Origin of the sequence: Streptomyces sp. NPDC046939 (assembly GCF_040644575.1) — a bacterium.
GTDB lineage: Bacteria > Actinomycetota > Actinomycetes > Streptomycetales > Streptomycetaceae > Streptomyces.
The window spans coordinates 57263-114933 of sequence record NZ_JBEYWV010000031.1 but is presented as its reverse complement, the minus strand read 5'-3'; the positions used below and the strand labels follow the sequence as shown (position 1 = coordinate 114933).

Here is a 57671-nt window from a genome sequence, read left to right as displayed (position 1 = left end):
TGGGTGAGCAGGGCGATGAGCCCGGGGCTGCCGGAGGCCTGCGCGAGGGTCTCGTGGAACCAGCCGTCCAGCGAGCGCAAGTCCTCGTCCCGGTTCGCCCTGGAGCGCTCCCGGCCCAGCCTGACCAGGCCGCGCAGGACCTTCAGATGGGCCTCGGAGCGGCGCTGCGCCGCCCGCGCGGCGGCCAGCGGTTCGAGCAGCAGCCGGACCTCCAGGAGGTCGGCGGCCTCCTGCCCGCTGGGCTCGGCCACGCACGCGCCCGCGTGCCTGCGCGTGACGACGAACCCCTCGGCCTCCAGGGTGCGCAGCGCCTCGCGCACCGGCACGCGCGAGACCCCGTAGCGGCGTGCGAGCAGTTCCTCGGTGAGCCTGCTGCCGCGCGGGTGGACGCCCGTGACGATGTCGTCGCGAATCGCGGTGCATACCGAGTGCGCGGGAATCCGCATGATTCGACCTCCGCCTTTGATCCCCGCGCAACGCGGTCGACCAACGCCCTCGCGGGCGCGCTCCGGGCAACTTCTCCCCGACTCTATTCCACGGTTCTGGAATTTCCGACGGCGGACCGGAATTCAGGGATATTTTCTCGCCAGGAAGTCCGTGGGCGAGGCCGGGCGCACAGGGAAAAGCCCCGGCTCACCGAGCCGGGGCTTCCCGAGCGGTGCCGCGCGCGTCAGACGTTGACGCCGTGCGAGCGCAGGTACGCGACCGGGTCCATGTCGGAGCCGTACTCGGGGGTCGTGCGGGCCTCGAAGTGCAGGTGCGCGCCCGTCACGTTGCCGGTGGCGCCGGAGAGGCCTATCTGCTGGCCGGGGACGACCGCCTGGCCGACGGAGACGCCGATCGAGGAGAGATGACCGTACTGGGTGTATGTACCATCGTTCATCTTGATCACGATGTTGTTGCCGTAGGCGCCGCCCCAGCCGGCCTCGACGACGGTGCCCGCGCCGACCGCGTGCACCGGCGTGCCGCTGGCCGCGTGGAAGTCGATGCCGGTGTGGCTGCCGGAGGACCACAGGCCGCTGCTCGCCTGGTAGGCCGTGGAGACGTACGAGCCGGAGATCGGGGCGACGAAGCTGTTGAGGAGGCGCTTGCGCTCGGCCTCGCGGGCGGCGCGCTCCTTGGCCTCGCGCTCCTTGGCGGCCTTCGCCTCGGCCTCGCGCTTGGCCTCCTCCGCCTTCTTCCTCGCCTCGGCCTCGGCCTTCGCCTTGGCGGCGGCCTCGTCGGCGGCCTTCTTCTGCGCCGTCGCCTGCGCGTCGATCTGGGCGGCCATGGAGTCGCCGATGGCGATGGCCTGGGTCAGGCCGTTCTGCTCGGGGGCCGCGCCGTCGACGGCGAGCGCGGGGGCGGCGAGGCCTCCGACGACACCGGTCGTGGTGAGCGCGGCGACACCGGCGACCTGTGCGGTGGTGCGCGAGATACGGCTCGGACGACGGTGCTTCCCGGTGGCACGGGTGAACGCCATGCGGTGGTTGATCCTTTCCTTCCCTCTCGCCTACCGGGTTAGCTGACGGGTTCGGAGCAGGAAGGTCTCCTACGGGCCCTCTCCCCTGCCTCACGGCCGGAAGAGCGCCCGATTCACCCCAGGGACTGCGGTGGGTCCCCGGCTCCCCTGGCTCGCGCCGTGGGGGACTCGGCGATGACTGTCCGGTGTCGCGGGCGCGACGCATGACGGGCGGACAGCCGCACTGACGCTAAGGGGCACCTCTCTTCCGCGACAAACGGATCCCGGCTTTTGTAGCGCACACCACAGGCCAGACAGGCAACCTCCGTATCAATTCGGACATATGCCAGGGGTCATGCCGATCCATGCCGATCCATGTCGCTCATGCGGCTCATGGCCGCTCATGCCGGAGAGCCCCGGCGGCCGTGACGGCTGCCGGGGCTCCCTCGGTCGTACGGGGCGGGGGTCAGCCCGCGACGACGGTCACCTCGCCGATGCCGAGCGCCCTGACGGGCTCGGCGATCTGCGCGGCGTCGCCCACGAGGATCGTCACCAGACGGTCCGCCGGGAAGGCGTTCACGACCGCCGCGGTGGCCTCCACGGTGCCCGTCTCGGCGAGGCGGCGGTACAACTGCGCCTGGAAGTCGTCCGGCAGGTGCTGCTCGACCTGGTCGGCGAGGGTGCTCGCGACGGCCGCGGCCGTCTCGTACTTGAGCGGCGCGACGCCCACCAGGTTCTGCACCGCCGAGTCCCGCTCGGCGTCCGTCAGCCCCTCGGCGGCCAGGGTGCGCAGCACCTTCCACAGGTCGTCGAGGGCCGGACCGGTGTTCGGGGTGTCCACGGAGCCGCTGATGGCGAGCATCGCGGCGCCCGTCCCGTCCGGCGCGGAGAGCAGCACCTGGGAAAAGGCCCGCACACCGTAGGTGTAGCCCTTCTCCTCGCGCAGGACGCGGTCCAGGCGCGAGGTGAGGGTGCCGCCCAGGCAGTACGTGCCGAGGACCTGCGCGGCCCACACGCGGTCGTGCCGGTCGGGTCCGATCCGGCCGATGAGCAGTTGCGTCTGCACCGCGCCCGGACGGTCCACGATGATGACGCGGCCGGTGTCGTCGGCGGTGACCGGCGGGACCGGGCGGGGCTCGGTGGTGTCACCGGTCCAGGCGCCGAGCGTGTCCTCCAGGAGCGCGTCCAGGTCGACGTCGGCCAGGTCGCCCACGACGACCGTGCCGGTGGCCGGACGTACGTGCTTCTCGTAGAAGGCGCGTACGGCGGCCGCGTCGATGGCGGCGACGGTCTCCTCGGTGCCCTGGCGCGGGCGCGACACGCGCGCGTCGGCGGGGAAGAGCTGCTTGGAGAGCTCCTTGGCGGCGCGCCGGGCCGGGTTGGCGCTCTCGTGCGGGATCTCGTCCAGGCGGTTGCGCACCAGGCGCTCGACCTCGCTGTCCGAGAAGGCGGGCGCGCGCAGGGCGTCGGCGAGCAGCGCGAGGCCCCGGGAGAGGCGGGAGACGGGCACTTCGAGGGAGACCCGGACGCCGGGGTGGTCGGCGTGCGCGTCCAAGGTGGCGCCGCACCGCTCCAGTTCGGCCGCGAACTCCTCCGCGGAGTGCTTGTCGGTGCCCTCGGTGAAGGCGCGCGCCATGATCGTGGCGACGCCGTCGAGGCCCGCGGGCTCGGCGTCGAGCGGCGCGTCGAGGTTGATCTCGACGGCGACGAGCTGCTGGCCCGGGCGGTGACAGCGCAGCACGGTCAGGCCGTTGGCCAGCTCGCCGCGCTCGGGGGCCGGGAACGCCCACGGCTTGGCGGGGCCCGCCTTGGGCTGGGGGTGGAAGTCCATGGTCGCGAGCTGCTCGGTCACGCGCCCGCCTCCTCGTCGCTCGGGTCGCTCTCGTCATCAGTGTCCACGGGGGCCGTCGGCTCGTACACGAGGACCGCGCGGTTGTCGGGGCGCAGGCGCGCCTTGGCGACCTCCTGGACCTCCTCGGCCGTCACGGACAGGACGCGGCCGACGGCGGTCAGGGCGAGCTGCGGGTCACCGAAGAGGACGGCGAAGCGGCACAATTCGTCGGCGCGGCCCGCCACGGTGCCGAGCCGGTCCAGCCACTCGCGCTCCAACTGGGCCTGCGCGCGCTCCATCTCCTCCGGCGTGGGGCCCTCCTCGGCGAACCGGGCGAGCTCCTCGTCGACGGCGGCCTCGATGACCGGCACCTCGACGTCCCCGGACGTCTTCACGTCCAGCCAGCCCATGGAGGGCGCCCCGGCCAGGCGCAGAAGACCGAACCCGGCGGCCACGGCGGTGCGGTCGCGGCGCACCAGGCGGTTGAACAGGCGCGAGGACTCGCCGCCGCCGAGGACGGTCAGGGCGAGGTCGGCGGCGTCGCACGCGCGCGTGCCGTCCTCGGGCAGCCGGTAGGCGGCCATGAGGGCGCGCGCCGGGACCTCCTCCTCCACGACCTGGCGGCGCTGCTCACCGAGCACGTCGGGCAGGGAGCCGTCGCGCGGGGCGGGCTTGCCGTCGTGGCTCGCGATCGAGCCGAAGTACTTCTCGACCCAGGCGAGCGTCTGCTCGGGGTCGATGTCGCCGACGATGGAGAGCACGGCGTTGTTGGGCGCGTAGTAGGTGCGGAAGAAGGCCCGCGCGTCCTCCAGGGTGGCCGCGTCCAGGTCGGCCATGGAGCCGATGGGCGTGTGGTGGTACGGGTGACCCTCCGGGTACATGAGAGCCGTCAGCCTCTCGAACGCGGTGCCGTAGGGAACGTTGTCGTAGCGCTGGCGCCGCTCGTTCTTGACGACGTCGCGCTGGTTCTCCATCGACTCCTCGTCGAGGGCCGTCAGGAGCGAGCCCATGCGGTCGGCCTCCAGCCAGAGCGCGAGCTCGAGCTGGTGGGCGGGCATGGTCTCGAAGTAGTTGGTGCGCTCGAAGCTCGTCGTACCGTTGAGCGAGCCGCCCGCACCCTGGACGAGTTCGAAGTGACCGTTGCCGTGCACCTGCTTCGAGCCCTGGAACATCAGGTGCTCAAACAGGTGAGCGAGGCCCGTACGGCCCTTGACCTCGTGGCGCGAGCCGACGTCGTACCAGAGGCAGACCGCCGCGACCGGGGTCAGGTGATCCTCGGAGAGCACGACACGCAGGCCGTTGGCCAGTTGGTGCTCGGTCGCTGTCAGGCCGCCGGAGCCGGCCTCGGCGGTGGCCGTGTGACCCATGGGCATGTACGTCCCTTCGATCGCGGTGCGAACCGTGAACATCGGAAATGCTGAGAGAACTGAGACCGCTGATATCGCTGATACCACTGGTAACGCTGGTGACGCCTGGGAAACACTGTGGACGCGGACCACTGTGTGAAGGCGAAACCGCTGCCAGTCCTGCCACTGTATGCAAGCCTGCGGCCACCTGGCGAAGTTCCCGTCCGGGCTACGCCGTGAGCGAGCGCGGCGGCTCCCGGGAGGACCGCCGTCGGCCCCGTTCGGACGGGTCGCGATCAGCGTTGTCAGTGGGGCGGTCCACAATGGTCCGCGACAGTTCCCTTGGATGTATCCGTAGATGTTGGTGAAGGAGCCGCAGCAGCGATGGCCCGCCGCAGCACGAAGACCCCGCCGCCCGACGATTTCGAGGAGAGGATCCTCGACATCGACGTGGTCGACGAAATGCAGGGCTCCTACCTGGAGTACGCGTACTCGGTCATCTACTCGCGCGCCCTGCCCGACGCCCGCGACGGGATGAAGCCCGTCCACCGTCGGATCGTCTACCAGATGAACGAGATGGGCCTGCGCCCCGACCGCGGCTATGTGAAGTGCGCCCGCGTCGTCGGCGAGGTCATGGGTAAGTTGCACCCCCATGGCGACGCGTCGATCTACGACGCGCTGGTGCGCCTCGCCCAGCCGTTCTCCATGCGCCTCCCCCTGGTCGACGGGCACGGGAACTTCGGTTCGCTCGGCAACGACGACCGCCCGGCCGCCATGCGGTACACCGAGTGCCGCATGGACCCGGCCGCCGGCCTGATGACGGAGTCGATCGAGGAGAACACGGTCGACTTCGCGCCGAACTACGACGGACAGGAGCAGGAGCCCCTGGTCCTCCCGGCGGCGTACCCGAACCTGTTGGTGAACGGCGCGTCGGGCATCGCGGTCGGCATGGCGACCAACATGGCGCCGCACAACCTGGGCGAAGTGATCGCCGCCGCCCGTCACTTGATCAAGCACCCGGGCGCCGACCTCGAGACGCTCATGAAGTACGTGCCGGGCCCCGACCTGCCCACGGGCGGCCGCATCGTCGGCCTGTCCGGCATCAGGGACGCCTACGAGACGGGGCGCGGCACCTTCAAGATCCGGGCCACGGTCGCCGTGGACACCGTGACCGCGCGCCGCAAGGGCCTCGTCGTCACCGAACTGCCCTTCGCGGTGGGTCCCGAGAAGGTCGTCGCGAAGATCAAGGAACTCGTCGGCAACAAGAAGCTCCAGGGCATCGCCGACGTCAAGGACCTCACCGACCGCGAGCACGGCCTGCGCCTGGTCATCGAGATCAAGAACGGCTTCGTCCCGGAGGCCGTCCTGGAGCAGCTCTACAAGCTGACGCCGATGGAGGAGTCCTTCGGCATCAACAATGTGGCCCTGGTCGACGGCCAGCCGCTCACCCTCGGCCTCAAGGAGCTGCTCGAGGTCTACCTGGACCACCGCTTCGACGTGGTGCGCCGCCGCAGCGAGTTCCGCCGCACCAAGAAGCGGGACCGGCTGCACCTGGTCGACGGCCTCCTCGTCGCCCTGCTCGACATCGACGAGGTCATCCGCCTCATCCGCTCCAGCGAGAACAGCGCCCAGGCCAAGGAGCGGCTGATCGGTCGCTTCGGGCTGAGCGAGGTCCAGACGCAGTACATCCTGGACACGCCGCTGCGCCGCCTCACCAAGTTCGACCGCATCGAGCTGGAGTCCGAGCGCGACAAGCTCAACGGCGAGATCGACGAGCTGACCGGCATCCTCGAGTCCGACGCCGAGCTGCGCAAGCTCGTCTCCTCGGAACTGGCGGCCGTCGCCAAGAAGTTCGGCACCGAGCGGCGCACCGTGCTGCTCGAGTCCTCCGGCCCGGCCGTCGCCACCGTGCCGCTCCAGGTGGCCGACGACCCCTGCCGCGTGCTGCTCTCCTCGACCGGCCTGCTCGCCCGTACGGCCAACGGCGAGCCGTTCGCCGCCGACGAGAACGGCAAGCGCACCAAGCACGACGTGATCGTCTCCGCGGTGCCGGCGACGGCGCGCGGCGAGATCGGCGCGGTCACCTCGGCGGGCCGGCTCCTGCGCCTGAACGTCATCGACCTGCCGCAGCTCCCGGACACGGCGACCGCGCCGAACCTCTCCGGCGGCGCCCCGATCTCCGAGTTCCTCTCCACCCTCGGCGCGGACGAGAAGGTCGTCTGCCTGACGACGCTGGACGAGTCCTCGCCCGGCATCGCCCTCGGCACCGAGCAGGGCGTCGTCAAGCGCGTGGCACCCGACTACCCGTCCAACAAGGACGAGTTGGAGGTCATCACCCTCAAGGACGGTGACCGCATCGTGGGCGCGGTGGAGCTGCGGACCGGCGAGGAGGACCTGGTCTTCATCACCGACGACGCGCAACTGCTGCGCTTCCAGGCGTCCATGGTGCGCCCGCAGGGCCGCCCCGCGGGCGGCATGGCCGGCATCAAGCTGGCGACCGGCGCGAAGGTCATCTCCTTCACCGCGGTCGACCCGGCGGCCGACGCCGTCGTCTTCACCGTGGCGGGCTCGCGCGGCACGCTGGACGACTCGGTCCAGACGACCGCCAAGCTGACCCCGTTCGACCAGTACCCGCGCAAGGGACGCGCCACGGGTGGCGTGCGCTGCCAGCGGTTCCTGAAGGGCGAGGACTGCCTGAGCCTCGCCTGGGCCGGTGCGGCGCCCGCGCGCGCGGCGCAGAAGAACGGGATGCCGGCCGAGCTGACCGAGATGGACCCGCGCCGCGACGGGTCCGGGATCTCCCTGCCGAAGACGGTGGCGGCGGTGGCCGGGCCCGTGTAGGCCGTCAGACCCCGGCGGCCTCCGGATCGTCGGGGTCCTCGCCCTTGTCCTGTACGTAGCGGAGAACGCCCCACATGCCGTGCTCGTCGACGGTGTGCGGGGCGTTCTTCGTGCCCTTGGCGCCGTCGAGCCGGGCGCGGAGTGCGTCCGTGTCGATCCCGGCTCCGATGAGGACGAGCTGGGTGAGGTGCGGCTCCCCCTCCGGGTCGGCGCCGACGGGCCAGGGCTCCGGGTAGAACCGCAGGAACCGCCCGACGGCGTGCACGGCGTACCGGTTGTCCGGGTCGGCGGGGCCGAAGTCGACGTAGCCCTTGATGCGGTAGAGCCCCTCGGGGCGCCCGTCGAGGAAGTCCATCAGCCGGCGCGGGTCCATCGGCACGTCGGAGGTGAAGGAGAGGCTGTCGTAGGCGGAGTGGAGGTGCGGGGCGTGCGTCCCGCCGCCGAGGGTCCCGTCTCGCATCTCGTCGTGGGTCGCGTGGTGGCTCTCGTCGTGGGTCTCGTCATGGCTCTCGCCGTGGGTCTCGTCGTGGGTCTCGCCGTGGGTCTCGTCGTGACGGTGCAGGTCGTCGAAGGAGAGCTGGCCGATGCGTTCCGTCGCCGGGCGGCAGTCGAAGAGCAGCTCCGGGTCGACGCGTCCGTACGAGGCGCAGACCACGGCGGCGGGGCCGGCGGCCCCACGCACGGCGGTCAGCACACGCTCCCGCTCCGCGTCCGCGACCCGGTCGGCCTTGTTGACGACGACGAGGTCCGCGATCCCCAGGTGCCGCTCCACCTCGGGATGCCTCTGCCGGGTCGCGTCGAACTCGGCCGCGTCCACGACCTCGATCAACCCGCCGTACACGATGCGCGGATTTTCGCTGGCAAGCACCATGCGCACCAGTTCCTGCGGTTCCGCGATGCCGCTCGCCTCGATGACGATGACGTCCATCTCATGACGGTCATTGACGGGGCGAGTCAACTTGTCCAGATACACATCGAGCTCACTGGCGTCCACGGCGCAGCACAGACACCCGTTGCCGAGCGAGACCGTCGAGTCGCCCAACTGTCCCGCCACGGCCATCGCGTCGATCTCGATCGCCCCGAAGTCATTGACGATCGCCCCGATCCGCGAACCGCCGCTGTGATGCAACAAGTGATTGAGCAGGGTGGTCTTCCCCGATCCGAGGAACCCCGCGAGGACGACGACGGGGATCTGCCGGTTCACCTCGCTCGCATCGCTCACCTGGCTCAACGCGCTCTCTCCACCTTCCGTACGACCATCCGTGCCGCCCCAGCCTAGACAAGCGGCAAGGGGAGAAAGGCCGCGAAGTGAACGATTGTTAGCGCGCGCACTGGGCAGACGTTCGACATGGCGCCGGTTTCCGCGACCCGAGCATGCTTCCGTGCGCCTCCTCTCCGCCTCCCAGCCGATCAGAGCCGCTCGGCACCCTTGGGAGACGGCAAGCGCGCCGCCCATCGCCATGCTCGCCGGTCCGCAAGTCCGTCGACCCGCGTCCGGCGACCGGCGGGCGGTCGCCTGAATCGGGGGTTGACATGACCACACAGAGTTGGAGGGCGTGGCGCCCCGTGGTCGCCGCGATGATCACGGGGGCGCTCGCCGGCACCGCCACGGCGCATTGGTGGCACCAGTACGGCCCCGGGTACGCCGCGAGGGCCGCCGATCGGCGCCGACTGGCCCGCGCCCATCAGCAGCACATGCACTGGGAGCTTCTGAACAAGGCCATCGACGACCCCGAGCTGGCCGTCGTGATCGACAACTACGGCCGGGACCTCTCGCCGGAGCGGCGGCGACAGTACCTCTACGCCAATCTCTGGTACGTCAACGCCTTCCACCTCTACGAGGCGGGCGTCCTGGACCGCCGCCAGCTCCGCGGGCATCTGCGCGAGCTCTTCCAGAGCGCGTACATCAGGGAGTACTGGGAGGCCACCCGCCCCCATCGCGCCTCGCTCGACCCGAACTCCACGGAGGCGGAGGTCGGGGCCATCGCTGAAACGCTCCTTCAGGAGCGGGACGAGTCGGACACCGACGAGTGGTGGGTCGTCGGCGAACCCCCGCCCCTCTGAAGACCCGGCATCACTCGGCAGCAGGTCGGCAGCGACTCGGCATGAACGCGGTATCAACCGCCCCTCGCGCCACTCACCCGTCCAAGTGAACTTTTCAGTCAACTCCCTCTGAACACACGGGGATCGGTACTATCCAGCGTCGCTCGGCCCACTACTGTTGCGCCGTAACGTCGCTCTTCCCAGAAGGACCGGTCCCCTTGAAAATCGTACGTCGCATCGGGGTGCCCCCGAGCGCTCGCGGAAGCGCCTCCGGCGCCACCTGCCCCGATGTCTTCGAACTCAGCGACGGGAACTTCGCCGTGATCGGTACGGAGGCCACCGCCGAGCTCGCGAAGGAGCTTCCGGCGGACGCGGGGGTCGCCGACTACGAGCGCATCGTGATCGTGAACCGGGAGACGCTGCTGCGCGCGAAGAACGACATTCCTGACGTCTGACGTCTGACGCCTTACAGGCCCCGTTCGCCTTCGGCTTTCGTCGGCCTTGTCAGCTTCGCTGGCGTTCGTTGGCCTTCGTCAGCCTTCGTCGGCCTTTCTCTCAGCCCAGACGCGGCACCGCGACCGGCGGCTCCTCCCCCACGTAGCGCGCCGCCGGGCGGATGATCTTCGAGTCCTCGGCCTGCTCCAGGATGTTGGCGCTCCAGCCGACCACGCGCGCCGCGGCGAACGTCGGCGTGAACATCGTGCGCGGCAGCCCGCACAGCTCCATGACCACGCCCGCGTAGAACTCCACGTTCGTGTGCAGCTCACGGCCGGGCTTGAGCTCGGCCAGGATCGCCTCGACCCGGCGCTCCACCTCGACGGCGAACTCCACGAGCGGGCCGCCGAAGTGCTCGGCGATACCGCGCAGCATCCGCGAGCGCGGATCCTCCGTGCGGTAGACGGGGTGCCCGAACCCCATGATCCGTTCACCGGCGAGGACCCGCTCGCGGATCCAGGAATCGATGCGGTCCGGGGTGCCGATCGCGTCCAGGGTGTCGAGCGCGCGGCTGGGCGCCCCACCGTGCAGCGGGCCCGACAGGGCGCCGATGGCGCCGACCAGACAGGCGACGACATCGGCTCCTGTCGACGTGATCACGCGTGCGGTGAAGGTGGACGCGTTGAAGCCATGGTCAATGGTCGAGATGAGGTACTGCTCGACGGCGCGCGCGTGAGCGGGGTCCGGCTCCGTCCCCGTCAACATGTACAGATAGTTCGCCGCGTACGGCAGATCCGCCCGCGGCTCCACCGGATCAAGTCCCTCGCCGAGCCGGTGCAGCGCGGTGAGCATCGTGGGGACGACCGCCGCCGCGGCAAGGGTGTTCGCCCTGCGCCGGTCGGCGTCGATGTCGTACACGGGCCGGAAGCCCTGCGCGGCGCCGAACAGCGAGAGGACTGTCCGCAGCCCGGCCAGTGGACCGGAGACCGCGCCCGCGCGGGCGATGGCGGGCAGCGCGGCCCGCACCTCCTCGGGCAGGACGCGCAGCTCCGCGGTCTCCCGCGCGAAGGCCGCCGACCGTGCGGCGTCCGGCAGTTCGCCGTGGACCATCAGGTGCCAGACGTCCTCGAAGCTGCGGGTCTGCGCGAGTTCGACGGCCGAGTACTGACGGTAGTGGTAGAAGCCTTCCCGTCCCCGGACGTCGCCGAGTGCGGTGTCGGTGACGATGACGCCCGCGAGTCCGCGCGGCAGGTCGACGGCGGGGGTGTCCGTGGTCCCGTTGATCGGCATGATTCCTCCCTGAACTTGATCCGACTGTCCATGATTGACTCATTCGCTGTCAATATTGATTGAATCAATGTATGTGGAGGTGGATACGGTGACGCGCATGAGGGATCAAGAACCCGCACCGGCCCAGCGGGCCGATCGTCGGTTGAGCACCCAGGAGACCGCCGAACTGCTCGGCGTGAAGCCCGAGACGGTGTACGCCTATGTCAGCCGCGGGCTGCTGACCAGCCGACGCGCTCACGGCAGACGCGGCAGCACCTTCGACGCCGCCGAGGTCGAGGCCCTGGCTCGCCGCAACAGGCGGGAGAGCATGGCCGGTTCGAGCCCTGACGAGCTGTCCGTGCGCACCCGGATCACGCTCATCGACGCAGACCGGTACTTCTTCCGGGGGGTCGACGCGGCGGAGCTGGCGGCCCGTCACTCGTACGAGGAAGTCGCGGAGTGGCTGTGGACGGGCGCCCTGCGCCCCGGTGCCCGGTTCGTCGCCCCCAAGGAGGCCCTGGCGGCGGCGCGGCGCGCGGTCAACGGTCTACCGGAGCACAGCAGCCCGGTGGACCGGCTGCGCGTGGCGGCGGTCGCCGCCGCGACATCCGACCCCATGCGCTACGACCTGTCCGCACAGTCCGTCCTCGGGGCCGCGCGCTCCCTGATCCCGACGCTCGCGGCGGCGCAGCCCCTGCAGTCGCCCACGTACGCGGACGGAGAGCCGATCGCGCGGCGCCTGTGGGGCCGGTTGTCCTACCAGGAACCCGACGAGGCGTCGCTGCGCGTCCTGGACATGGCGCTCGCCCTGCTCGTCGACCACGACCTGGCAGCCTCCACGCTGGCGGTGCGCGTCGCCGCGTCGGCCCGGGCGCACCCGTACGCGGCCGTCTCCGCGGGGTTGGGCGTCCTGGAGAGTCCCCTGCACGGTGCGGCCAGCGGCCTGGCGCACCGGATGCTCCTGGAGGTGCTGGACCGCGGCAACGCAGGGCCGGTCGTCGCCGACGAACTGCGCGCGGGACGCCGCGTGCCGGGCCTCGGCCACCGCCTCTACACAAGCGAGGACCCACGCGCGCGGGCACTGTTCGCCGCCCTGGAGGACCTGCCCGCCGCACACCCGGCGCTGGCAGCGGCGCGCGACATCGTGGCGACGACGGCCCGCCACACGGATCTGCACGCCAATGTGGACCTGGCCCTCGCCGCGTTCACCGTCACCTACGGGATGCCGCCCGAGGCAGGCGAGACGATCTTCGCCGTGGCGCGCACGGCGGGCTGGATCGCGCACGCCCTGGAGGAGTACGAGGAGCGCCCGCTGCGGATGCGACCCACCGGGCATTACGTGGGCGCGCGTCCGCCGCAGCCGTTGCCGGAGCCACCTGGGCGGCCCGAGGAGTGAGCCTTTCCGAGGGCGGCGCTTGACTCGGCACGTCCTGAGGCATCACCCCGGGCGCGTGGGCAACCCGAGCGCGGCCGTCGTCGTAGCCCTCGTAGCCGGAGTCCTCGTAGCCGTAGTCCTTTCGCCGTAGCCCTCGTGCCTCGTAGTCGTAGTCGTAGTCGTCGTCGTAGTCGTCCGTCGTACGAGATCCGCGCCACAAGGGCTTCGAACGGAGGCGGAAGGACCCGTACCGTTCGTCACCATGAGCCCGACCTCCCCCGCCCGCCGCCTGCGTCTCGGTCTGCCCAGGCGCGTGTTCGCGCAGGTGCTGCTGATGCAGGTGGCGATCGCCGCCGGGGTGGCGGTGCTGGCGACCGGGTTGTTCCTCGCCCCGTTGAGCGACCAGCTCGACGACCAGGCGATGCGGCGCGCTCTCGCCATCGCCCAGACCACGGCGGCGCAGCCACAGATCGCCGCCGACCTGCGCTCCTCGCGACCGACGGCGGACGGTCCGGTGCAGGCCGAGGCGGAGCGGATCCGGCGGGCCAGCGGCGCGGAGTACGTCGTGATCATGAACAAGGCGGGGGTGCGCTGGTCGCACACCGACCGCGATCAGATCGGCCGGGTCGTCTCGACGGACCCCAGCGACGCTCTAGCGGGCCGCGAGGTGATGGAGATCGACGACGGTACCCTCGGGCGCTCCGCGCGCGGCAAAGTGCCCTTGAGGGGCGCTGACGGGGCCATTGTGGGCGCGGTCTCGGTCGGCATCGAGTACGACAGCGTCCGTGCCCGCCTGATCCACGCGATCCCGGGCCTGTTCGCGTACGCGGGAGGAGCGCTGGCGGTCGGCGCGCTCGCCGCCTACTTGATCTCCCGGCGCGTGCAGCGGCAGACCCGTGACCTGGCGTTCTCCGACATCTCCGCGCTGCTGGCCGAGCGCGAGGCGATGTTGCACGGCATCCGCGAGGGCGTCGTCGCCCTGGACCGCGCCGGACGGATCCGCCTGCTGAACGACGAGGCGCAGCGCCTCCTCGGCCTCGGCACCGAGGCCATCGGACAGCTCCTGGAGGACGCGCTGGGCCCAGGGCGTACGACGGACGTGCTCGCGGGCCACGTCTCCGGCACCGATCTGTTGACCGTACGTGGCCAACGCGTCCTGGTCGCCAACCGCATGCCCACCGACGACGGCGGCGCCGTCGCCACCCTGCGCGACCGCACCGAACTGGAACAGCTCGGCCGCGAACTCGACTCCACGCGCGGGCTCATCGACGCCCTGCGCGCCCAGGACCACGAACACGCCAACCGGATGCACACGCTCCTCGGCCTCCTCGAACTGGAGATGTACGAGGAGGCGGCGGAGTTCGTCGGTGAGGTGGCGGGCGCGCACCGGGTCACCGCGGAGCAGATCACGGAGAAGATCCAGGACCCGTTGCTCGCCGCGTTGCTGGTGGGCAAGGCGACGGTCGCCGCGGAGCGCGGGGTCGCGCTGAGCGTTTCGCGGGACACGGCGCTGCCTGACCGCCTCGTCGATCCGCGCGGCCTCGTCACCATCGTCGGCAACCTGGTCGACAACGCGGTCGACGCGGCAGCCGGTTCGGGGCGGCACGCGCGCGTGGAGGTGATTCTCCGGGCGGAGGGCCCCGCAGCGGTCCTACGGGTGCGCGACACGGGCCCGGGGGTCCCCGCCGATCAACGAGAGGCCGTCTTCACGGAAGGCTGGTCCACGAAGGAGCCACCGGCGTACGGCAAGCGCGGCATCGGCCTGGCCCTCGTACGCCGCCTCGCCGAACGCCAGGGCGGTACGGCGGAGGTGACGACGTCGCCTGCGGGAGGCGCGGAGTTCGTGGTGGTTCTGCCGGAGGCGTTCGCTGAGGTGGGCGGTGAGCCTGATATCGGCGCCGGGGCCGTCGGCGAGCGGGACGGGTACGCCGCCGAGACCGTTGGCGAGGCGGATGCCCGCGCCCGAGGTTTTTGCGGGCGCGACGCCCGTACTGGGGCCGATGCAGGGCCGGATGGCTACGCCGAGCCCGTACGAGAATCGAGCCTCCGCACCCGGGACGCCCGCGCCCGAGACGTCCATACCCCTGCCGCTCGCGCCGGGGCCGCCGACAGGCCCGGCACCCATGTCGAGCCCACCTTCGAACCGGACTCCGGCGCTCAAGAGGCGGATGAACCCGGCGCCCGCGCTGAGGCCACCAGCAAGCCCGTGGCCGACGCCGGGGCCAACACCGGGGCCGGAGCCGGGGCCGACACCGCGGCCGGAGCCGGGGCCGACACCGCGGCCGCAAGCCAACCAGACACCCCCGCCGAAGCCACCGCCGACCCCGCCACCCACGCCCAGCCCACCGACGAGAACGCCCCGACCGCGTCCAAGGAGGTCCGATGATCCAGGTCCTGGTCGTGGACGACGACACCCGCGTCGCCGATGTGAACGCCGCCTACGTGGCCAAGGTGCCGGGCTTCCGCGTGGCCGCCAAAGCGCACAGCGCGGCCGAGGCCCTGGAGCGGATCGAGGACCGCGACGTCGACCTCGTCCTGCTGGATCACTACCTGCCGGACGAGACGGGCCTCGACGTGGCCCGCGCCGTCCGTGAGCGGGGCCACCAGATCGACGTGATCATGGTGACGGCGGCGCGCGACGTGGCGACCGTGCAGGCGGCGATGCGGCACGGGGCGCTGCAGTACCTCGTCAAGCCGTTCTCGTTCGCGGGTCTGCGCGGAAAGTTGGAGGCGTACGCGACGCTGCGCCGCACCCTCGACGGTGGCGGCGAGGCCGAGCAGGCGGAGGTCGACCGATTCTTCGGCGCGCTGTCGGCCACGCCCGCGCCCGAGTTGCCGAAGGGCCACTCCCCCACCACGGCCGAGCTGGTGCGCAAGGCGATGATGAACGCCGAAGGGCCGCTTTCCGCACAGGAGTTGGCCGACCTGACCGGGCTCAGCCGCCAGACCGCCCAGCGCTACCTGAAGCTGCTGGAACGCACGGGCCGGGTGCGGCTGAGCCTGAAGTACGGCGACACGGGCCGACCCGAACACCGTTACGAGTGGGCCGCGGCCGGCTGACCCGGCCGCCCGCGAGCCGGCCCAGGTCAGACAGCTCCCGCGCCGGTCAGCGACCGCACCTCGGTCTCGGCGTGCTTGGCCTCGTCCGGCGGCTCGGCGGAGGTCATGGTGCCCAGCCAGCCGGCGAGGAAGCCGAGCGGGATGGAGACGAGCCCCGGGTTCTCCAACGGGAAGAACTGGAAGTCGACCCCCGGGAACAGGGACGTCGGGCTGCCCGAGACCACCGGTGACAGCACGACGAGGACGAGCGCCGGGACGAGCCCGCCGTACACCGACCACACCGCCCCGCGCGTGGTGAAGCCGCGCCAGAACAGCGAGTACAGCAGCACGGGCAGGTTGGCGGACGCGGCGACGGCGAAGGCCAGACCCACGAGGAACGCCACGTTCAGATCGCGCGCGAGCAGCCCGAGCGCGATCGCGACGACGCCGATCCCGGCCGCCGCCACCCGCGCCACCGCGACCTCGCTGCGCTGCTTCCCGCCGCGCTTGCGTCGCAGCGAGGCATACAGGTCGTGCGCCACGGACGCCGAGGAGGCGAGCGTGATCCCGGCGACGACGGCGAGGATGGTGGCGAAGGCGACCGCCGCGACGACCGCGAACAGCACCGTGCCTCCCGTCGAGTCCGCGCCGCCGCCCAGGTCGAGGGCGAGCAGCGGAACCGCCGTGTTCCCCGCCGCGTTCGAGTCCCGTACGGCGGCGGAGCCGACGAGGGCGGCCGCGCCGAACCCGAGCACGATCGTCATCAGGTAGAAGCTGCCGATGAGCCCGATCGACCAGACGACCGAGCGACGGGCGGCCCGCGCGGTCGGCACGGTGTAGAAGCGCGACAGGATGTGCGGAAGGCCTGCCGTGCCGAGGACGAGCGCGAGGCCCAGGCTGATGAAGTCGAGGCGGGCGGTCCAGCTCCCGCCGTACTTCAGCCCGGGCACGAGGAAGTCGGCCCCGTGTCCGCTGCGTGCCGCCGCCGAGCGCAGCAGATGGTCGACGTCACCGTGGAAACGCGCCAGGACGAGCACCGTCAGGGTGATCGTCCCGCCCATGAGCAGAACGGCCTTCACGATCTGGATCCACGTGGTGGCCCGCATCCCTCCCAACGACACATAGATCACCATGAGCGCGCCCACGCCGACGACGGTCCATGCCTGCGCCGCACCGCTCTCCCCACCGAGCAGCAGCGCGACCAGGCTGCCCGCACCCACCATCTGCGCCACCAGATAGAGAACGGACACGGTGACCGAGGAAGTTCCCGCCGCGATGCGTACGGGACGCTCCCGCATCCGCGCCGCCACGACGTCGGCCATCGTGAACCGCCCGCAGTTGCGCACCAGTTCGGCGACGAGGAAGAGCACGACCAGCCAGGCGACGAGGAAGCCCACGGAGTAGAGCAGCCCGTCGTAGCCGTAGAGCGCGATGAGGCCGGAGATGCCGAGGAAGGACGCGGCCGACATGTAGTCCCCGGCGATGGCGAATCCGTTCTCCATCGGTGAGAAGAGACGGCCGCCCGCGTAGAACTCCTCGGCCGAGCCGTGCCGTCGGCGCCCCGCCCAGGTCGTGATCGCGAGCGTGACCGCCACGAACGCGCTGAACAGGATCAGGGCCAGAGTCTGATGCGTCCCCGTCACCGTCGTCCGCCCTCGCTCCGCAGGGAAGCGTCCGTGCCCGGGGAACCGTTTATGCGCGGGAAGCCGCCCCTACGGTCCCCCTCACCGGCAACCCCTCGCGCCAACTCCTGTGTGTCCCAGCGCAGTTCGAGCGCAAGCCGGTCCCGCCGCAGCCGGGCATGGCGCGCGTACAGCCACGTCAGCAGGAACGTACTGGCGAACTGGCCGAGCCCCGCCACCATCGCCACGTTCACCGCCCCCGCGACCGGCCGGGCCATCAGCGCGGGCGCGCTCGTGGCGGCCACGACGTACGCGAGGTACCAGGCGAAGAAGATCACTGTCGCGGGGAGGACGAACCTCCGGTAGCGCCCGCGCACCTCCTGGAACGCGGCGCTGCGCTGCACCTCCAGATAGACCCCTGCCGCGCTCCGCTCCCGGTGCGCGGCCTGGCGGGGCACGGAGGACGCCGGTGCGCCTGTGCCGTCCCGGTCGCCCCACCCCGCGGCGGGCGCGTCGTTCCAGGGATCGCCCGTGCCGCCGCGATCACCGGTCCGGGGCCGCGCCGTCCCGCGCCCGTCGTGCTTCTCCACCGAACTCTCCTTGTCCGCGACCCGACTACGGCCGCGTGGCCAAGGATGGACAGACCGGGAAGATCTCGGACTCTCCTCTCAAGTCCTTCACCCCATTAGGTGATGGACGCCTCCGGTGGCTTCGCGAGTCCGTTCCTGTACGCGTAACGCACCGCCTGCGCGCGGTCCTTCAGCCCCGTCTTCGCGAACAGGTTGTTGATGTGCGTCTTCACCGTCGCCGTCGAGACCTGCAGCGCTCGGGCGATCTCCTGGTTGCTGAGGCCGTCGGCGATGAGCACCAGCACCTCCGCCTCCCGCGCGGTCAGCCCGTCCGGCGGCTCCTTGGCCACGGGCGTGGCGGGCTCGGGCTGCGACAGTCTCTCCAGGAGCCGCCGCTGGATCTGCGGCGAGAGCCCCGCGGCACCGCCGAGCACGTCCCACACGGCCCGCACGATCTCCTCACCGCCCGCGTCCTTGGTCAGATAACCGCGCGCTCCCGCTCTGAGCGCAGGGAAGAGCGAGTCGTCGTCGGCGTACGTGGTCAGGATGACGACCTGGGTGCCAGGATGCTCCGCGCGGATGCGGCGCGTCGCCTCCACGCCGTCACAGCGCGGCATGCGCAGGTCCATCAGCACCACGTCCGGAGCCAGCTCGGCCACCAGCGCGAGCGCCTCCTCACCGTCCCCACCCGCGCCCACCACCTCGATTCCGGGCAGCAGCCCGAGCAGCATCACGATGCCTTCGCGCACCACCGTCTGGTCGTCGACCACCACGACACGGGCCAGTGGCCTGCCCGCCGCGCTCTCCGCATCGGCCCCGCTCACAGGGGCACCCTCAACGTGACCACAAACCCCTCCTCGTCCGGGCCCGCGTCCAGCGAACCGCCCAGCAGCTCGGCGCGCTCCCTCATCCCCAGCAGACCGTAGCCGGAACCGCCTGCGGCGAGTTCCGCCTGTGGACAAGTCCCGCCCGAGTCCCGTATCTCCAAGGTCACCTCGCCGGGGTCGTACTCGAGGCGCATGGCTGCCTTCGCGCCCGGCGCGTGCTTGCGTACGTTCGTCAGTGCCTCCTGCGCCACTCTGCGCACCGCCTGCGAGGCCTCGGCGGACAGGGGCGTGCGCTCGCCCTCGACGGCGAGGGAGGCGCCGTCGCAGGATGCGACGAGTTCTCGTAGGAAGTCCTCGAGCGGTGTCATCTCGCCGCGCAGCGCGGACAGCGCCTGCCGGGTCTCGGTGAGCCCGTCGCGGGCCATCCCCCGGGCAGCGACGACCCGCTCCAAAATCTGGTTCCGGTCGGCTCCGCGCTCGATGAGCAGCCGGGCCGCCTCCAGGTGCACGAGCTGGGCGGAGAGGCTGTGGGCGAGGACGTCGTGGATCTCCCGGGCGATCCGGGACCGCTCGGCGAGCGCCGCCGACTCGGCTTCGGCGGCCCGTGCCGCCCGCTCCTGGACCAGCAACCTCTGTGCGGTGCCTCTGGCCTCGGCGTCCAGGCGCAGCACGTACCCGGAGAGGCAGAGCCCGACCGCGATGACGCCGGTGGTCAGCCAGGCGTCGTCGTTGACCAGAGCGAAGCCGGTGAGCGAGACCGCCGTGGCGGGCGCACCGGCGGCGAGCGGCATGCGTTCGAGGGCGGAGACGGCGCAGCCGCACCAGAGCACGATGGCGGGGCCCATGAACCCGACCTGTTGTGCGCCGAGGGCGATCAGCAGCAGGAGGGCGAGCAGCCCGAGGGAGGGCCACAGCCGGTGGTCGAGTGTGGTGCGGAAGAAGGCCCAGGCGGCGGCCGCGCAGACGAGGAGCGCCACGGGTGCGGCGACGACGGCCCAGTCCTCGACGCCGCGCTGCGTGACGGCGGTCCACAGCATGACCGCGATCACCGTCGCGCGAACCGACCTCGCCAGCAGCCGCCGGGCCCGTGTCACCCCCACGCGAGAGAGCGCCTCCCGCGAGGGCCATGCCGTCCAGTGGTCCCGGCTCACCTGTGATCCTCCACGGCCAACGGCGCGAGAGGACCAACGTACGCCGTCCGCAGGAGTCCGGCCCGCCACATCAGGACACCGGAGCGGACCAGGAGCGAGAGGGCGAAGCCCAGCATGATCACGGAGCTGCCGAGATGGATGCCGAGGGCCAGGCCGATGCCGAGGACGGCCGCCCGCGCCGCCAGGCCGCCGACCCAGGTGCCGGCCGTCGCCACGGTGCCCTTGGTCCACACGTCGCCCCGCTCGTCGGACCAGACGCGTGTCGTGAACGCCCATCCGACGCCTATGCCGAGGCTCACCAAGAGCTCGACGACGAGCAGGACGACCGATCCCGTGGGGTGGTGCGCGTCCATGAGGGAGCCGTTGTGCAGCGCGGAGAATCCGAGGAGCGCGGGGAGCAGCCACCACTTGCGGTCGGCGGCCAGGCGCACGGTCCTGAACTGGCGCACGAGGACGAGCGTGGCGATGGCGGCGATCGCCAGGGCTTCGGGGATCCCGGACATGACGGCCTCCGTGAGCGGTCGGGAGCGATGTGGTGCAACGCCTTCGACGCTACGGAGAACGGCAGGTCAGCGGATCGGAGCCAGGGTGGATCCGGGGTGGATCGTGCGGCTCCACCCAGGGGTGGAGCCGCACAGGGGAGCGGGGTCGGTCACGCGTCGATGCGGGAGCGGTCGAGCGTCGCGGCGGAGCTGCTGATGAACTCCTTGCGCGGCGCCACGTCGTTGCCCATCAGCAGATCGAAGACCTGCTCGGCGGCGTCCAGCTCGCCGATGTTGATCCGGCGCAGCGTGCGGTGGCGCGGGTCCATCGTGGTCTCGGCCAACTGGTCGGCGTCCATCTCGCCCAGGCCCTTGTAGCGCTGGATCGAGTCCTTGTAGCGCACGCCCTTGCGCTGGAACTCGAGCAGCGTCTCCCGCAGCTCGCGGTCCGAGTACGTGTAGACGTACTTGTCCTGGCCCTTCTTCGGCTGGACCAGCTCGATGCGGTGCAGCGGCGGCACGGCGGCGAAGACGCGGCCGGCCTCGACCATGGGCCGCATGTAGCGCTGGAACAGCGTGAGCAGCAGGCAGCGGATGTGGGCGCCGTCGACATCGGCGTCGACGAGCAGGATGATCTTCCCGTACCGCGCCGCGTCGAGGTCGAAGGTGCGGCCGGAACCAGCCCCTATGACCTGGATGATCGCACCGCACTCGGCGTTCTTGAGCATGTCCGAGACGGACGACTTCTGCACGTTGAGGATCTTGCCGCGGATCGGCAGGAGTGCCTGGAACTCGGAGTTCCGCGCGAGCTTGGCGGTGCCGAGCGCGGAGTCGCCCTCGACGATGAACAGCTCGCTGCGCTCCACGTCGTCGCTGCGGCAGTCCGCGAGCTTCGCGGGCAAGGACGACGACTCCAGGGCCGTCTTGCGACGCTGCGCCTCCTTGTGCTGCCGGGCCGCGATGCGCGTGCGGGCCGCGGCGACGGCCTTCTCCATGACGGCACGGGCCTGCGCCTTGGCGTCGCGCTTGGTGGAGGTCAGAAACGCTTTGAGCTCCTTGGCGACGACATTGGCGACGATCCGGTTGGCCGCGGAGGTGCCGAGGACCTCCTTGGTCTGGCCCTCGAACTGCGGCTCGGCCAGGCGGACCGTGACGACGGCCGTCAGGCCCTCCAGGGCGTCGTCCTTGGTGATGTCGTCCTCGGCGACCCTGAGCAGCTTCTGGGTGCGCAGCACCTCGTTCATCGTCCTGGTGAGCGAGCGCTCGAAGCCGCTCACGTGGGTGCCGCCCTTGGGCGTCGCGATGATGTTCACGAACGACCTGATGGTCGTGTCGTAGCCGGTGCCCCAGCGCAGCGCGACGTCGACACCCAGCTCCCGGGTGACCTCGGTCGGTGACATCTGGCCGTGCTCGTCGAGCACGGGGACGGTCTCCTTGAAGGTGCCCTGGCCGGTGAAGCGCAGGACGTCGCAGACGGCCTTGTCCTGTGCCAGGTACTCGCAGAACTCGCTGATGCCGCCGTCGAAGCGGAAGCTCTCCTCGCCCTTGCTGCCGCCTTCGCCGAGGCCGTACTCGTCGCGGACGACGATGGTCAGGCCCGGCACGAGGAAGGCGGTCTGGCGGGCGCGCTGGTGCAGGTTCTCCAGCGAGAGCTTCGCGTCCTTGAGGAAGATCTGCCGGTCCGCCCAGTAGCGGATGCGCGTGCCGTGGCGGCTCTTCGGGATCTTCTTGACCTTGCTCAGCCGCGCGGAGGGGTCGAACGGCGCGTCGGGGCCGGACTTCGCGAAGGCGCCGGGCACACCGCGCCGGAAGCTGATGGCGTGCGTGTGCCCGCCGAGGTCCACCTCCACGTCGAGGCGGGCCGACAGCGCGTTCACCACGGAGGCGCCCACGCCGTGCAGGCCGCCGGAGGCCGCGTACGCGCCGCCGCCGAACTTGCCGCCCGCGTGGAGCTTGGTCATGACGACCTCGACGCCGGAGAGGCCGGTCTTGGGCTCCTTGTCCACGGGGATGCCGCGGCCGTTGTCCCGCACCTCCACGGAGGCGTCGTCGTGCAGGATGACTTCGATGTGGTCGCAGAAGCCACCGAGAGCCTCGTCGACGGAGTTGTCGATGATCTCCCAGAGGCAGTGCATCAGACCGCGGCTGTCGGTCGAGCCGATGTACATGCCCGGACGCTTGCGTACGGCTTCGAGCCCCTCGAGGACGAGAAGGTGCCGCGCGGTGTAGTTGGATCCGTCCCGGTCTGCTCCGGTCAGCAACGCTGTGGACGGCACGGACGTGTCGGCGGTCACGCGGTTCGCTCCTCGCTGAATTTCAGATGGGGCCCTGGTGGGTAACGGGCCGGCGCTGGTCGCCCGTCAGAGGGTACCGATGCCTGGTAGAGCCGTTGTAACGCCACCCTCACCTCCGCCCAGACTAATCCAACCTCGCATACTTGTTCGATCCCTCGATGGAGTGACGCACACATCACGTTCCATTCCAGGCATGAACCATTTAGGCTCCGGGCACGTCCTCTTGAACAACCGGCAAGCCAGCCGGGGAGGACCGACCTGACAGAACGTGCGAACCCGTACGGCACGTAAGAGACGCAATACGGCACATTCGCCGCCACCCGGCAACACACAGCCGGTCTCGAAGAAAATTTTCGAGGAAAAGCCGCGAGCGGGAACGTTTTCGGCCTGGTTGGATGTTGACCCTGGTACGACAGCTCGTCGAGCTAGAGAAGAGGCGACGTGACTACTGTTCTGACCCCCGCGAGCCCGCTGACGGCCGCTGACCGCTGTGACCGTTGCGGCGCCCAGGCATATCTGCGCGTCGTCCTGTCCAGCGGTGGTGAACTGCTCTTCTGCGCCCACCACGGTCGCAAGTTCGAGCCGGAACTCAAGAAGATCGCCGCTGAGATACAGGACGAGACGGAGCGGCTCACCGCCGTTCCGGCAAGCGCCGAGACCGAGGAACGCTGACGCCTCGCACCCACGACGAGCCAGCTCCGGCATCAGGCCGGTGATCGGGCGGCCTCCCCCACCCGGGGAGGCCGCCCGTCCTCGTATCCGTATCAGCCGTGCTGCTGCATCACCTTCACCACGTCCGAGACGCGCGTGTAGACGCCAGGGCTGTTGGGGCGCCCGCAGCCGCTCCCCCAGGAGACCAGGCCGACGAGCTTGCCCTTGGCGACCAGCGGGCCGCCACTGTCGCCCTGACAGGCGTCCTTGCCGCCTTGCGGCTCCCCCGCGCACAGCATCGTCTTCGGCACGTACTTCCCGTCCGAGCCGCCGGGGTACGCCTTGGCGCAGGCGTCATCGCTCAGCACCTTGAGCTGGGCGGCACGCAGCGTGTCCGAGTAGGCGCCCGCGCCGGTCGTGTCGCCCCACCCGTAGACACTCGCGTCCGTCCCCGCCGTGTAGGCCGGGTCGCCCTCCGCCGCCATCGGGAGCACGTCCCCCGCGGGCAGCGCCTTGGACAGGGTGAGCACCGCCACATCGCCGGAGTTGGTACGGGAGTCGTACGCCGGATTGACGTACTCGCTGCTCAGCGGAATCTCGGTCCCTTCCGACGTACGCAGGTCGGTCCGGCCCGCGATCACCTTGAGGTCGCTGACCCTGGCGCGCGGCACTCCGAGCACTTCCTCGCTCAGGCAGTGTGCCGCGGTGACGACGGTGGAGCGGCCGACGACCACGCCTCCGCAGAACTGGCCCGAGCGCGCTCCGCCGAACCGGTCACGACTGGAGAGTGCGACCACCCACGGGTAGTCGGACGTCTTGACGGGACTACCGCCGATGATCACTTCGTCGGCGACCGCGGAGGCCGACGACGCCAGGGGCAGCACGGCCGCCGCGACCAGCACGGTCAGCGGCACGGTCAGCGCTCTGGTGAATGGACGACGCATACAATCTCCTCACTCTAGGTTGTTATGAAACACCTAGAGTGATCGACGCGTGCGCACGCCGCACCGCGAGGATCCATCCTGAGGCGCGTACGCGAGAGGCCCGGCACATCCCACGAGCGGGGGTGTGCCGGGCCTCTCAGCAGCCGTACAGCGGCGTCGACTAGTCCAGGTAGTCGCGCAGGACCTGCGAGCGCGACGGGTGGCGCAGCTTCGACATCGTCTTGGACTCGATCTGGCGGATGCGCTCACGCGTGACGCCGTAGACCTTGCCGATCTCGTCGAGGGTCTTCGGCTGGCCGTCGGTGAGACCGAAGCGCATGGAGACGACGCCCGCCTCACGCTCGGAGAGCGTGTCGAGCACGGAGTGGAGCTGCTCCTGGAGGAGCGTGAAGCTGACGGCGTCGGCCGGGACCACGGCCTCGGAGTCCTCGATGAGGTCACCGAACTCGCTGTCGCCGTCCTCGCCCAGCGGGGTGTGCAGGGAGATGGGCTCGCGGCCGTACTTCTGGACCTCGATGACCTTCTCGGGGGTCATGTCGAGCTCCTTGGCCAGCTCCTCCGGGGTGGGCTCGCGGCCCAGGTCCTGGAGCATCTGGCGCTGCACGCGCGCGAGCTTGTTGATGACCTCGACCATGTGCACCGGGATGCGGATGGTGCGGGCCTGGTCGGCCATCGCGCGCGTGATCGCCTGGCGGATCCACCACGTGGCGTACGTGGAGAACTTGTAGCCCTTGGTGTAGTCGAACTTCTCGACCGCGCGGATCAGACCGAGGTTGCCCTCCTGGATGAGGTCCAGGAAGAGCATGCCGCGGCCGGTGTAGCGCTTGGCCAGGGAGACCACCAGGCGGAGGTTGGCCTCCAGGAGGTGGTTCTTGGCGCGGCGGCCGTCCTCGGCGATGATCTCCAGCTCGCGCTTGAGCTTGGGGGCGAGCTTGTCGGCGTTGGCCAGCTTGTCCTCGGCGAACAGACCGGCCTCGATGCGCTTGGCGAGCTCGACCTCCTGCTCGGCGTTGAGCAGCGGGACCTTGCCGATCTGCTTGAGGTAGTCCTTGACCGGGTCGGCGGTGGCACCGGCGGCCGCGACCTGCTGGGCGGGCGCGTCGTCCTCGTCGTCGTCGGACAGGACGAAGCCCTGGCCCTCCTCGGCGGGCTCGCCCTCGCCGGCCTTGGCCGTGCCCGCGGTCTCCTCGGCGGCCTCGTCCTCGAGGAGCTCGTCGTCCTTCTTGGCGGCCGTCTTCTTGGCGGTGGCCTTCTTGGCGACGGCCTTCTTCGCGGTGGCCTTCTTGGCGACCGTCTTCTTGGCGGCCGTCTTCTTGACCGTCTCGGCTTCCTCGGCGCCGGCCTCGGGGGCCGTCGGCTCGGGAGCGGTCGTGGCGGCGACCTTCTTCGGGGTGACCGTCTTGGCCGCGACGGTCTTGGTGGCGGTGCGCTTGACCGGACTCTTGGCTGCGACGCTCTTTCGGGGACGCTTGGGCTCAGCGGCACTGACCATCAGCGTCACACCCTCTTCCTCGAGGATCTGGTTGAGGCTGCGCAGAACGTTCTTCCACTGAGTGGCCGGAATCTGGTCGGCTTCGAACGCACGGCGCACGTCATCGCCTGCGATCTGGCCATCAGCCTTTCCCCGCTCAATGAGCGCCATGACAGAGACGGACTCGGCGATCTCCGGCGGGAGCGTACGGGATGTGCTGGCCGACACGAACAACCTCTCGGAACGTTGGAAAACGGCTTCCGGCCCCGTCCTGTGTGGACCGGAGCCGACGACCGACGACTTGGGGATGGGCCGACGGCGCGGGCGGGCGCCGGGGAGATGGACAGCGCCTCGCACGGCTGCTGTATTCCCTCCTCGGCTGTCACCTCTTAGGTCATCGCGTTGCTCCGTGGAGCGTTACGCCCAATCTGCGTGGCCCGAGTCACATCCCGGAAACGGTCAAAAACCTACGGATTTGGACAGATCAGGTCAGGCTATGCGTGACGCACCCACACGGCCGATCCGCCGGACGGCGCCCTCCACGCGCGCGTGGCGCACAGCGGGCGCCGTCCGGCGACACCAGGTTCGTACTCCTCGCTCCGCTACGGGGGCCGGGCCGGTCAGTGCTCACGCGGCGCGGGCACGACGCGCTCGACGTCGGGGTGGACCATCAGGAGCTGCCGCATGGCCGCCTCGGCGCCGGACCCGTCGCCCGTGGCGAGCGCGTCGGCGATCCGCGCATGGTGCGTGACGGCCGCCTCGTTCGGGCGGTCACAGCCGGTGACGGGCCCGCCGGAGACCTGGAGAGCGGCGGAGACGATGCCGGCGAGGTGCTCCAGCATGCGGTTGCCGGCGAGCTGGATCAGCAGGGAGTGGAACTCCGCGTCGGCGCGGGAGAACGTGATCGAATCCCCCTGGCCGAGCGCGTGCCCCATGATCTCGACCATGTCGCCGAGACGCGCCTGCACGTCCTCACGGCCGTGCCCGGCGGCGAGGCGCGCGGCGAGCGGCTCGATCGTCCAGCGCATCTCGCTCAGCTCGCGGCGCTGGTCGTCGCGCTGCGGCCCGAAGGCACGCCACTCGATGATGTCGGGGTCGAGGAGGTTCCAGTCGCTGACGGGGCGCACGCGCGTGCCGACGTTCGGCCGGGCGCTGACCAGGCCCTTGGCCTCCAGGACGCGCAGGGACTCGCGGACGACGGTGCGGGACACCTCGAAGCGCTGGCCGATCTCCTCCGGCACGAGCGGCCGGTCCGCTCCGAGGTCGCCGGAGACGATCATCTGCCCCAACTGCTGGACGAGTTGGCCATGCAGGCCGCGGCCCCGACTGCCCGCGGCGCGTCGGCCCACGCGGCCGAGATCCTGGTCCGGGCCGTCCCAGACGGGGGCGCCGACGCGGTCGGTGCTCGATCCCGTGTAGGGGTAGCGGTCGAGTTCACCCGGTCCGACGAGGCCTGAGTCGGCGGAGCGGGCGGCGGTCATCATGGTGTGCGCAAGGGTACTCACGGAATGAGTTGTCGGCTCTGGCCCCAACTCCCTTGAGGTCTTTGGTGAAAAGCACACGAAAGGGTGATCTCCCCCCTCGCTGCAATTGACGCCTTATCGGAAAGAAGTGGGCGAAACAGGGGGAGTTGTGTGCAGCGGAGGGATCGAAGGCGTCCAGCTGGGTCACAGCCACGTGAGCGGACAGGCAGCGAGCGACAACGTCCTTGCGCTGCCGCCGGGTTGAGTGCCCAGCGGCACAGCCGCGGCGACGTCTTGCCCCTTGTCGCCCAGTGGCCGTTCGCACAGAGGGACCTTCTCAGGCTTCCTGTACGAGTGGCACGACGAGCCCGCCCCAACTCGCGTGCGACCAACAGAAAGTTCTTGCGGGTCGAGGGAGTCCGTAGCGCTTCGGTCAGACTTCCGGGCGCAGCATCGGTGGGTTGAGCAGCGTGGCGCCGCCCGCGCGGAAGAGCTGAGCGGGCCTGCCGCCCTGGCGCGTGGTGGTGCCCCCGGTCGGCACGAGGAACCCGGGGGTCCCCGTCACCTTGCGGTGAAAGTTGCGCGGGTCCAGGGCGACGCCCCAGACCGCCTCGTAGACGCGGCGCAGCTCTCCGACCGTGAACTCCGGCGGGCAGAACGCCGTGGCGAGCGAGGAGTACTCGATCTTCGATCGGGCCCGTTCGACGCCGTCCGACAGGATCTGCGTGTGGTCGAAAGCGAGGGGTGCGGCCAGCTCACTGTCCCGGGCGTCGCGCTCGTACCCGTCCTGGTCGAGCAGCGCCTCCACCGGGGCCCAACGGGCGCTGTGCGCGTCGCCGCCCGCACGCGGCGCGGGCAGGTCGGGCGCAAGGGCGAGGTGGGCGACGCTCACGACACGCATCCGGGGGTCGCGCTTCGGGTCGCCGTAGGTCCCTAGTTGTTCCAGGTGCGCCCCGTTGTCCTGGGCGGGCGCGGTCGCGTCATGAGCGCACAGTCCCGTCTCCTCGGCCAGCTCGCGCGCGGCCGCCTCGGTCAGGTCCTCGTCGTCCCGTACGAACCCTCCGGGCAGTGCCCATCGGCCCTGAAACGGTGGCTCCCCGCGGCGCACCACCAGCGCGCACAGCGCATGTCGGCGCACCGTGAGCACGACCAGGTCGACGGTGACAGCGAAGGGCGGAAAGGCCGACGGGTCGTAGGGCGACATGCGACGATCATAGTCGTCTGCCTGACGATAAACACTCCCTTCACTCCCTGCTTTCGCGCTTCACGACCGCGCAATGGCCGGGTCAGGTCAGCCCTCCTCACGGCGTGGGCGCGCCCGCTCGTACGCCCAACTGCAGAACGTCCGCCGCCTCCTCGACCATCGCGAGGCCGAGCCGACTGACCCGTACGGAAAAGGCGTGGCCGGCCACGCGGAGCCCCGTCAGGTCGATCTCGCCGAGCGGCGCGTTGCTCATCGGGACCAGCGTCACCGTCCCGGCGGGCGCGTCCGGGCGGACACCCGCGAGCGTGGCCAGAAGGTGTACCCCGGCCGCCGCGGCGACAGCGGCGGGTCTGCAGGCGGCCGGGTGCGGCAGTGGGGCGCCGCCTTCCGTCCGCTGCTCCCCCGCGTACATGTCCGGCAGCCGGTACCCGAGCGTCTCGGCGGCGGCCAGGACCCCGACGAGCAGGGAGGACGCCTTCTTCTCGTACCCGGCGGCGGCCAGACCCGCCGCCGCGATCGCGGTCTCCTGCAACCGCACGGCTCCCGCTCGATGACCGAATGGGTTGTACGTGTCCTCCTTCGCGCCGAGCGTGCGCAGCCCCCAGCCCGAGTCCAGGTCGGGGCCGCCGAGTAGGCGCGCGAGCTGCTCCGTCTGCACCTTGTCGAGCAGACCCGGGGCGTAGGCGCCCGCTCCGAGCAACCCGGTGTCCAGGAGAGAAGCGGAACCGCTGCCCAGGTGAGTGATCGGACGGCCGTCCGCCATGCGCGCGGCCGCGGGTCTGCCGCCGGTTCGGTCGTCGACCCAGAAGTCCTGTCGGAACCGGAGCCGCAGTTCGCTCGACCATTGCCGCAGCTCCGCGCCTCCCGGTCTGCCGTACGCCTCGAGCAGCTCGGCGCCGAGGACGGCGGCGCGGTGGGCGTGGGCCTGCGTCTCGCAGCGCAGGGGCGCCCCCGGCGCGGGATCGGGCAGGTACGTGCCCTCATCGGTCGCGCGCCGCAGCCAGCGCAGGCACCGCTCCGCCGCCGGGAGCAGCCTGGTCACTTCCTGCTCGGGAAGACCCCAGCGGCGTGCCTCCGCGAGCAGCACCGGAAAGTGGAGAGTGGCCTCGATGCCGGTGCAGCTCGGAGGCAGGCCCGCGCCCATGTGCCGCAGCGGCCCTGGGATGTGCCCGAACTCCCGCCCCTGTCGGTTCAGTTGCGTCCGGGCGACCGCACGCAGGGTGCTGCCCGCGAGACGCGTGCCGAGCGGCAGCACCATCCTGGCGGCGGCCAGCGCCTCGGCCGGTGCCATGCCACAACGCCAGGGCGCGCCCGCGGCCAGGTACACGTCCGACGGCTGCGCGGGGTCTCGCACCAGAAGTGACTGCAAGTCGTCGATGCAGGTGCGCAGCAGCGGTCCCACGCGCGAGTCGTCCCCATGCGCCTTGGCCACGGCGAAGGGGCGCACTGTGTTGCGTCCCGGGCTCTTGCTCGCTTCCTTGCTGTCCGCGCGCACGTGCAGCTCGACCGTCTGCGAACCACCCGGGGGAAGTTCGAGCTCCCAGCGCAGCAACCCCGCCGAGGCCAACGCGTCCATGGGCGGCGGTTGGGCCCCGACCACCACGGTGTGGCCTGCGGGGCCGGACCATCGCATCCCCGCATCGTGGACCGTGGCGGGGACCTCACGGCCTGGGTTCCCGGCGGCCACCGCGCCCAGGTCGGCCAGGTCCGTACCGAGCGCCACCTCCAGGGGGAGCCGCAGGGGCCTCGGGGCCGAACTGCGCAGCGTAATGCGTTCTGTGCCGTCGGCATGCCGGATCCGTTCCACTACCACGTCCGGGTCGGGCCCCGCGTCCGGCGCCGCACGCACGGCCCCGACGAAGCGGGCGCGGTCGGCCGTGACCATGCGGGCCTGCACGTCGATCGGTTCCCGGCCCGCCACCCGCACCCGGCACCGTGACAACAGTCGCCGCCCATTTCGGTAGAAGCCCTCAAGCCCTCGGCCGGTGAGTTGCCCGGACTCGCCGGAGATCACCATCGCCGGCAAGGCCACGCAGATCAGTGCCTGGTGGGCAGGAGGAAGGTCGGAGGCGAACCTCGGGGTCACGGCTGGTCTCGGCGTGGCCTGTGCCGCCCGGGGCGGCTCCGCCGTCGGCTGCCGGGAGATGTCCGCCGTCATGCCGACCGCCCGCCTGACGGGAAGGCGGTGTGTGCGTTTCGCGTGGCCGGACTCCGCCTCTCCCCCTGCGGGGACGAGTGTCGGAGGACTGGGCTGTGGGCTTCGTCGCCGCGGGATGCGATCCGTCCTGCCTGTACGGCCCGTCCCGCACCGGCTCGCCTCGTCACTCGTCGGCGCTCGCAGGCCACCGGGAACAAATGCGCCGGGGCGTCCGACCCACCCCGTCGACAAGGATCCGCTCTGCCCACGACCGGTCTCCGATGCAACTCCCTCATGGGTCGCCTCCCTCGTCGCGCGGCCGTCGGCGGCGCCGGCGTCCTGTCGGAAAGCTGGAGGCACCGACGGGGCCTGGCCATCGTTACCGACATCCGGATGAACGGGCCCGCGCCGTCGCAAGTAACGCCGCAGCCGGGCGAACCACCCGCCTTCGGGACCACGGACCAGCGCTGTGGCGCTGCTCATCCGTCGTCCCGGGTGCGCGGCCTGTTGACGCGGCGGTTGCCGGACGGCCGGCGCGGTGCCCGGGCCCCGGGCCATGCGGAGCGGCTTCCCGCGCGTGGGCGGCGTTCACCGCGTCGCCGTAGAGCGGCTTCCAGACCACGGGCCGCCCGCGACATTCCCGGCTCCACGGCCGCCCCTGGGAGCGCCGCCGCCGCGTCCTTGTCGATGTCGTCCTCACCTGCCGCGGGCTGCGGGTCCTGCGCGTCCAGGGCAGGGTCGACGCTCTGCTCCCGGTTCACCCTCTGCCCGCGCAGCGACCGCCGTACGGGTTCCGGGTCGATGCCGTCGGCCATCGCCGCGTTGAGCAGCCGGGCGAAGATGTAGCGCGGGTCCACGGTAAGGGCCATCTCCAACGCCTGGTCCGCCTCCACGGTGTCGCCGAGGGACCAGGCGATCCAGCCCGCGAGGGACAGGGGCGCGGCGGCGTGCTCTCCGTAGGGGCCGACGCAGCGGCGCGCCAGGGCCCTCCACAGCCGGAGCGCGGAGTGTGCTTCCGCGCCTTCCATCCATTCGGCCGCGCGGTCCCTGGTCTCCCGGTCCTGGAGTCCGAGGATCAAGGTGGCGGCCTCGTCGTGGGCCAGCAGTTCGTCGTCCCTGAGATCGGCCTCCAGGTCCGCCTCCTCAGGAGGCGCCTCCGAGAGGCGGCGCATGACGCGGCGGGCGAGGTCGAGGGTCTCCGTCTCCACCTCCTCGCGGGAGACACCGGCGAAGATCCTCGGCACGAGCTCCATCGCGGCGGCGTCCAGCGCCTGTGTCTGTTCGGCGACGAGCGCTGTCCGGAGCGGGGCGAGGCGTGCCCGCACTTCCTCCACCGATCCACGTACGTGGATGCCGGCGTACGCCGCCGTCGCCGCCATCACGGACGTGCCGCCCGTGTTGATCGGGGTGCCCTCGGGCGGGCAGCACCCGGGGCGTGGGCAGCAGTAGGACCAGTACCGGCCGTTCGCGAGGCACAGCGCTTCCGTGACGGGCACGTCCAAGCCGCCGCACGCGGTGCGCAGGAGCTGGGCGAAGGGGCGCAGCCGCTCCATGACGCCCTGTGCGGTGTCCGTCCCCGTGGCCGCCGCGTCCTGGCAGAGGAAGGCGACGACGCTGTCCGGCCTGCCGTCCCGGCGCTCGCACTCGCCGATCAGGCAGTGCGCCATCTGTTCGGCGACCGATGGCCAGTCCTCGGGGCGCTCGGGGATTCCGAGGCGCACCCGGCCGCCGAACCGTCCCTTGTGGAGGGCGACGAGGACGACGCTGTCGTCGGGGCGGAACCCGAGCAAGTACGGGAGCGCCTCGGCCAGTTCGCCGGCCGTGCGCAGGATGACCCTCGCTCCGCCGGTCACACCGGCGGCCTGTTGGTGATTCGTCATGGGACGACCATGCCGCGGATCGCTCCGACGCGTTCTGAGCTGTGGATAACCTCGATCAGGGACACGACAGGAGTTGTCCACAGGCCGACGCCGTCATTCGCGCGATGTCAGTCCCATCGGGTTGCATGGGGGCATGAGCAACGAAGATCTGCGGACGGCGGCCGATGCCGTACTCGCGCGCCTGGTCTCCGACCCGAGTGGGACGGCCCGCCTGCGCGAGGACCAGTGGCGTGCGATCGAGGCCCTGGTCGCGGAGCACAGACGCGCCCTCGTCGTGCAGCGCACCGGCTGGGGCAAGTCCGCGGTGTACTTCGTCGCGACGGCGCTGCTGCGCGAGCGCGGCAGTGGTCCGACCGTGATCGTCTCCCCGCTGCTCGCGCTGATGCGCAACCAGGTGGAGGCGGCGGCGCGGGCGGGCATCCGCGCCCGCACGATCAACTCGTCGAACGTGGAGGAGTGGGACGCCGTGCGGGCCGAGGTCGCGGCCGGCGATGTCGATGTGCTGCTGGTCAGTCCCGAGCGGTTGAACAACCCGGACTTCCGGGACAATGTGCTGCCGCAGCTCGCGGCGGCCACGGGCCTTCTGGTCGTGGACGAGGCGCACTGCATCTCGGACTGGGGGCACGACTTCCGGCCCGACTACCGGCGCCTGCGCACCATGCTGGCCGAGCTGCCCGAGGGCGTCCCGGTCCTGGCCACGACGGCGACGGCCAACGCGCGCGTGACGGCGGACGTGGCCGACCAGCTCGGCACCGGTGGCGGTTCGGACGCTCTCGTGCTGCGCGGTCCGCTCGACCGCGAGAGCCTGAGCCTGGGGGTGCTGCGGTTGCCGGACGCCGCGCACCGGCTGGCCTGGCTAGCCGGGCACCTCGACGAACTGCCGGGCTCGGGGATCATCTACACGCTCACGGTCGCCGCCGCCGAGGAGGTCACCTCGTACCTGCGTCAGTGCGGGCACACCGTGGCCTCGTACACGGGCAAGACGGAGAACGCGGAGAGGCAGCAGGCCGAGGAGGACCTCCTGGCCAACCGCGTGAAGGCGCTGGTCGCCACCTCCGCGCTCGGCATGGGCTTCGACAAGCCGGACCTCGGGTTCGTCGTGCACCTCGGCTCCCCCTCCTCCCCGATCGCCTACTACCAGCAGGTGGGACGTGCGGGGCGCGGTGTCGAGCACGCGGAAGTGCTGTTGCTGCCGGGCAAGGAGGACGAGGCGATCTGGCGCTACTTCGCTTCGCTCGCGTTCCCGCCGGAGGAGCAGGTGCGGCGCACTTTGGATGTGCTCGCGCAGTCCGACAGGCCGCTCTCGCTCCCGGCCCTCGAACCGCTGGTGGAGCTGCGGCGCTCCCGTCTGGAGATCATGCTCAAGGTCCTGGACGTGGACGGCGCTGTGCACCGCGTGAAGGGCGGCTGGATCGCCACCGGCGAACCGTGGACCTACGACACCGAGCGCTATGCCTGGGTCGCGAAGCAGCGGGAGGCCGAGCAGCAGGCCATGCGCGACTACGTCACGACGACGGACTGTCGTATGGAGTTCTTGCGGCGCCAGTTGGACGACGAGGCGGCGGCGCCCTGTGGGCGCTGTGACAACTGCGCGGGTGCCCGCTTCGATCCCTCCGTCTCGCCGGACGCGCTGGACGCGGCCCGGGGGGAGCTCGGACGTCCGGGCGTCGAGGTGGAGCCCCGCAAGATGTGGCCCACCGGGCTCGCGGCCGTCGGCATCGATCTCAAGGGGCGCATTCCGGCGGGCGAGCAGGCGAGCGCGGGGCGGGCGCTCGGCCGTCTCTCGGACATCGGCTGGGGCAACAGGCTGCGCCCGCTGCTCGCTCCCCAGTCCCCCGACGGGCCGGTGCCCGACGATGTCGCGCGGGCCGTCGTGGAGGTCCTTGCTGACTGGGCGAAGGGGCCGGGCGGATGGGCGAGCGCGGACGCGGACGCGCAGCCGCGCCCCGTGGGCGTGGTCACTGTGGCGTCCCATACGCGGCCTCGGCTCATCGAGTCACTGGGAGCGGGCATCGCGCAGGTGGGCCGCATGCCGGTCCTGGGGCGCATCGAGTACGCCCCGGGCAGCGACACCGGCCCCATCCCGCGCAGCAACAGCGCGCAGCGTCTCCGTGCCCTGGACGGCACCCTGACGGTGCCTCCCGAGCTGGCCGAGGCGGTCACGCGCGCGGGTGGCCCGGTGCTCCTCGTCGACGACTACACCGAGACGGGCTGGACGCTGGCGATGGCCGCCCGGCTGCTCCGACGGGCCGGCGCCACGGGGGTGTTGCCGCTGGTCCTCGCGGTGCAGGGCTGACCCATGCGTCGGAGCCCCTGGCGATGGGAAAGAACATTGAAGACGCATCGTCAGATACCGGCACCGGGCCGCAATTGCTCGTTGCCGTGCGCCTGCGCGACGGGAAGAATTGGCAGTGCTCCCCGCGTGGCCCCCGTGGCCCGGCAGGGCTGTGCCGCGGTGCGCTCCCCCAGTCCGACCTTGCCCGTCTGCGGGCGTGTAGCCGAAGGGAGAACCGTGACCTTCGGATTCGCTCCGTCCTCGGGCGCATCGATGTCCGCGTCCTTGATGCGCGCCGCTGCCGCCGACCGCCCCACCAGGCTGCTCGAACCCGCGGAGTGGGCGGCCGCGGGGATTCCGCTGCTGCGCAACCCGCGTGATGTCGTCAGCGGCCTGCACGCGCGGCATCGGCCGATGCCCCGGACCGCCGTGGTGGCCGTTCTCGATCCGGAGGAGCGGCTGAGCGCCAGCGCCTCGTTCGCCCGCCGTGAGAGCGCGACGGACGGCTGGGCGTTCCGCAACGCCCTGCTCGCCCAGTTGCGCCGGATCATCCCGCACGACCTGCGCCGTCGCACCCCGGTGCGTACGGCGGTCCTGTTGTACTGCCGTGACGGCGACACCCGGTGGACGCAGGAGGACGGCGCCTGGATGTGGGGGCTGCGGGACGCCTGCACCCTGCACGGTCTGCGCTGTGGCGCGTACATCACGATGACGCGCGACGGCTGGCAGGTGCTCGGCGAGGGCCGTGGCGGCCGTCGCCCGAGCGTGGGCTCCATGACGGACCTGCTCGGCGGCGACGGGGAGCCGGCGCCGCGGACCGGTGGTGCCGCGACGGAGACGCTCCGCCGCGCGGCGGCTCGCTGATGCCCGCCCGCGCGGACACGCGCCGGCCTGCCGGACTCCCCGGACACCGCCGGGCGGTACGGGCAGTCGGCAAGCGGCGCGTCAGACCCCGGCGCCCAGCAGCGTATTGACGCGCTGCGGGTCGCCACACACGATCAGCAGGGCGCCGGCCTTGCCGAGGGCGAGCGGCAGCGCCTTGGTGGTCGCTTCGTCGGTGCCGCCGTTGACGGCGACGACGACCACCGGGCGCGAAGCGGCACGGCCGAGGGCGGAGGCATCGGCGTAGAAGACGTCGTCACGCGCGTCGTGCTGCGCCCAGTAGGCGTCCTCGCCGAACGACAGCTCGTGCGCGGCCCACGGGTGCGGGTCGCCGGTGGTGATCACCAGCACGTCGCCGGGCGCGCGGCCCGTGTCGAGCAGGAGGTCGACGGCTTCCTCCGCGGCGTCCAGCGCACCGTCGGCCGAGGCCGGGATGAGCTGGATCTGCGGCTGGGCGGCCGAGGTCGACGGGGTGGCGGGGGCCTTCGGCCCCGGCTTCACGGCGGACGCCGATTCGCGCGCGGTGCGCTGCACGGGCGGCGTGGGCCTTGCGGGACCCGGGCGGCCGGGTCGCGGCGGCGCCGCGGGACGCGGGCCGGGTACAGGGCGAGGGGTCGGCGCGGTGCGGGGACCCTGGGCACTCTCGTGAATCTGAGGCTCCTCGGGAATGAGAGGCATGAGCTGATATCTATCAAACGCGGGTGCGGTTCGCGCCAGCGGGTGGCACATCGGTGCGAAAGGAATGGTCAGAAGTCGAAGCCGAGCTGGCCCTCGATTTCCGGAACGCTTTCCTCCGCCCAACTGCGGGCTTTCTTGAGGTGCCGCCACTGAGGCAGCGCATCAAGATACGCCCACGTGAGCCGGTGGTGCGGGGTGGGCCCCCACTCCTCCAACGCGGCACGGTGCACCGGCGACGGGTAACCGGCGTTGGCCGCAAACCCGAAGTGTGCATGGTCGGTGCCCAGTTCGGCCATCATTTTGTCGCGGCGGACCTTGGCGATCACCGAAGCCGCGGCGACGGCGATGCAGGAACGGTCGCCCTTGATCACCGTACGGACCTGCCAGGGCGCACCGAGGTAGTCGTGCTTCCCGTCGAGTATCACCGCTTCCGGTCGCACCGGCAGCGCCTCCAGGGCGCGGGTGGCGGCGAGACGCAGAGCCGCGGTCATGCCCATGGCGTCGATCTCCTCGTGCGAGGCGTGACCGAGGGCGTGCGCGGTGACCCAGCTCTCCAGCACCTCCGCGAGTTCCTCGCGGCGCTTGGGACTGATCAGCTTGGAGTCGGTGAGCCCCTCCGGTGGCCGCCGCAGTCCCGTGATCGCGGCGCAGACCGTGACCGGGCCCGCCCAGGCGCCACGGCCGACCTCGTCGACACCGGCGACAATCTTGGCTCCGGTGCGGGCGCGCAGCGAGCGCTCGACGGTGTGGGTGGGTGGTTCGTACGGCATGGCGGCATACAGCGTACGCCGCCCGTGTCACGTCACGACACCCCGGTCGGCCTCAGTCCCCGTGGCGCCGGAGCAGGGGGACCATGACCTGGTCGATCATCTCGACCAGATCACCCTCTTCCCATTCGCTGCCGCACACCTTGGAGCGGTACATCATCAGCGCCGGGATGACATCGCACACCGCGTCGCTCACGGCGTCGGGGCGCACCTCACCTCGCTCGATCCCGCGGTTCAGCACTTCTTTGATCAGTTGGACGCTCGGCTCTACGACGCCCTCGACGATCACGCCATGGAACCGTTCGGCGGTAAGAGCGTCACATTCGTGAAGCACCGAGCGAAGCGCGAAACCCGGGCGCGAGTACATGGCCGCCCGCATCTGGCGGCACAGCTCCAGCAGGTCCTCGCGCACGCTCCCGCGATCCGGGGCGTCGTCCATCGTGGGCAGCCCCGACTGCAGGGCGTCCACGACGAGGTCCGTCTTGGAGGGCCAGCGCCGGTACACCGCCGCCTTGCCCGTCTGCGCGCCCGCGGCCACGCCCTCCATGGTGAGGCCGTTCCAGCCGACCGTACTGAGCTGATCGAGCGCGGCGTCCAGGATGGCCCGTTCGAGCACGGGTCCACGCCTGCGCATGGAGGCGGCCGTCTGAGCGGAATCGGCCGTCCAGCGCGAAGTAACCATCGTCATCTCTCCGTTGAGCAGGGCGAGCGGCACGAGACGCACGGCAGCAATTTCAGTGAACGGTTGCGTTCACTGTAGGGGAGTCACTACCGTTGACGCGACAGTGAACGGGCTCGTTCACTAAATCGCTCGTGGGGGATCCATAGTGTCAACCTCTCAGTTAACGCACGATCAGAAGCCGGGAGGGGCCCGCCGGGAGGGGCACCCCGGCATCGCGCTCGCCGTCATCGCCGCCTGCCAACTCATGGTGGTCCTCGACGCAACGATTGTGAACATCGCGCTCCCGCACATCCAGAACGCCCTCAGCTTTTCTACGACCGACCTCACCTGGGTCGTCAGCGCCTACACGCTGACCTTCGGCGGCATGCTGCTCCTCGGTGGCCGCGCCGGTGACATCCTCGGCCGCCGCCGGGTCTTCATGGCCGGCATCCTGCTGTTCACCTTCGCCTCCCTCCTGGGCGGGCTCGCGCAGGAGCCGTGGCAGTTGCTGGCGGCGCGCGCCCTCCAGGGTGTCGGTGGCGCGATCGCGTCACCCACGTCACTGGCCCTCATCACGACCACGTTCCCCGAGGGCCCCGAGCGGAACCGCGCCTTCGGGGTCTTCGCGGCGGTCTCGGCGGGCGGCGGCGCCGTCGGCCTGCTGGCCGGCGGCATGCTCACGGAGTGGCTGGACTGGCGCTGGGTGCTGTTCGTGAACGTGCCCATCGGCATCCTGATCGCGGTCCTCACACCCAGGTTCATCAGTGAGTCCGAGCGCCACCCAGGGCGCTTCGACATAGCCGGCGCCCTCACCTCCACGCTCGGCATGGCCTCCCTCGTGTACGGGTTCATACGCGCCGCCGAGGAAGGCTGGCGGGACAACCTGACGCTCGCGTCGTTCGGCGCCTCGGTGGTGCTGCTGCTGTCGTTCGTGGCCATCGAGAGCCGGGCGAAGGAGCCGATCACACCCCTCAAGATGTTCGCCGACCGCAACCGGTCGGGGACGTACGTGATCATGCTGAGCCTCGCCGCGGCCATGTTCGGCATGTTCTTCTTCATCGTCCTGTTCGTGCAGAACGTACTGGGCTACTCACCGATCAAGGCCGGTCTCGCCTTCCTGCCGGTCACGGCGGCGATCGCCGTCGGCGCGGGTCTGTCGCAGCGGTTCCTGCCGGTACTCGGGCCGAAGCCGTTCCTAGCAGGCGGATCGGCGCTCGTGGTGGTCGGGCTCGTCTGGCAGACGTTCATCAGCCCGGACAGTTCCTATGTGAACGGGGTCCTCGGGCCGATGCTGATCTTCGGCTTCGGCATGGGCCTGAACTTCGTCACGGTGACGCTCACCGCGGTCTCCGGGGTCGCACCGCACGAGGCGGGGGCCGCCTCCGGCCTGCTCAACACGACGCAGCAGGTGGGTGGCTCGCTGGGTCTCTCCATCCTGACCACCGTCTTCGGTACGGCCAGCCGTGACGAGGCGAAGGACCAGGTGGCCGATTTCATGGCCCACGCCTCGCCGGAGCAGAAGGCCGAGTTCGCCAAGACGCACGAGCTGCCCGCGCCCTGGAGCCACGAGGTCCTCGCGCACGGCATCTCGACGGCCTTCATACCGGCAGCGGCCATGGCCGTCCTCGCCCTGGTCGTCGCCTTGCTGGTGATCAGGGTCCGCAAGAGCGACCTGGCGGCGCTCTCCGGCACCGCGAACGCGGCGGGGCCCGCCGCGGGCTGAGGCCCGTACGGAGTGGTGGGTGCCGACCGGACCGTGAGGCCCGGCCGGCACCCACGACGCCTCCGTCCGCGTCGGGGTCAGAGCGTGGCGGCCGGGGCCCAGTCCGGCAGCGCCTCGGTCCGCTCCAGCCACTCGGCGGGCGGCTGGACACCCCGGCCGGACGCGACGATGCCGCCCACGATCGCGCACGTGGTGTCCATGTCGCCGCCCACCTGGGCGGTGCTCCAGAATGCCTGCTCGAAGTCCTGGAGTCCGCGCGCGGCCGACCACAGGGCGAACGGCACCGTGTCGTGCGCCGTGGTACGCCGACCGCATCCGAGCACCGCGGCCACGGTCGCCGGGTCGTCGTAGTCGAGCATGCCCTTGGCGCGGCGCAGGCCCGCCTCGACCGCGCTGCGCGGCACGAGCGCGAGCACGCCGTCGAGCAGCGCCTGCGGGCTCGGCGGTCCGGCCGGGTCGGCCACGAGCGCCGCGGCGGCGGCCACCGCCATCGCGCCGACGACGGCCTCCCGGTGCTGGTGCGTGGGGTAGGCCGAGATCTCGGCCTGGTGCGTGGCCTGCTCCGGGTCGTCGGCGTAGTAGGCGCCGAGCGGGGCGATCCGCATCGCCGCCCCGTTGCCCCACGACCCCTGGCCGTTGAAGAGCGCGGAGGCCAGCGTCCGCCAGTCGGCGCCCTCCCTGACCTGCCGCAGCAGCCTGTTCACCGCGGGGCCGTACCCGCGGTCGAAGTCGTGGTGCTCGGCGAACGACCGGGCCAGGGCGTCCTGGTCGATCCGCCCGTGCGCGGCCAGGACAGCCACCACGGAGCACGCCATCTCGGTGTCGTCGGTCCACTGCCAGCGCCCGTCCGGCACCGCCCGGCGCTTGAGCAGCGGATAGTTCACCGGCCCGAAGAACTGCGATCCCAGCGCGTCGCCCACGGACAGCCCGCGCAGACTGGACAGGGCGCGGTCCAAGCGCCCGTCGGGAGAGGAGTCAATGGTCATCGGCGCGCCACCCTATCCCGTGGCCCCGTAGGACTGGGGGTCGCACCACTGATCGAAGGGCCGGTTCATCGCGTACTTTCCGTTCTCCCCGAGAACGAGCATCCGCATCTCCGCGTTCCCAGGATTCGACAGCGACTCGAATTCCGCGACCGTCCAGTGGAACCAGCGCATGCAGAACAGCCGCATCGTCAGGCCGTGCGTCACGAGCAGCACGTTCGGCGGGTGGTCCGGGTGCTCGAAGCTGCGGTACAGGCTCTCCAAGAACGCCCCCACGCGGTCGTACACGTCCGCCCCGGACTCGCCCTGGGCGAAGCGGTAGAAGAAGTGCCCGTACGCGTCGCGGTACGCCTTCTGGAGCCGTACGTCGTCACGGTCCTGCCAGTTGCCCCAGTCCTGCTCCCTGAGGCGGGGCTCCTCGCGCACCCGGACGAGGTCGGGGTCGAGCCGGAACGCCTGGAACGTCTCGTGGGTGCGCCGGTACGGCGAGACGTACACGCTCACCCGCTCGCGTCCGAACAGCTCCCGCAGCTCCTTACCGGTCTCCTCTGCCTGCTGCCAGCCGGCCTCGGTGAGCGCCAGGGCATGGTCGGGCTCACGCTCGTACACGGTGTCGTCGGCATTGCCTTCGGATTCGCCGTGTCGGACAAGAACGATGCGCCGCGGTCGTGCCATGCCCAAACACTAGATCGGCTCGGCCGATTTCGAGCACTCGTACGGGCTCCATCCGGCGGATGTGACGCGTCTCTAAGTGCGTCTCCTCCGAGCGGCACGCGCGCGTGGTCGCGTCTTCACACCGTCCAGGTCGGTTCGAGCCGCACGATGTCGCCGTCGACGGCCTCGATGTCCAGCTCCGTCTCGGCGCGCACGGCCAATCGCTCCACCCGCTGGACCTGGTACTTCCCGTGCTCGGCCGCCGACAGCCACATGGACAGGACCAGATACTCGTCGCCTGGTGCCTTGCCGAAGAGACCACGGACCATACCCGGCGAGCCGGCCATCGCCGGGTTCCAGATCCTCTGCTGCATCAGCGTGAAGTGCTCGGCCCGCTCGGCGCGCACCTTGCAATGCGCGACACGGACGACATCGGAGTCCGTGAAGCGCGGTTCGAAGCCCGTCTTCACGTCGAAGAGGTGGTCGAACAGCTTCGCCTGCATGTCACGGTAGGTGCCCGTCTGGCTCGCGGCGAGCCGGTCATGGGCGCGGGCCATGAAGGAGTCGTAGAAGGCACGGCTCTCCCAGAAACCGAAGACATGCGCCACATCGGGCTCTCTCCGGCTCCAGCCACCGCCCTGTCCCCGGAACCCCGGCTCCCCGAGGAGCCCCGCCCATTTCCGCTGCCCCCGCTCGAACCCCCGACGGTCCACCACAGCGCAGCGAATCCACTTGACCAGCACCGCGCCATCGTACGGCGCGGTGCGTGACGCGGGGTCACTCTCCGGTGTAGTGCGTGCGCACCAATGCGGCGAGGTCGTCATCGCCCAGTTCGACGCCGAACTCCTGGTCGAGCACCGTACGCAACTCTGTTGCCGTCACGGCCCGTTCGACGCGTCGGCCGTCCGCGTAGGCGATGACGAACTCCTCGCCCGCCAGCATGCGGCGGGCGTCCGCGGTGCCGTACTGCACCACGGGGCGTCTGACGAAGGTGGACCGCGGATGGCTGGACGTGTAGTGGTTCAGCACCATGTAGTCGACAGGGTGACGCTCCTCCAGGGTGAAGGCGTACACGTCGTGCCAGTCATCGGGCCGCCTGCCGCGCAGCACCCAGATGTCCTCGCTCTCCCGGACGATGCCGAACTCCCAGGGACCTTGCGTCACTTGCACGCCGTCACGGAGAGGTATGGGCTCCCGCAGCCCTGCCGCACCGAACCCGACGTCGCAGAGCCATGCGTCCTCGTCGACCTGCACGCGCGTGAGCATGTGGGTCACCGGGCGCAGGGACGTGGTGTTCAGGCGGACGCGGGCGCCAAGGCCGCGGACGGAGAAGCCGATGTGCTCCAGGACAGCGGCGAACAGCAGGTTGTGTTCATAGCAGTAGCCGCCGCGCCGCCTGTGCACCAGCTTGTCCTGCACCGCGGACAGGTCGAGCGGCACCGGCCTGCCCAGCATCAGTTCCAGGTTCTCGAACGGGATCGCCGCCACGTGGGCACGGTGCAGGGCCCGCAGCGTCTCCACGTCCTGCTTCAGATCCCCGTCGAAGCCGATCCGCGCCACGTATGCGTCGATGTCGAGTTCTTCCGCGTTCCAGGTCATGCCTCAATGATCGGTGCGACAGCCCCTCGTACCGACCCGATTTACCCCTCACCGGCCACGCTCTGTCAGTGGGAGGACGTAGCGTGTTCGTAGCAAGCAACATCGCGTCACAGAGGGGGAGTTCGTGAGCAGTCTCCGCAAGGGGATCGAGCGGGTCGAGGTCGGCCTGAAGTGGGACCCCAGCCCGTTGGGCTCGCCCCCGCACGACCTGGACCTCGTCGCCGGGACGTACACGAGGGAGGATCCGCACGGCAGCCCCGCCTACCTCGTCCACTTCGACAGCCGCTCCCCCGACGGGACCATCCACCTCGACCGGGACAGCAGGACGGGTCAGGGCTTCGGTTTCGACGAGATCATGATGCTGGAGCTGGAGCGGCTCTCGCCCGCTTACACGCGCGTGCTGGTGGGCGTCGTCCTCCAGCAGAACGAGCAGTCAGAGCGGCACCTGGTCTTCGCTGACGTGGCCAACACCGGCGTGCGCGTCCGCGAGGGCCACACCGACCTGTCGCAGCACGACCTCTCGGCGGTGGCCGACAGCTCGGCGGCCACGCTCGGCGAGTTCACACGGGGCGCTGACGGCGAGTGGTCGTTCCGCGAGGCGATACGCGGCTTCGACGGTGACCTCACCACGTTCGCCGCCGCGATGGGCGCCCTGGAGCTGTAGCGCATACGCCGGAGGGGCGGCGGGACCGCGATGGTCCCGCCGCCCCTCCGGGTCAGGCACTCAGCTGCAGCCGCTGGTGGAGCCGCAGCCCTCGCAGATGTAGCAGGAGCCGGCCCGCTGCATCTTCGTACCGCAGGAGAAGCAGAGCGGGGCGTCCGCCTGGATGCCGAGCTGCATCTCGACGAGCTCGGCGCTGGTGTGCGCCTGCTGCGGGACAGGCTGCACGGCGGCGGCCTCGGCCTTCGGCGTCTCGACGGCCTTCAGGGACTCGGTCTGCGCCGTCTGGACGGGCGCCGACTGCGCGAGGCCCTCGACGTCGACCTCGTCCTCGGACGGCTCGTAGGAGCCGGTCTCCAGGTGACGCTGGCGCTCCTCGGCGGAGTGGATGCCGAGCGCGGAGCGGGTCTCGAAGGGCAGGAAGTCGAGCGCCAGGCGGCGGAAGATGTAGTCGACGATCGACTGCGCCATCCGCACGTCCGGGTCGTCCGTCATGCCGGCCGGCTCGAAGCGCATGTTCGTGAACTTCGAGACGTACGTCTCCAGCGGCACGCCGTACTGCAGACCCACCGAGACGGCGATGGAGAAGGCGTCCATCATGCCCGCGAGGGTCGAGCCCTGCTTGGACATCTTCAGGAAGACCTCACCGAGACCGTCGTCCGGGTAGGAATTGGCGGTCATGTAGCCCTCGGCGCCGCCGACCGTGAAGGAGGTGGTGATGCCGGGACGGCCCTTGGGGAGGCGCTTGCGGACCGGACGGTACTCGACGACCTTCTCGACCGCCTTGCGGATCTCCGCCTCGGTCTTCTCCGTGACCTCGGCCTTCTCCTTCTCCTTGGTCTTCGCGGAGAGCGGCTGGCCGACCTTGCAGTTGTCGCGGTAGATGGCGAGCGCCTTGACGCCCATCTTCCAGGCCTCGAAGTAGACCTCCTCGACGTCCTCGACCGTCGCCGACTCCGGCAGGTTGACGGTCTTGGAGAGGGCGCCGGAGATCCACGGCTGAATCGCGGCCATCATGCGGACGTGGCCCATCGCGGAGATGGAGCGCTCGCCCATGGCGCAGTCGAAGACCTCGTAGTGCGCGGTCTTCAGACCCGGGGCGTCGATCACATTGCCGTGCTCGGCGATGTGGGCGACGATCGCCTCGATCTGCTCCTCCTGGTAGCCCAGGCGGCGCAGGGCCTGCGGGACGGTGCCGTTGACGATCTGCATCGAGCCGCCGCCGACCAGCTTCTTGAACTTGACCAGGGCGAGGTCGGGCTCGAGACCGGTGGTGTCGCAGGACATCGCGAGACCGATGGTGCCGGTCGGGGCGATGACGGACGCCTGCGAGTTACGGAAACCGTTCTTCTCGCCGAGGCGGATCACGTCCTGCCAGGCCTCCGTGGCGGCGGCCCAGATCGGGGTGTCCAGGTCGTCCATGCGGACGGCCGCGGTGTTGGCGTCGGCGTGCTGCTTCATGACGCGCTGGTGCGGCGTGGCGTTCTTGGCGTAGCCGTCGTACGGGCCGACGACCGCGGCGAGCTCGGCCGAGCGCTTGTACGACGTACCCGTCATCAGCGAGGTGATCGCGCCGGCGAGGGCACGGCCACCGTCGGAGTCGTAGGCGTGGCCGGTCGCCATGAGCAGGGCGCCCAGGTTCGCGTAGCCGATGCCGAGCTGGCGGAAGGCGCGGGTGTTCTCGCCGATCTTCTGCGTCGGGAAGTCCGCGAAGCAGATCGAGATGTCCATCGCGGTGATGACCAGCTCGACGACCTTGGAGAAGCGCTCGACGTCGAAGGACTGGTTGCCCAGGCCGTCGTCCTTGAGGAACTTCATCAGGTTCAGCGAGGCGAGGTTGCAGGACGTGTTGTCCAGGTGCATGTACTCGCTGCACGGGTTCGAGCCGTTGATGCGGCCGGACTCCGGGCACGTGTGCCACTGGTTGATGGTGTCGTCGTACTGGATGCCGGGGTCGGCGCAGGCCCAGGCGGCCTCGGCCATCTTGCGGAAGAGCGACTTGGCGTCGACCTCCTCGATGACCTCACCGGTCATGCGGGACGTCAGGCCGAACTTGCCGCCCTGCTCGACCGCCTTCATGAAGGCGTCGTTCACGCGGACCGAATTGTTGGCGTTCTGGTACTGGACGGACGTGATGTCGTCGCCGCCCAGGTCCATGTCGAAGCCCGCGTCGCGCAGGGCGCGGATCTTCTCCTCTTCCTTCACCTTGGTCTCGATGAAGTCCTCGATGTCGGGGTGGTCGACGTCGAGGATGACCATCTTGGCCGCGCGGCGCGTGGCGCCACCCGACTTGATCGTTCCCGCGGAGGCATCGGCACCGCGCATGAAGGAGACAGGGCCCGAGGCGTTGCCGCCGGAGGAGAGCAGCTCCTTGGAGGAGCGGATGCGGGAGAGGTTCAGGCCGGCACCGGAGCCGCCCTTGAAGATCATGCCCTCTTCCTTGTACCAGTCGAGGATCGACTCCATGGAGTCGTCGACGGACAGGATGAAGCAGGCGGAGACCTGCTGGGGCTGCGGCGTGCCCACGTTGAACCACACCGGCGAGTTGAAGCTGAAGATCTGGTGCAGGAGGGCGTACGCCAGCTCGTGCTCGAAGATCTCGGCGTCGGCGGGGGAAGAGAAGTACTTGTAGTCCTCGCCGGCCTTCCGATACGTCTTCACGATGCGGTCGATGAGCTGCTTGAGGCTCACCTCGCGCTGCGGGGTGCCGACGGCGCCCCGGAAGTACTTGCTGGTGACGATGTTGACCGCGTTCACCGACCAGAACTCGGGGAACTCGACGCCACGCTGCTCGAAGTTGATCGAGCCGTCGCGCCAATTGGTCATGACGACGTCTCGGCTGGCCCATTCCACCTCGTCGTACGGGTGCACGCCGGGGGTGGTGTGGATGCGCTCGATACGCAGACCCTTGCTCGCCTTGGCACCCTTCGTACGGGAACCTCGTGCCGGGCCGCTCGCCGTCTCTGTCATGCCGCCTCCCATATACCGGGCTAAAACGCCCTGAAGTGCCGCGAAATTTCCGTGGCACGGTGTGTGTCTTGTATCGCGAACGCCGCTCATGCCGCCCGCGACAGGTCTGTGGATGCCGCCGCTGACCCGGAACCGGTCAGTCGGCGGCTTGGGCGGGCACGGGGACCTCAAGGGCCCCTCCGCTCCCGCCGTCACTCTCCGCGCGCTCTCCGCCCGCGCGGCCCGACGCCGCCGCGTCGAGCACCTGTTCCCTCAGTTCCGCGATCGCGGACTCGAAGTCCTCCAGCGAATCGAACGCCCGGTAGACGGACGCGAAGCGCAGGTAAGCGACGAGATCAAGCTCTTGGAGTGGACCCAGTATGGCCAGGCCCACGTCGTGGGTCGTCAGCTCGGCGCTCCCGGTGGCCCGTACCGCTTCCTCGACCCGCTGGCCGAGCAGAGCCAGCGCGTCCTCGGTCACCGGACGGCCCTGGCACGCCTTGCGCACACCGTTGATGACCTTGGTGCGGCTGAAGGGTTCGGTGACCCCGCTCCGCTTGACGACCATCAGCGAACACGTCTCCACCGTCGTGAAACGACGGGAGCAGTCCGGGCACTGACGGCGACGGCGGATCGAGGTGCCGTCATCGGTGGTGCGGCTGTCGACGACACGACTGTCGGGATGCCTGCAGAAGGGACAGTGCATGTACTCCCAACCCTCCTTCATGGCACGCCTCAATAGCCCCAAGAGGCTTTTCCCGCCCCTCGAAGCAGCCCCAAGCATAGGTGATGACCTGGTCAGCGAAACCACCGGGACCACAACCCCTGGGCTGCTGATGCCATCCAACCACTAGATGTGGTGTTCGGCTGCCTTTGGGGCACTAGAGCGTGTCGCGGAAAACGGAGTCGCACGCACACTCCCCGGAAACACCACAGGCCACGGGCCCCATCGCACCGCTGCCGACTCCGAAACGGACCCGAAACCACGCGACGCACGCGAGGAGGGGGCGGTGCCCGGACGGCGAGGCGGTCAATGGCAGACTGAGGCAGCCCTCGGAGCGGGTCTCGGCCACGGCGGTGAAGCGTACCGGATTGAACCGAAATGCCGTGCTCCCGGCCGACGGTCATACACCCAGGCACATGATCACGACAAGCAAACTACGGTTTTTCACTCGAACGTGTGTTTGGCGCAACCTTTCGAAAGGAACTACCGTTGGCTAGCTAGGGAGACATTCTCGAGAGGGGCCGACCGACGTGACCACCACCGCAGACAGTGCCATGATCACCGCCCAGGGCCGCGCCCAGGGACGACTCGAGCCGGTGCATGCAGTGAATGACGCAGCCATGACCCAGGAGGGGGCCAAGCCCGGCCGCTCCTTGCCCGGCCGACCTCCAGGCATCCGCGCCGACAGCTCGGGGCTGACCGACCGCCAGCGTCGCGTGATCGAGGTCATCCGGGACTCGGTGCAGCGTCGCGGGTACCCGCCGTCGATGCGGGAGATCGGCCAGGCCGTCGGCCTGTCCAGCACGTCGTCGGTGGCCCACCAGCTCATGGCTCTCGAACGCAAGGGCTTCCTGCGCCGCGACCCGCACCGCCCGCGCGCCTACGAGGTGCGGGGCTCGGACCAGCCGAGCGCGCAGCCCACGGACACGACGGGCAAGCCGGCGGCCTCGTACGTGCCGCTCGTCGGCCGGATCGCCGCGGGTGGCCCGATCCTCGCCGAGGAGTCGGTCGAGGATGTCTTCCCCCTCCCCCGGCAGCTCGTCGGCGACGGTGAGTTGTTCGTGCTCAAGGTCGTCGGCGACTCGATGATCGAGGCCGCGATCTGCGACGGCGACTGGGTCACGGTCCGCCGCCAGCCCGTCGCGGAGAACGGCGACATCGTGGCGGCCATGCTCGACGGCGAGGCCACCGTCAAGCGCTTCAAGCGCGAGGACGGCCATGTGTGGCTCCTCCCTCACAACGCGGCGTACCAGCCGATCCCCGGCGACGAGGCGACCATCCTCGGCAAGGTGGTGGCGGTCCTCCGCCGCGTGTGACTCTCCCTGACCGGGCCCCGGAACCAACTGCGCCGGTTCCGGGGCCCAGGGCTGGGCGCTGCGCTGCGCTGGCTGTGCCCGGGGTGTTCTGGGCGGGGTTTTGTTGAGCGCCGGGGTTTGTTGGGGCTGGATTCTGCTGGGGCGGGTTGTGCTGCCGGGCCGGGTTGCTGAGGGCAGCTGCGCTGGAGGCTGTGCTGATCGCCGGGGCCTGCGCAGAGGGGGCCTGGGTACGTCGATCGCCCCTTCGATGCGCGGAGGTTTTACGTCCAAGGGGGCTTCATCAGCGGACCCCGTTCAGGGCCAAGCCCCGAATCACCCGTCGGCGCGCTACCGACTGGCCCGGCTGCTGTGCCGCCACCCCAGCCCTGCTTGCTCGCCGAGCTCCCCGTGCGAAGGCGCGACTCTGCGCTACTTCCCCTCCGCCTTCGCCGCCGCGTCGATCGCCGCAAGCGAGCGCCGCGCCTGGTTGCGGTCCGTCGTGTACCAGAAGTTCGGCATAGACGCCCGCAGATAGCTGCCGTAGCGGGCCGTCGCCAGGCGCGGGTCGAGCACGGCGACGACGCCACGGTCCCCCGTCGCACGCACGAGACGGCCCGCTCCCTGCGCCATCAGCAGCGCGGCATGTGTCGCCGCCACCGCCATGAAGCCGTTGCCGCCCGCCTCCTCGACCGCCTTCTGGCGGGCACTCATCAGCGGATCGTCGGGCCGGGGGAACGGGATCTTGTCCATGACGACCAACTGGCAACCCGTCCCCGGTACGTCCACGCCCTGCCAGAGCGACAAGGTGCCGAACAGACAGGTCTTCGGATCCGCCGCGAAGTTCTTGATCAGCTCGCCGAGGGTGTCCTCGCCCTGGAGCAGGATCGGATACTCGGGCACGCGCGTCCGCAGCTCCTCGGCCGCCGCCTGGGCCGCGCGCATGGAGGAGAAGAGCCCGAGCGTCCTTCCGCCGGCTGCCTGGAGCAGTTCCGTCAGCTCGTCCATCATGTCGGTCCGCGTGCCCTCGCGCGCGGGGCGGGCCAGGTGCTTGGCGACGTAAAGGATGCCCTGCTTCGGGTAGTCGAACGGTGAGCCCACATCGACGCCCTGCCATACCGGCATGTCGTCTCCCTGGGTGCCTTCGGGCGCCAGGCCGAGCGAGGCCCCTACGCCGTTGAAGTCACCGCCGAGCTTCAGCGTCGCCGACGTCAGGGTCACCGAGCGGTCGGTGAAGAGCTTCTCGCGCAGCAGACCCGATACGGACATGGGTGCCACGCGCAGGGACGCGCCGCTTTGACGGAAGGAGGAGCCCGCGCGGGGCTCGTTCCGCTCGTACCAGACGACGTCCCACTCCGACTGGTTCGTGATCCGCTCCGCGACATCGTGGATCGACTCCACGGAGGCGAGCGCCTGCTTGCGCACGGCGTCCTCGTCCTGGACGGACTTGTCCCGTGTGGCGCCGATGGCGGTGATGACCGTACGCGCGGCGTCACGCAGCGCCATCAAGGCATAGCCGAGATCCTCGGGGATCTCCTCCAGGCGGCCCGGCAGGGCGAGCTCCATGAGCCGTTCGAAGCCCTCGGCGGCGGTCTGGAGCTGGTCGGCGGCCTTCTCGTTCACCAGCTTCGCCGCCCGGCGCACGGCGCGGTTGACCTGGCCGGGCGTGAGCTCGCCGGTCGCCACGCCCGTCACCCGGGACACCAGCTCGTGGGCCTCGTCGACGATCAGGACCTCGTGCTCCGGCAGGACCGGGGCGCCCTCGATGGCGTCGATCGCGAGCAGCGCGTGGTTGGTGACGATGACGTCGGAGAGCTTGGCGCGCTCGCGGGACATCTCCGCGAAGCATTCCTGCCCGTATGCGCATTTCGAGGCGCCCAGACACTCCCGGGACGACACGGAGACCTGGGACCAGGCCCGGTCCGAGACGCCTGGCGTGAGATCGTCCCGGTCACCGGTCTCGGTCTCGTCCGCCCAGTCCCGCATGCGCAGCAGGTCCTGCCCGAGCTTGCTGGTCGGCGCGGCCGCCTCGAACTGGTCGAAGAGCCCTTCTTCCTCGTCCTGCGGCATGCCCTCGTGGAGGCGGTGCAGGCACAAATAGTTCGACCGGCCCTTGAGCATGGCGAAGGTGGGTCGGCGACGCAGCAGCGGATGCAGCGCCTCCACCGTGCGCGGCAGGTCCCGCTCTACGAGCTGGCGCTGGAGGGCCAGCGTGGCCGTGGCGACCACGACGCGCTCTCCATGGGCCAGCGCCGGCACCAGGTAGCCGAGGGACTTACCGGTGCCGGTGCCCGCCTGGACCAGCAGATGGGAACCGTCGTCGATCGCCTTGGCGACCGTCTCGGCCATGGTCACCTGGCCAGGGCGCTCCGTGCCGCCGACGGCGGCGACGGCGGCGTGCAGGAGCTCGGGGAGTGAGGGCTTCGTCATAGCTCGACCACCCTAAACGGCCCCACTGACAATCCGGCGATCACGGTTGGTGGAGGGGGTTGGCGACGGTGCCGTGGACGGCGGCGTGGGGGCGGTGGGCCCGGTCGCGGTAACCGTCGAGGTGCAGACGGTTGCGGTTGAGGCACAGCCGCTCGATACGGGGCGTGAGCAGGTCGAACATCTCGTACCGCTCCTTGAGCTCCGGAAAGCGGGCGTGGTGGCGCAGGATCTCGGCGCGCACGAGGGACCAGAATTCCGCTTCCGACACGTCGAGTTGTTCCTCGCACAGGGGCGCCAGGTAGCGGAAGACTCCGACGAACAGCCCGGAATGGATGAACTGCGTCAGGAAGGCGGGACTCTCCGTGAGCAGGACGGCCCGGACGTCGTCCGGCATGGAGTCGTGTTCCGGGAGCGGGTGCGCGCTGACGTTGACGTCGTCCACGAAGTCCTTGACCGCCAGACGGACCGGTACGTCGTGCTCGTCGAAGACGATGATGGCGTTCTCCCCGTGCGGTGAGAACACGGTGCCGTAGCGGTACAGGAATCGCAGCAGGGGTGGGAGGACGGCGGCGAAGAGGTGGCGCAGCCAGGTCCTCGCGTCGAGTCCGGAGCGCGCAATAAGTTCTGTCGTGAACGCGCGCCCGTGGGGGTCGACAAGTAACAAGGAAGCCAATGTGCGGGCCCGCTCACCGGGCGCGAGGTAGCGGGTCACCGGCTCGCGCCAGATGGCGCCGAGCAGTTCCTTGTACTGGTAAGGGACTTCGTCGAGCCCTCCATACAGGGGGTGCTGCACCGCGACGGACGCCACCTCACCCAGCAGGATGACTCCGCACTCGTCCCTGAGAAAGGGATCGGCGTCGCGCAGCGCGTGCATCCAAGTGGTGACGGCGGGGGCGGCGACGGTGCGCTCTGTGGGCAACCCGCGCCACACAAGGGTGTTGAGAACGGAGAGCGGCAATTTGACCGTGTGCCGGTCAGGGCGGCTGATATTGAGGAACGTACGGATCGATTGCTGAGGCAGTCGGACGTCGCCGTCCGTAGGGAGCGGCACGATCAAGCCCGCGGCGATGGAGGAGGCGAACAGCGGAAGCACGGTGTCGTCCCACTGCCAGGGATGGACCGGCAAATAGAGGTACGTATCCGGGTCCAGGCCCCGTGCGCGCAATTCGTCCGCGAACAACTCACGCGTGGCCTGACCGAGTTCGCGGGAGTAGAGACGGTCAGCGGACTCCAGCCCGGCGGCGCCACGGTACGTGGCGAGGCTGGTGTGGACGGCGATCCAGGGGAGGCTCGTGGGGCGCCGTGCTTCTGGGGCCCAGCGAGAGATGTCGGTTGCCGAGAATCCGAGACGGCCCTTGTTGAGAACGATCCAGGGGTGACCGGTCTGATGCCCCTCCAGCTCGGCGTAGCCCAGGTCCGCGAGGTGAGGCGCGGTTGCGGCGGTGTGGTCGAGACGGGCGTCGGCGGCGAGGGTGATGGACAGCTCGCGGATGAGGTGGCCGAGGGTGGTGCCGTCGAGACCGATGAGGCTGCTGATGCGAAGGAGGAAGACAAGCGGGTCTGTGAACCGTTCGGGAGGGGTCGGTGTGACCGGCGCGGTCTCCGCTGCCGAGGGGGTCGATGGGGCTGATGGGCCTGCTGGGACTGCTGGGGTCGACGAGACCGATGGGGCAGAAGTGACTGGTGCGGCCGTCGCTACCGGTGCGGCCGGGGTTGTCAGTCGGGTTGAAGTGACCGGTGCAGCCAGCGCGGCGCCCGCGGCGATCGGTCCGTCGGCCACCCACTCGATGCTCTCGGGGTCCACCTGCCAACTGCCGTACGCACCCCGTCGGGCCCGGAACCGGACCGTGCCCCCGTCGGCTTCTCCGGTCGCCTCGGGCCCGCCGTGACCGTTCCACTCCGTCTCCTTCTCCTGTCCGTCACGGGCGGGAACGGTCAGCGTGTACGGGTGGTAGGGGGACGTCGCGGCCGTGTCATGGCCGACGGGCAGGGGCCGGAGGATCTCTTCGTACGCGAATTCGCCGATCAGCTTGGCCAGCAGACGTGCTCCCGCCCGTTCCCAGTTCTCCCGCGTGAGCTCGGGCGGGTCGTACAGCACGGGTGGCTCTGCCGGGTTCGGGACGACGGGCGAATTCGGCACGGGAACTCCTCGCGAGGGAACCGGATCGGGTCGAGCGGTGTACTAGGAGTGACCAGGTCAGAGGATGGTGCGCAGGGCCCGGTCACGGACCATGAGCGCGGCTCGTTTGTCGGGGAGGTCCACCTCGGCGGAGAAGCGGAAGCCGGCGCTCATGAATGCGGAGACGGAAGGGGTGTTGCGAAGGTCTGGTTCTGCGATGACGCGCCCGCAGGGCGGGCGATGGTCGAGTACGAGGTCGGCCACAGCTTTGAGCAGTGTGGTTCCGAGGCCCCGACCGCGATTGGCGACACCACCGATGAGGAGGTGGATTCCGGTGTCGTGCGGACGGGCGGGGTAATGACGGGCGAGCGGGTCGAGGTCGGCGCGGTAAATCTCCCAGTAACTCATGGGCGTGCCGTCGAGGACACCGAGACAGGGCACGCTGCGACCGTCGCCGTCGAGTTGCGGGCGCAGATGGTCCGCGGTGACGGTCTCGGAGCCGGCGAGTTCCCAGAAGGCGGCGACGGCGGGGTCGTTCATCCAGCGGCTGATGAGCTTGAGGTCACGCTCGATGCGGACCGGGACGAGCTGGAAGACACCTGAGGGAGTGGTGACCGGTCCCCACTCCCCCACGCGGTCGAGCAGATCGTGCTGGGTCGAACCGGAGAAGACGGGGATGCTCCAACGCCCGCTCACGGCGCTGTCTTGGCCTAGCCGACCATGCCACTCTTCCTGTTCGCCCGGTCCGCCCTGAGCGTCTGCACTGTGGAGTTCGTTCCGTCCGTCCCGTCTGCCCTGTGCGCCATGCCCGCTGTCCCCTGTGTGTCCGTCATGGCTGCCTTGGCTGTCCTGGGCGTCCTGCTCTGCGATGAGTGCCAGTACGTCGTCGGAGAGGCGCAGGTCCAGGGTGTCCTGACAGTCCGGGTCCGTCGACGGGTCGGTGGACTCGCCGAGCGGGGCGCTGGGCCGGGCGCCGGGCGCGGGAGCGATGTCTGCGTCGGCCCTGATGTTGGCCTCGGCATCAGCATCGGTGCTCGCATCGGCAGGGGGCACGGCAACGCTCCTCTCAGGGAGTGGTGCGGAGTACGGGACGAAGTGCGGGACAGGGTCTTCCGGCCGGGTTCTGGACCAGGACGTCAGACATGGAGGGGGTTGGTGAGGGTGATGTAGACGGATTGGGTGTCGACAGGGCCGACGAGTTCGTCGAGGCCATGCAACCGGGTCAGGAGGTTCGCTTTGCAGCGCAGCTTCGGTGAGTCCAGCAGTCGGCTCGGCAGTGGGCTGCGCAGTCGGTTGGCGCCGGTGGCCGCCTCGACGAGGAAGCGACGGAATGCGGCGAGCAGCAGGCGTTCGTCGGCGAGCCGTTGGGAGCCGAAGGCGCCGATGAGGCCGAAGACGTTGTTGATGGCCAGGTAGTAGGCGAATCGCTCGTCGGTGACGTCGTCTGAGACGAAAGTGTCGCTGAGCGTGCCGATGCCGGGGAGCCGCTGGTCGAGTTCGGTTCTGCGGGACTCGCGGAAGTAGTAGCCCTGGTTGTCGCGGTAGCGGCCGCCGACGGGCCATCCGTCGGCGTCGAGCAGGAGGAGGGTGTTCTGCTGGTGCGCTTCGAGGGCGACACCGGCTTCGCTGTCGAGCCAGAGCACGGGGCGCACCACGTGCTCCAGGTAGCGCAGGAACCACTCGGTCGCGACGGCGGTACGCGATCGTCCCGTCCGAGTTGTGAGGCGGGTGATGGTGTCGGCGAGCCGGGAGGTCATCGGGGTGCGGTCCGAGGAGCCCGCCGGGTCGTACGGGGGCCGGGGTGAGACGAAGCCCGCGATGCAGGAGACGTCGTCGCCGGGGCGGAAGGGGTTGTTGCGGATCATGACATCGATCCCGGGGACGGGGTCACCGTTCGGGTCGTCGACGGCGAGCCAGGCCGGGTCGCGGACGATGTCGAAGCCCGGGTGGGCGGCGTGCCACTGCTCGGCGAGGCCGTTGCGGAGCAGCCGGTGGACCTCGACACCCCGGTGCAGTTCCTTGCGAAGGTTCTCGCGGCGGGAGTTGGTGATCCGCAGGCTGAGGGAGAGCTTCAGCATCGCTTGGGTGCCGGGGCGGTACAGGGTGCGGACGGAAGAGGTGGGGAACCAGGGTTCGCCGTGCGGACCGAGTTCACGCAGGAGGCCGGCGTCGAGAAGGGCGGCGGTGGTCGGACGGTGCCGCAGTTCGCGGAGCTGCCAGGGGTGCAGGGGAAGGGCGGCGAAGCCGTCCGGCAACGGGAGGCCGGGTCCGGCGAGTTGGGAGGTGAGGCGGGGAGCGGGGACGGGGCGGCCGCGTTCGGTCCAGGCCGAGTCGTGGGCGAGGACATCGGGCGCGACGGCGATCCATTGAAGGGGGAAGGAGCCGCGCAACTCCGGTGAGTAGAGGCGCGCTTCGGCCTCGGACAGGCCCTCACGGCTCTTGGGCGTGGGGTGCAGCGGGTGGCCGAGGAGCAGGGCCTGTTCCCCGGCGAGGAAGCGGTCGGGGTTGTCCTCGCGACGTTGACGGCGGTCGGCGATGAACACGGCCGTGCGGCTTACGGAGTCGGCGACGCGAGCCACCAGGTCACCGCCTTCGCCCGAGGGGGCGGTGGGGAGGTCAACCGTGCTGGCGTCGGTGCCGGGTGCAGCGTCGGCCTCGGCATCGGGCGCGGTATCGGCCTCCTTGTGGGCCTCGGTGCCGTCCCTTGTCGCGATCGGCCCGCCCTCGGCCCTCTCCGTGGAACCGGATTCGCGGCTCAGGAGGGCGGCGAGTGTCACGGCGTCGACGCAGGGGGCGCCCTGGGGGCCGTCCTCCAGGTAGGGGAGGCCGAAGCGGTGCCAGCCGGTGAGTGACCAGTAAAGGATCGGAACGAGGAGAGCGGTGCCGCTCGCGGGCAGGGCGATGCGGAGGGCGCCGACGGGAGGAGGAGAGATGTTGTTCTCGCGTACCCAGCAACGGAGCAGGTTCTCCACGGCCGCGAGCTGGGCGGCGGTGGTGGGGTCGGGGTGTTCGAGCAGATCGATGGCACCGGCCCCGACGACCGCGCCAATCGCGCCGGTTGCCCCTGCCGCATCCACGGCATCTGCCGCGGGGATCGCACCAACTGCATCAGCGGCACCAGCCGCACCCATCACACCAGCCGCATCAGGCGCATCCACCACACCAGCGACGTCGCGGACCGTGACGGCATCGGCAACGTTCACGGCGTCGACGACATGCACGGTGTCGGTGAAGTGGGCGGTTGAGGTGTGCGGACGTTCGGCCTCTTGGACGCCGCTCTTCTTCCGGAGGACCGCTTCGTGTTCCGGGTCGCTCAAGGTCTGCGGGTCGCAGGTTCCTGCGGTGAAGGGGCGGGGGCGGCCGTCGGATGCGGGGGTGGCGTTCAAGAGTGTTTCCTTGCGTGGGGTGGGAGGCTCCGTGGGGCGGTGGTCCGGTCGTTCCGGTTACCGCGGCTTTCGCTGGGGCAGGGCGTGCCGCCGTCTGCTGGTGTGGCTAGGTGTTGTTCGGGCCACGGCGGCCAGGGCGTCCGCGAGCCTGTCGACGATCGCCGCCGCCTGTTCGTCGGTGATGGTGAGGGGTGGCAGGAGGCGTACGACGCTGGAGTGGCGGCCGCCGAGTTCGACGATCAGGCCGCGGTCCAGGCAGGCGTCGCGGACGGCCGCGGCGAGGGCCGGGGCGGCGGGGAGGGGTGCGGTCGCCGGTTCGCCGAGGAGGGGGTCTGCGGAGAAGTCGTCGGTGTGCGGTGCGCCGGTGAGGTGGGTGGGTTCCGTGACGTCAGGGGCGGGGAACGGGCCGGGGACCTCTGCGACCTCGTCGCCGGGGTGGGGTACGACGGCGTCCGGCGCCGTATGGGCGGGGCCCGCGGTGCCCCCCGGGTCGACGAGTTCCATACCGATCATCAGGCCGCGGCCCCGGACGTCGCCGATGCAGGGGTGCTGCCGGGCCAGGGCGCGGAGTTGGGTCATCATGCGGGTGCCGAGTGTGGCGGCGCGTTCGGCGAGGCCGTTCTCGCGTACGTAGGCGAGGGTCGCAGTTCCGGCGGCCATGGCGAGTTGGTTGCCGCGGAAGGTGCCGGCGTGTGCGCCGGGGCCCCAGACGTCGAGGTCGTCGCGGTAGACGATGACGGCGAGCGGGAGGCTGCCGCCGATCGCCTTGGACAGGACCATCACGTCCGGCACGACGCCGCTGTGGTCCACGGCCCAGAAGGCGCCGGTCCTGCCGACGCCGGTCTGCACCTCGTCGGCGATCAGCGGGATTCCTCGGGACTCGGTGACGGCCCGCATGCGGCGCAGCCAGGTGTCGGGGGCGGGGATGACGCCGCCCTCCCCCTGCACCGGTTCGAGGATCATGCCGGCCGGCATGGGCACACCCGACTTGGTGTCGTCGAGCAGCGTCTCGGTCCAGCGGGCGGCGAGTTCGGCGCCACGCGGGCCGCCGATGCCGAAGGGGCAGCGGTAGTCCTGCGGATAGGGCAGGCGTGCGACCCGGACGTCCTGGGCGCCGCCCGATGCTTCGAGGGCCCCGGCGGTCATGCCGTGATAGGCACCGGTGAAAGCGAGGAGGCCGGGGCGGCCGGTGGCGGCGCGTACCAGTTTCAGGGCGGCTTCGACGGCGTCCGTCCCGGCCGGGCCGCAGAACTGGATGCGGGCCCGGTCGGCGAGGGCGGGCGGCAAGGTCCGGAACAGCTCGGTGGTGAAGGCGTCCTTGACGGGGGTGGCGAGGTCGAGGATGTGCAGCGGCGCTCCGGAGTCGAGCACCTTGCGAATGGCTTCGAGGACCACCGGGTGGTTGTGGCCGAGGGCGAGGGTGCCCGCGCCGGAGAGGCAGTCCAGGTACCGGCGGCCGTCGGCTCCCTCGATGGTGAGGCCCCGGGCCCGTACCGGCACGATCGGCAGGGCACGCGCGTACGTGCGCGCGGCCGATTCGCGCGCGGACTGGCGGCGCAGGATGGAGTCGTGC

Annotated in this window: 44 protein-coding genes, 1 pseudogene and 1 riboswitch (2 of these 46 running past the window's edge); of the genes and pseudogenes, 13 read left to right on the top strand and 32 right to left on the bottom strand. The window is 70.4% G+C overall.

The genetic code is table 11. From position 1 onward, the window contains the following. The 4 genes from ABZ877_RS29775 to ABZ877_RS29760 form a co-directional block, all read right to left on the bottom strand. Nucleotides 1-446 carry the 5' portion of a GntR family transcriptional regulator gene (locus tag ABZ877_RS29775; protein WP_361077150.1) on the bottom strand. Its footprint begins 241 nt before the window's first position, so 446 of the gene's 687 nt are visible here — the first part of the coding sequence; the start codon lies at nucleotides 444-446; its stop codon lies beyond the left edge, outside the window. Between the two features lie 224 nt (nucleotides 447-670). Continuing rightward, complete coding sequence (locus ABZ877_RS29770; protein ID WP_361077147.1) at nucleotides 671-1462, bottom strand: M23 family metallopeptidase; 792 nt, start codon at nucleotides 1460-1462, stop codon at nucleotides 671-673. 12 nt (nucleotides 1463-1474) lie between these two features. Continuing rightward, a riboswitch (cyclic di-AMP (ydaO/yuaA leader) is annotated at nucleotides 1475-1646 on the bottom strand. Between the two features lie 261 nt (nucleotides 1647-1907). After that, a complete protein-coding gene (locus ABZ877_RS29765) occupies nucleotides 1908-3272 on the bottom strand; it encodes a pitrilysin family protein (protein ID WP_361077199.1) in 1365 nt (454 codons plus the stop codon). 17 nt (nucleotides 3273-3289) lie between these two features. Further along, nucleotides 3290-4645, bottom strand: a complete 1356-nt coding sequence (locus ABZ877_RS29760; RefSeq protein ID WP_361077144.1) for a pitrilysin family protein — start codon at nucleotides 4643-4645, stop codon at nucleotides 3290-3292. A 357-nt stretch (nucleotides 4646-5002) separates the two neighbouring features. On the opposite strand from ABZ877_RS29760, the gene ABZ877_RS29755 reads away from it, so the two are divergent. Next, on the top strand, nucleotides 5003-7459 hold the full coding sequence (locus ABZ877_RS29755) for a DNA topoisomerase IV subunit A (RefSeq protein ID WP_361077141.1): 2457 nt from the start codon (nucleotides 5003-5005) through the stop codon (nucleotides 7457-7459). A 4-nt stretch (nucleotides 7460-7463) separates the two neighbouring features. Here ABZ877_RS29755 and ABZ877_RS29750 read toward each other — a convergent pair whose 3' ends face one another. Further along, the gene (locus ABZ877_RS29750) at nucleotides 7464-8681 is read right to left on the bottom strand and encodes a CobW family GTP-binding protein (RefSeq protein ID WP_361077196.1); all 1218 of its coding nucleotides are present in this window, start codon (nucleotides 8679-8681) and stop codon (nucleotides 7464-7466) included. Between the two features lie 311 nt (nucleotides 8682-8992). Here ABZ877_RS29750 and ABZ877_RS29745 point away from each other — a divergent pair, with 311 nt between their 5' ends. Both ABZ877_RS29745 and ABZ877_RS29740 read left to right on the top strand, forming a co-directional pair. After that, complete coding sequence (locus ABZ877_RS29745) at nucleotides 8993-9523, top strand: DUF6082 family protein (protein WP_361077138.1); 531 nt, start codon at nucleotides 8993-8995, stop codon at nucleotides 9521-9523. Nucleotides 9524-9720: 197 nt separating this feature from the next. Next, nucleotides 9721-9957, top strand: a complete 237-nt coding sequence (locus tag ABZ877_RS29740; RefSeq protein ID WP_361077135.1) for a hypothetical protein — start codon at nucleotides 9721-9723, stop codon at nucleotides 9955-9957. 100 nt (nucleotides 9958-10057) lie between these two features. Here ABZ877_RS29740 and ABZ877_RS29735 read toward each other — a convergent pair whose 3' ends face one another. Continuing rightward, entirely contained in the window at nucleotides 10058-11227 is a 1170-nt protein-coding gene (locus ABZ877_RS29735; protein ID WP_361077132.1) for a citrate synthase/methylcitrate synthase, read from the bottom strand. A gap of 97 nt (nucleotides 11228-11324) precedes the next feature. Between ABZ877_RS29735 and ABZ877_RS29730 the strand changes: the two genes are divergently transcribed. The 3 genes and pseudogenes from ABZ877_RS29730 to ABZ877_RS29720 all read left to right on the top strand — a co-directional run bounded on the left by ABZ877_RS29730 (nucleotide 11325) and on the right by ABZ877_RS29720 (nucleotide 15641). Next, on the top strand, nucleotides 11325-12602 hold the full coding sequence (locus ABZ877_RS29730; protein ID WP_361077129.1) for a citrate synthase: 1278 nt from the start codon (nucleotides 11325-11327) through the stop codon (nucleotides 12600-12602). 241 nt (nucleotides 12603-12843) lie between these two features. Continuing rightward, nucleotides 12844-14445 (top strand): annotated as a pseudogene (locus ABZ877_RS29725) (sensor histidine kinase); the annotation flags it as partial. 518 nt (nucleotides 14446-14963) lie between these two features. Next, nucleotides 14964-15641 carry a response regulator gene (locus ABZ877_RS29720; RefSeq protein ID WP_361077126.1) on the top strand — a complete coding sequence of 226 codons (678 nt, stop codon included), beginning with the start codon at nucleotides 14964-14966 and terminating at the stop codon, nucleotides 15639-15641. Between the two features lie 26 nt (nucleotides 15642-15667). Here ABZ877_RS29720 and ABZ877_RS29715 read toward each other — a convergent pair whose 3' ends face one another. From ABZ877_RS29715 to ABZ877_RS29690, 6 genes are all read right to left on the bottom strand, one after another. After that, nucleotides 15668-17263 (bottom strand): cation acetate symporter, encoded by a 1596-nt coding sequence (locus ABZ877_RS29715; RefSeq protein WP_361077123.1) that lies wholly within the window; start codon nucleotides 17261-17263, stop codon nucleotides 15668-15670. After that, on the bottom strand, nucleotides 17260-17832 hold the full coding sequence (locus tag ABZ877_RS29710) for a DUF485 domain-containing protein (RefSeq protein ID WP_361077120.1): 573 nt from the start codon (nucleotides 17830-17832) through the stop codon (nucleotides 17260-17262). The genes ABZ877_RS29715 and ABZ877_RS29710 overlap by 4 nt, the downstream gene beginning before the upstream one ends. A 95-nt stretch (nucleotides 17833-17927) precedes the next feature. Continuing rightward, a complete protein-coding gene (locus ABZ877_RS29705; protein WP_361077117.1) occupies nucleotides 17928-18635 on the bottom strand; it encodes a response regulator transcription factor in 708 nt (235 codons plus the stop codon). Then, nucleotides 18632-19789 carry a histidine kinase gene (locus tag ABZ877_RS29700; protein ID WP_361077113.1) on the bottom strand — a complete coding sequence of 386 codons (1158 nt, stop codon included), beginning with the start codon at nucleotides 19787-19789 and terminating at the stop codon, nucleotides 18632-18634. The genes ABZ877_RS29705 and ABZ877_RS29700 overlap by 4 nt, the downstream gene beginning before the upstream one ends. Then, complete coding sequence (locus ABZ877_RS29695) at nucleotides 19786-20292, bottom strand: DUF1453 domain-containing protein (protein WP_361077110.1); 507 nt, start codon at nucleotides 20290-20292, stop codon at nucleotides 19786-19788. Before ABZ877_RS29695 ends, ABZ877_RS29700 begins: the two co-directional genes overlap by 4 nt. Nucleotides 20293-20441: 149 nt before the next feature. Continuing rightward, nucleotides 20442-22565 carry a DNA topoisomerase IV subunit B gene (locus ABZ877_RS29690; protein WP_361077107.1) on the bottom strand — a complete coding sequence of 708 codons (2124 nt, stop codon included), beginning with the start codon at nucleotides 22563-22565 and terminating at the stop codon, nucleotides 20442-20444. A 441-nt stretch (nucleotides 22566-23006) separates the two neighbouring features. Between ABZ877_RS29690 and ABZ877_RS29685 the strand changes: the two genes are divergently transcribed. Next, nucleotides 23007-23237, top strand: a complete 231-nt coding sequence (locus ABZ877_RS29685; protein ID WP_361077104.1) for a hypothetical protein — start codon at nucleotides 23007-23009, stop codon at nucleotides 23235-23237. A 92-nt stretch (nucleotides 23238-23329) separates the two neighbouring features. Here the strand turns inward: ABZ877_RS29685 and ABZ877_RS29680 are convergent, their stop codons facing one another. The 6 genes from ABZ877_RS29680 to ABZ877_RS29655 all read right to left on the bottom strand — a co-directional run bounded on the left by ABZ877_RS29680 (nucleotide 23330) and on the right by ABZ877_RS29655 (nucleotide 32315). After that, nucleotides 23330-24160: a serine protease gene (locus ABZ877_RS29680; RefSeq protein ID WP_361077101.1), complete on the bottom strand. Its 831-nt coding sequence runs from the start codon at nucleotides 24158-24160 to the stop codon at nucleotides 23330-23332. A gap of 160 nt (nucleotides 24161-24320) precedes the next feature. Continuing rightward, on the bottom strand, nucleotides 24321-25859 hold the full coding sequence (locus tag ABZ877_RS29675) for an RNA polymerase sigma factor (RefSeq protein ID WP_361077098.1): 1539 nt from the start codon (nucleotides 25857-25859) through the stop codon (nucleotides 24321-24323). A 392-nt stretch (nucleotides 25860-26251) separates the two neighbouring features. Continuing rightward, the gene (locus tag ABZ877_RS29670; RefSeq protein WP_361077095.1) at nucleotides 26252-27136 is read right to left on the bottom strand and encodes a FadR/GntR family transcriptional regulator; all 885 of its coding nucleotides are present in this window, start codon (nucleotides 27134-27136) and stop codon (nucleotides 26252-26254) included. A 391-nt stretch (nucleotides 27137-27527) separates the two neighbouring features. Then, nucleotides 27528-28298, bottom strand: a complete 771-nt coding sequence (locus ABZ877_RS29665) for an NUDIX domain-containing protein (RefSeq protein WP_361077092.1) — start codon at nucleotides 28296-28298, stop codon at nucleotides 27528-27530. Between the two features lie 97 nt (nucleotides 28299-28395). Continuing rightward, nucleotides 28396-30315 (bottom strand): glycogen debranching N-terminal domain-containing protein, encoded by a 1920-nt coding sequence (locus ABZ877_RS29660; protein ID WP_361077193.1) that lies wholly within the window; start codon nucleotides 30313-30315, stop codon nucleotides 28396-28398. A 599-nt stretch (nucleotides 30316-30914) separates the two neighbouring features. Continuing rightward, nucleotides 30915-32315: a DUF4192 domain-containing protein gene (locus ABZ877_RS29655; protein WP_361077090.1), complete on the bottom strand. Its 1401-nt coding sequence runs from the start codon at nucleotides 32313-32315 to the stop codon at nucleotides 30915-30917. 133 nt (nucleotides 32316-32448) lie between these two features. Between ABZ877_RS29655 and ABZ877_RS29650 the strand changes: the two genes are divergently transcribed. Together ABZ877_RS29650 and ABZ877_RS29645 are read left to right on the top strand one after the other, a co-directional pair. Next, the gene (locus tag ABZ877_RS29650; protein WP_361077088.1) at nucleotides 32449-34611 is read left to right on the top strand and encodes a RecQ family ATP-dependent DNA helicase; all 2163 of its coding nucleotides are present in this window, start codon (nucleotides 32449-32451) and stop codon (nucleotides 34609-34611) included. 216 nt (nucleotides 34612-34827) lie between these two features. After that, nucleotides 34828-35454, top strand: coding sequence for a hypothetical protein (locus ABZ877_RS29645; protein WP_361077085.1), 627 nt, complete (start codon nucleotides 34828-34830; stop codon nucleotides 35452-35454). Between the two features lie 81 nt (nucleotides 35455-35535). Here ABZ877_RS29645 and ABZ877_RS29640 read toward each other — a convergent pair whose 3' ends face one another. The 3 genes from ABZ877_RS29640 to ABZ877_RS29630 form a co-directional block, all read right to left on the bottom strand. Beyond that, complete coding sequence (locus ABZ877_RS29640; protein ID WP_361077082.1) at nucleotides 35536-36150, bottom strand: hypothetical protein; 615 nt, start codon at nucleotides 36148-36150, stop codon at nucleotides 35536-35538. Between the two features lie 68 nt (nucleotides 36151-36218). After that, entirely contained in the window at nucleotides 36219-36920 is a 702-nt protein-coding gene (locus tag ABZ877_RS29635; RefSeq protein WP_361077079.1) for a ribonuclease HII, read from the bottom strand. Nucleotides 36921-36972: 52 nt separating this feature from the next. Beyond that, nucleotides 36973-37599, bottom strand: a complete 627-nt coding sequence (locus tag ABZ877_RS29630; RefSeq protein WP_361077190.1) for a TetR/AcrR family transcriptional regulator — start codon at nucleotides 37597-37599, stop codon at nucleotides 36973-36975. A gap of 145 nt (nucleotides 37600-37744) precedes the next feature. Between ABZ877_RS29630 and ABZ877_RS29625 the strand changes: the two genes are divergently transcribed. Then, on the top strand, nucleotides 37745-39301 hold the full coding sequence (locus ABZ877_RS29625; protein WP_361077077.1) for an MFS transporter: 1557 nt from the start codon (nucleotides 37745-37747) through the stop codon (nucleotides 39299-39301). Between the two features lie 77 nt (nucleotides 39302-39378). On the opposite strand, the gene ABZ877_RS29620 is transcribed toward ABZ877_RS29625, so the two are convergent. The 4 genes from ABZ877_RS29620 to ABZ877_RS29605 all read right to left on the bottom strand — a co-directional run bounded on the left by ABZ877_RS29620 (nucleotide 39379) and on the right by ABZ877_RS29605 (nucleotide 42537). Then, a complete protein-coding gene (locus tag ABZ877_RS29620) occupies nucleotides 39379-40287 on the bottom strand; it encodes an ADP-ribosylglycohydrolase family protein (RefSeq protein WP_361077074.1) in 909 nt (302 codons plus the stop codon). Between the two features lie 12 nt (nucleotides 40288-40299). After that, complete coding sequence (locus tag ABZ877_RS29615; RefSeq protein ID WP_361077071.1) at nucleotides 40300-40959, bottom strand: histidine phosphatase family protein; 660 nt, start codon at nucleotides 40957-40959, stop codon at nucleotides 40300-40302. Nucleotides 40960-41075: 116 nt separating this feature from the next. Further along, nucleotides 41076-41681: a YdbC family protein gene (locus tag ABZ877_RS29610; protein ID WP_361077068.1), complete on the bottom strand. Its 606-nt coding sequence runs from the start codon at nucleotides 41679-41681 to the stop codon at nucleotides 41076-41078. Between the two features lie 34 nt (nucleotides 41682-41715). Then, on the bottom strand, nucleotides 41716-42537 hold the full coding sequence (locus tag ABZ877_RS29605) for an arylamine N-acetyltransferase (protein ID WP_361077065.1): 822 nt from the start codon (nucleotides 42535-42537) through the stop codon (nucleotides 41716-41718). 124 nt (nucleotides 42538-42661) lie between these two features. Here ABZ877_RS29605 and ABZ877_RS29600 point away from each other — a divergent pair, with 124 nt between their 5' ends. Then, nucleotides 42662-43201, top strand: a complete 540-nt coding sequence (locus tag ABZ877_RS29600; protein ID WP_361077062.1) for a TerD family protein — start codon at nucleotides 42662-42664, stop codon at nucleotides 43199-43201. 60 nt (nucleotides 43202-43261) lie between these two features. Here the strand turns inward: ABZ877_RS29600 and ABZ877_RS29595 are convergent, their stop codons facing one another. Together ABZ877_RS29595 and nrdR are read right to left on the bottom strand one after the other, a co-directional pair. Then, entirely contained in the window at nucleotides 43262-46168 is a 2907-nt protein-coding gene (locus tag ABZ877_RS29595; protein WP_361077059.1) for a vitamin B12-dependent ribonucleotide reductase, read from the bottom strand. Nucleotides 46169-46304: 136 nt separating this feature from the next. Continuing rightward, nucleotides 46305-46853 carry a transcriptional regulator NrdR gene (gene nrdR, locus ABZ877_RS29590; RefSeq protein ID WP_361077057.1) on the bottom strand — a complete coding sequence of 183 codons (549 nt, stop codon included), beginning with the start codon at nucleotides 46851-46853 and terminating at the stop codon, nucleotides 46305-46307. Nucleotides 46854-47401: 548 nt separating this feature from the next. Here nrdR and lexA point away from each other — a divergent pair. Next, a complete protein-coding gene (lexA, locus tag ABZ877_RS29585) occupies nucleotides 47402-48187 on the top strand; it encodes a transcriptional repressor LexA (protein ID WP_361077053.1) in 786 nt (261 codons plus the stop codon). Nucleotides 48188-48595: 408 nt separating this feature from the next. Here the strand turns inward: lexA and ABZ877_RS29580 are convergent, their stop codons facing one another. The 4 genes from ABZ877_RS29580 to ABZ877_RS29565 all read right to left on the bottom strand — a co-directional run bounded on the left by ABZ877_RS29580 (nucleotide 48596) and on the right by ABZ877_RS29565 (nucleotide 55684). Continuing rightward, nucleotides 48596-50593 carry an ATP-dependent DNA helicase gene (locus ABZ877_RS29580; protein WP_361077050.1) on the bottom strand — a complete coding sequence of 666 codons (1998 nt, stop codon included), beginning with the start codon at nucleotides 50591-50593 and terminating at the stop codon, nucleotides 48596-48598. 40 nt (nucleotides 50594-50633) lie between these two features. Beyond that, nucleotides 50634-52733 carry an IucA/IucC family siderophore biosynthesis protein gene (locus ABZ877_RS29575; RefSeq protein ID WP_361077047.1) on the bottom strand — a complete coding sequence of 700 codons (2100 nt, stop codon included), beginning with the start codon at nucleotides 52731-52733 and terminating at the stop codon, nucleotides 50634-50636. A 57-nt stretch (nucleotides 52734-52790) separates the two neighbouring features. After that, nucleotides 52791-53765 carry a GNAT family N-acetyltransferase gene (locus ABZ877_RS29570; RefSeq protein WP_361077044.1) on the bottom strand — a complete coding sequence of 325 codons (975 nt, stop codon included), beginning with the start codon at nucleotides 53763-53765 and terminating at the stop codon, nucleotides 52791-52793. Nucleotides 53766-53848: 83 nt separating this feature from the next. Further along, nucleotides 53849-55684 (bottom strand): IucA/IucC family protein, encoded by a 1836-nt coding sequence (locus ABZ877_RS29565; RefSeq protein ID WP_361077042.1) that lies wholly within the window; start codon nucleotides 55682-55684, stop codon nucleotides 53849-53851. Between the two features lie 33 nt (nucleotides 55685-55717). Here ABZ877_RS29565 and ABZ877_RS29560 point away from each other — a divergent pair, with 33 nt between their 5' ends. Continuing rightward, the gene (locus tag ABZ877_RS29560; protein ID WP_361077039.1) at nucleotides 55718-55957 is read left to right on the top strand and encodes a hypothetical protein; all 240 of its coding nucleotides are present in this window, start codon (nucleotides 55718-55720) and stop codon (nucleotides 55955-55957) included. A 198-nt stretch (nucleotides 55958-56155) separates the two neighbouring features. Here ABZ877_RS29560 and ABZ877_RS29555 read toward each other — a convergent pair whose 3' ends face one another. Then, on the bottom strand, nucleotides 56156-57671 hold the 3' portion of the coding sequence (locus ABZ877_RS29555; protein WP_361077187.1) for a diaminobutyrate--2-oxoglutarate transaminase family protein. The gene runs 44 nt beyond the window's last position; the window shows 1516 of its 1560 coding nt (coding positions 45-1560); its start codon lies beyond the right edge, outside the window; its stop codon occupies nucleotides 56156-56158.

Bases quoted from the DNA above. Each gene is read 5' to 3' on its own strand.
- ABZ877_RS29665 (WP_361077092.1), bottom strand. From the start codon at position 28,298: ATGTCGCCCTACGACCCGTCGGCCTTTCCGCCCTTCGCTGTCACCGTC.
- ABZ877_RS29595 (WP_361077059.1), bottom strand. From the start codon at position 46,168: ATGACAGAGACGGCGAGCGGCCCGGCACGAGGTTCCCGTACGAAGGGT.
- ABZ877_RS29755 (WP_361077141.1), top strand. From the start codon at position 5,003: ATGGCCCGCCGCAGCACGAAGACCCCGCCGCCCGACGATTTCGAGGAG.
- ABZ877_RS29655 (WP_361077090.1), bottom strand. From the start codon at position 32,315: ATGACGAATCACCAACAGGCCGCCGGTGTGACCGGCGGAGCGAGGGTC.
- nrdR (WP_361077057.1), bottom strand. From the start codon at position 46,853: ATGCACTGTCCCTTCTGCAGGCATCCCGACAGTCGTGTCGTCGACAGC.
- ABZ877_RS29580 (WP_361077050.1), bottom strand. From the start codon at position 50,593: ATGACGAAGCCCTCACTCCCCGAGCTCCTGCACGCCGCCGTCGCCGCC.
- ABZ877_RS29660 (WP_361077193.1), bottom strand. From the start codon at position 30,315: ATGGTGATCTCCGGCGAGTCCGGGCAACTCACCGGCCGAGGGCTTGAG.
- ABZ877_RS29770 (WP_361077147.1), bottom strand. From the start codon at position 1,462: ATGGCGTTCACCCGTGCCACCGGGAAGCACCGTCGTCCGAGCCGTATC.
- ABZ877_RS29620 (WP_361077074.1), bottom strand. From the start codon at position 40,287: ATGACCATTGACTCCTCTCCCGACGGGCGCTTGGACCGCGCCCTGTCC.
- ABZ877_RS29745 (WP_361077138.1), top strand. From the start codon at position 8,993: ATGACCACACAGAGTTGGAGGGCGTGGCGCCCCGTGGTCGCCGCGATG.
- ABZ877_RS29605 (WP_361077065.1), bottom strand. From the start codon at position 42,537: ATGACCTGGAACGCGGAAGAACTCGACATCGACGCATACGTGGCGCGG.
- ABZ877_RS29630 (WP_361077190.1), bottom strand. From the start codon at position 37,599: ATGGTTACTTCGCGCTGGACGGCCGATTCCGCTCAGACGGCCGCCTCC.
- ABZ877_RS29730 (WP_361077129.1), top strand. From the start codon at position 11,325: ATGAGGGATCAAGAACCCGCACCGGCCCAGCGGGCCGATCGTCGGTTG.
- ABZ877_RS29765 (WP_361077199.1), bottom strand. From the start codon at position 3,272: ATGGACTTCCACCCCCAGCCCAAGGCGGGCCCCGCCAAGCCGTGGGCG.
- ABZ877_RS29735 (WP_361077132.1), bottom strand. From the start codon at position 11,227: ATGCCGATCAACGGGACCACGGACACCCCCGCCGTCGACCTGCCGCGC.
- ABZ877_RS29650 (WP_361077088.1), top strand. From the start codon at position 32,449: ATGAGCAACGAAGATCTGCGGACGGCGGCCGATGCCGTACTCGCGCGC.
- ABZ877_RS29635 (WP_361077079.1), bottom strand. From the start codon at position 36,920: ATGCCGTACGAACCACCCACCCACACCGTCGAGCGCTCGCTGCGCGCC.
- ABZ877_RS29760 (WP_361077144.1), bottom strand. From the start codon at position 4,645: ATGCCCATGGGTCACACGGCCACCGCCGAGGCCGGCTCCGGCGGCCTG.
- ABZ877_RS29695 (WP_361077110.1), bottom strand. From the start codon at position 20,292: ATGTCCGGGATCCCCGAAGCCCTGGCGATCGCCGCCATCGCCACGCTC.
- ABZ877_RS29615 (WP_361077071.1), bottom strand. From the start codon at position 40,959: ATGGCACGACCGCGGCGCATCGTTCTTGTCCGACACGGCGAATCCGAA.
- ABZ877_RS29720 (WP_361077126.1), top strand. From the start codon at position 14,964: ATGATCCAGGTCCTGGTCGTGGACGACGACACCCGCGTCGCCGATGTG.
- ABZ877_RS29640 (WP_361077082.1), bottom strand. From the start codon at position 36,150: ATGCCTCTCATTCCCGAGGAGCCTCAGATTCACGAGAGTGCCCAGGGT.
- ABZ877_RS29680 (WP_361077101.1), bottom strand. From the start codon at position 24,160: ATGCGTCGTCCATTCACCAGAGCGCTGACCGTGCCGCTGACCGTGCTG.